This is a genomic window from Streptomyces sp. NPDC092296 (genome assembly GCF_044755465.1).
Lineage (GTDB): Bacteria > Actinomycetota > Actinomycetes > Streptomycetales > Streptomycetaceae > Peterkaempfera.
Genome location: NZ_JBIVRB010000024.1, coordinates 1 through 57,671, shown reverse-complemented (window position 1 = coordinate 57,671; position 57,671 = coordinate 1). Strand labels below are relative to the sequence as shown.

Genomic DNA, 57,671 nt, shown 5'->3' with positions numbered 1-57,671 from the left:
GATCGGCCGGTGGCAGTTGATGGTCGGCGGGACGATGCCGTGGTTGATCACCAGCCCGCTGATGATCGCCTCCACCGCCCCGGCGGCCCCGATCATGTGGCCGGTCATGGACTTGGTGGAGCTGACCGGGATCTGTTCGACCCGCTCGCCCAGGACGTCGCGCAGCGAGGCCAGCTCGCTCTGGTCGTTCATCCGGGTACCGGTGCCATGGGCGTTGACGTAGTCGACGTCCGCAGCGGTCAGCCGGGCGTCCGCCAGGGCGCCGCGGATCGCGCGGCGCGCGGCGGTGCCCTCCGGGTGCGGGGCGGTCCAGTGGTAGGCGTCGGAGGACGCGGCGTAGCCGGCCACCTCGGCGAGGATGCGGGCGCCCCGTGCCAGGGCGTGCTCCTCCGCTTCGAGGACGACCATGCCGGAGCCGGCCGCCATCACGAAGCCGGCCCGGTCCTCGTCGAACGGCCGGGACGCCTCGGTGGGGTCGCCCTCCCGGGGGGAGAGCGCCTTGGCGTTGCCGCTTCCCGCGATGTCGACCCGGGTGATGATGTCCTCGGTGCCGCCCGCGAGGACGGCGTCGCTGACGCCGGTGCGAATCCAGCGGACGGCCTCCCCGATGGCGTCGGCGCCGGAGGCGCAGGCGCTGCTGATCGCCCGGGACGGACCCATGGCGCCGGTGGCGAGGCTGATCTCCCCCGAGGCGCTGTCGATGGCGCAGGTCACCGCGGAGAGCGGCGAGACCACCCGTGGCCCCTTGGCGTCGAGCTCGCGGACGTGCGCCGAGATCGACGCCATCGGGCCGTACCCGCTGCCGACCAGCACCCCGACCCGCTCGGCGTTGGCCTCGTCGACGGTGAACTTGGCGTGCTCCAGCGCCTCCTGGGCGGCGGCCATGGCGTACTGGGCGTACCGGTCGGTGCGCCGGGCCACCTTGTACGGGAAGTACGCCGACGGATCGAAGCCCTTGACCTCGCCGGCGATCCGCACCGGGAGGTCCGCAGCCTCGATCTGGGTGATCGGCCCGATACCGCTGCGGCCCGCCAGCAGCCCTTCCCAGCTGTCCGCGAGGGTCAGCCCCAGTGGGCTGACCATGCCCCAGCCGGTGATGACGACTCTTCGGTGGGCCGGGCCGGATGCCTCCGTTGACATCATTCGTTCCCTTCGGTTGCGTCGAGCGCGGGCAGCAGCGGGAAGTCGCCGCCCGCCTCGGCGGTGGCGAACAGCGCGTCGGCAAGTTGCACCCGCACGTTCAGCACGACCGGGTGGCCGGACTGGCAGAGTTTCCAGGCCTGTCCGAGGTCGTCGCGGAGCGCGGTCCGATCGGCGGGGCTGAACTGGTGGAGCCCCGGCAGTTCGAGGGCGCCGGGCTGCGGCGCGGCCGGGTCGGCGAAGCGGTAGCCGGGCAGCGGGGCCTTGCGCTGGTCGAGCTGGCTCTGCAGCCAGCCGTAGCCGCCGTTGCGCAGCACCACGTACAGCACCCCGAGCCGCTGTTCGACCAGGGTGGGCAGGTCGGCGTCGAAGAGGGCGAAGGCGCCGTCCCCGACGAAGGCCACCACCGGCCGCTCCGGCACCGCCGCCTTGACCCCGGCGGCCGCGGCGGCGCCGAAGCCGAGGCTGGTCTGCTCGGAGGGCACCACCGAGCCGCCCGGCGCGCTCCGGTACACCGGGTAGCGGTAGGACCACATGTCCTGGAGTCCGTTCTCCTGGACCAGCACCAGGTCGGACGGGAGCACCTCGGCGAGCGCGGCGAGCAGGTCCGGGATCTGTACGCCGGGCTGCCCGGCCGACTCGGCCAGCCGGGCCCGGTGGTCCTCGTGGAGCTTCGCGTGCACCTGGGAGGCGCGCCCGGCCCAGTCGCCCTGCCCGGCCCAGTCGCCCTGCCCAGCCGGGGAGGTGAGGCCGGCGAGTTCCCCGGCCAGCAGCGCGGCGGCGTCGGCCAGCACCTTGGGGCCGGCGAAGTCGGTGTGGAACTCGGCGGCGTCGACGTTGACCTGGACGACCGGGACCTCGCGGCCGATCCGCTGCGGCCAGCCGTAGGTGGCGGTCTCCTCCAGCCGGCTGCCCAGGGCGAGTACGCAGTCGGTCTCCCGCCACAGGTCGGCGGCGGCCTCCGGAAGGTACAGGCCGGAGAGCCCGCAGAACTGCGGATGCGACTCGTCGAACGCGCCGCGCCCGCTGGCGGTGCAGAAGACCGCGGCGCCCAGCCGCTCGGCCAGCCCCTCCAGCGCGCGCCCGGCGTTGCCGTGCCGCAGTCCGCCGCCGACCAGCAGGACCGGCCGCTCGGCGGAGCCCAGGAGCCGCCGCACGGCGGAGTCCGCACCGAGCCCGACACTGGCGGGGCGCAGCACCGGCTGGACGTCCGCCGTCTGCTGCCCGGCCGGGACCGGGACCTCCGCCGTGAGCAGGTGGTCGGGCAGTTCGAGGTAGACCGGCCCAGGCACGCCCTCCCGGGCGACGAGCAGCGCGCGGCGGAGCATCGGCGCCAGCCGGTCGGCGGAGTCGACGCGGGCGGCCCACTTGACCAGCGGCGTGACCACCGCGAGCTGGTCCAGCTCCTGGAAGGCGGCGGCGCCCCGGCGCTCCACCGCCGTGCCCGCCGAGAGCAGCACCACGGGCGCCGCCGAGCAGCGCGCCTCCAGCAGCCCGGTGACGGTGTTCGTCACCGCCGGGCCCTTGCCGGTGAAGGCGATCCCGGTCCGGCCCGACTGGAGGGCGTACCCGGTGGCCATGAACAGCGCGTTGCGCTGGTCGCGGCAGAGCACCAGGCGGATGCCGCTGTCCTGGAGGGCTTCCAGCAGGTCCAGGTCGTCGGCGGGCAGGCCGAACGCGGTCGCCGTGCCGTGCTGCCGCAGCAGCCCGACGACGGCCCGCCAGCAGCCGGTCACGGTGTCGGCGGCGGTGCCCTGCGGCTCGGTACGGGTGTCGGTCACCGGGAGCCACCGCCCCGGGGGCCGGTGGCGGTCCCGGCGGCCGGCCCGAGGTGGTCCGCGACGGCCTTGGAGATCAGCAGCGGCTCGGTGTGCCGGGTCCCCCGGATGGCCGCGTAGTTGGCCCGTACGCCGGTGCCGCCGAACGGCTCGTTGCCGTTCTCGATGTCCACGATGGTGGCGTCGACGCTCACCGTGTGCCGCAGCCGCAGCCGGTCGATCAGCTCCGGCTCCTCGCCGTACACGGTGGCGGCCATCGCCCGCTCCTTGAAGAACTGGTGGTCCAGGGCCTGGTGCAGCCAGTCGCGGCTGGTGTAGGGCACGATGTTGAAGATCGGTGAGAACAGCTCGGGGGGCTTGGTGGTGCTCTCCACCGGCCGGACCACGATGGTGGGGCTGAGGTGGCCTTCGGTGAGGTCGGCCCGGCCGCCGACCAGGATGAAGGCGCGGTCGTGGAGGAGGTAGGTGAGGGCCGCCTCGAAGGCGTCCAGGTAGTACATCGACCCGTAGTCGGCGGTCGGGTCGTCGTACCGGCCGTGCTTGAGCGAGCGCACCCGCCGGCTGAGCAGGTTGCAGAACTGCGAGCTGAGCGAGGTGTGGACGAAGTACACGTCCGGGCCGAAGCAGTCCTGACCGGAATTCAGCATGCGGACCCGCAGTGCCCCGTCCACGGCCTGGCTGATGTTGGCACCCGGCCCCACCACGAAGGGGTTGACGCCCTGGCCGAAGTAGAGGAACAGCTGGTCCTTGCGGAGCTGGGCGCGGATCTTCTCCGCGTTGTCGAAGGCGCCGGTGAACACCAGCACCTCCGACCGGGCCGCCGCGTTCGCCAGAAAGTCCCGCTGCTCGGTCGGGCCCGGCTCGATCGGCAGGCCGTGGACCTCGCTGAGCAGCTTGTGCAGCTTCTCGAGCTGGCTGCTGATCCGACCGGACGGCCGGAAGACCAGCCGCTCGGTGTAGAGGCTGGGGATCAGCAGGTAGAGGATGTAGCTGTAGAGCGGAATGTTCGAGGGCATCAGCACGGCGAGCTGCCCGATCCGTGGCGGGCGGTACCTGGTGACCTCGCCCACCGCGCCCTCCAGGGCGGCGATGGACACCTCGATCTCCCCGACCGCAGTCCGGTGGTTGCAGCTCTCGAAGAGAATCTGAAGGATTTCCTCGCGGCGGGTCCGGAGCAGTTCGGTCACATTCTGAAGGGCCGTCCTCCGTTCCGCGAAAGGGATTTCGTACCTCTGCTCTTCCTTGACCTCGGCAATGATCTGATTCACCGCAGTACGCCTCTCTCGCCATCTCGTGCGACTGCAATTTCCGCCTGTTTCAGCAGGGACTGCCGGTCGATCTTCCCGGTGTTGTTCAGGGGGAATTCCGGGAGGACCACCACGCGATTGGGCCGCTCGTGCTCCGCGATGTGCTCGGAGACCGCGGCCCGCCAGTGCGAGGCCGGCCGGCCCGCCGGGTCCGCCACGAAGAACACCAGCTGGGCCTGGTTCAGCTGCCCCCCGGGCACCGGGACCACCCGGACCGGGGCGCCGCAGGCGCTGGCCCGGTCGGCGATGCCGTCCGGGTAGAGGGTGTGCCCGAGGCGGTGCACTGCGGCCCGGCGGCCCAGCACCGTGAGGTTGCCGACCGCGTCGAGTCGGCCGATGTCATGGGTGCGGTACTCCGCGCGGTCCACCGGCAGCACGGTGCCGCCCGGCCCGAGCAGACCCGTCATGTAGTCGGGGGTGCGGACCACGATCTCGCCGATGACGCCCGGGGGGACCGGTAGTCCCGCCTCGTCCACCACCCGGACGCCGATGCCGTCGAGCGGCCGGCCGCAGCCCACCGGGTTCGGCAGCACCGCCAGGGCGATGTTCCCGGCCTCGCTGCTGCCGTACCCGTCGAGCAGCGGCTTGCCGGTCCGGCTGCGGAAGCGCTCGCTGAGCTCACGTCCGAGCGGTTCGCCGCCGACGCACCACATCCGGACCGAGCCCAGCCCGGCGGCCGTGCCGCGCCCGCTCTCCAGCATGTTGAGCAGGGTGTGGTACGTCGCGGGCACCGCGTCGACCACCGTGACCGCGTGCTCCGCGATCACGGTCAGCGACAGGTCGACGCGCTGGCTGCGGGTCTGCACGACCAGCGAGCAGCCGGTGGTGCACCAGAGCAGCAGCATCGACAGCCCGTACTGGTGGGTGAAGGGCAGCAGCGGCAGCAGCACGTCGTCGGACCGGTACGCCATCCGGACCCTGGTCCGCTCGATGTTGGCCGCGATCGAGGCACCCGAGCGGACGATGCCCTTCGGCGCCCCGGTACTGCCCGAACTCCAGACGATCAGGGCGTCCTCGCGGGCGAACCACCGCGCGAAGCGGTCCAGTGGGGCCGCGCCGCGCCCGCCCCGCACCCCGGCCGGGGCCGCCGTGGCCGCCCCCGCGCACAGCGCGGCGAGCGCCAGCCGGGCGGCCCCGGAGCCGCCCGTGGTGGGCGGGGCGTCCGTGATCAGCCAGCGGGCGCCGGCCTCGGCGCTGAGCCGGTCCTGCTCCGGGACCGGTATCCGGCAGTCGACAAGTGCGATGGAGACGCCCAGTTCCATGAGCGCGAAAAGCGTCAGGATGAATTCTTCGGTATTGGCTCCGGTCAGCATCACGCGGTCGCCGGGGCCGATTCCGCGAAGCCGTAGTTCCCGTACGACGGCTGTTGTCGCACCCTCCAGCACGGCCGGCGACAGCCGGCGGCCATCCGTATCGATGAGCATCCCCACAGGACCCCCGGCTCACTCGGATTACCTTCGAACGCGAGCGTACGGGCCGAACTACACATGATCTATATCGGTTCGATGGCCGCTGCATCAGAAATTTCCCAGGGCGCATAGGCCGGATATAGCAGCCCGGCGAGACTGCTGCCTGGAGTGGCTGCCGTCGCGGGCCGGCTCCGAGGTGCCGCCGGCAGAATCGTCGACCCGAGGGAGTGTTACATGACCCAGACCAACACGGTGGCCGTCGCGGCGCCCGAGGCACTGGTGCTCACCGATGCGGAACGCCGGCGGACCGGCGAGCTCGCCGACCGGCTGGTCCGGCACGAGCCCGCCGGGACCGACGATCCGGCGTGGCTGGCCGCCGTGCGCGACGCCTCCGCCGAGCTGCCGACCAGGCTGCTCACCGAGCTGCGCCGGTTCCGCCATGACGCGGGCCCCGACGGCACGCTGCTGGTCCGCAACCTGCCGGTGAGCCCGGTCGACGGGAGCACCGCCCTGCCGCCCACGCCCACCCGGCCCGGCTCGGTGGAGCGGACGGCCTCCACGGCCGCCGCCGTGATCACCGCCGCGATGCTCCAGCTCGGCGATGTCATCGCGTACCGCAACGAGAAGTCCGGCGCGCTGGTGCAGAACGTGGTGCCGGTCCCCGGGCAGGAGACCCTACAGAGCAACGCCGGCTCGGTCCTGCTGGAGATGCACAACGAGAACGCCTTCCACGCCAACCGGCCGGACTACGTCGGCCTGCTGTGCGTCCGTCAGGACCCGGAGGGGGAGGCCCGGCTGTGCACCGCCTCCGTGCGCCGCGCCCTGCCGCTGCTCTCCGAGCGGACCCGGCAGGTGCTCTCCGAGGAGCGGTTCCTCACCGAGGCGCCGCCCTCTTTCGGGGACCAGGACGGCGTGCTGCCCGCCCACGCGGTGCTGCTCGGCGCACCCGAGGACCCGGACCTCCTGGTGGACTTCTCGGCCACCCACCCGCTGGACGACGAGGCCCGTGGCGCCATGGCCGAACTGCGTACGGTGCTCACCCAGGTGGCGCAGGCCCTCGCCCTGGTGGCCGGTGACCTGGCGGTGGTCGACAACCGGCTGGCCGTGCACGGCCGTACGCCGTTCACCCCGCGCTACGACGGCACCGACCGCTGGCTGCACCGGGTCTACGCCTCGCTGGACTACCGCCGCTCGCGCCCGGCCCGGACCGGCGGCGGCAGCGTGCTCGACTGATCGGCGCGTCCGCCGGGCTGGGCTGCACCCGAGGCCCAGCCCGGTGGCGGTCGCGGTCGCGGTCACGGTCGCGGTCGCGGTGGCGGCCGGAGGGCCGGTCCGGTCAGGCGCCCGTGCCCGGCAGGGCCCCGCCGGCCTGCTCGGCGTCCGCCCGGTCGCGCACCCCGGTGGTCCGCGCCGGGTCCTTCCACAGGTGGGAGACATCGCCGAAGTGGCGGTGGACCCAGTGGTCGTCGTAGATGGTGTCCAGATAGCGGTCACCGCCGTCGGGCAGCACCAGCACACAGGTGGAGCCGTCCGGTATCCCGGCGGCGATCCGCTCCAGCGCGGCGACCACGGCCCCCGAGGAGCCGCCGGCCAGGACCGCCTCCCGCTGTACCAGCCGGCGGCAGCCCACCACGCAGTCCAGGTCGCTCACCTGGACCACCCGGTCGGCGTCCTCGGTCCGGAGCAGCGAGGGCCGCACGGAGCTGCCGTGGCCGGGGACGAGCCGCCGGCAGGAGTGGGGCGAGTCGAACAGCACACTGCCGATCGCGTCCACCGCGACGACCTCGGTGCGCAGCCCGTTGCGGCGGATGTACTCGGCGCAGCCGCCCAGGGTGCCCGAGGTGCCGGTGGACACCAGCAGGTAGTCCACCCGGCCGTCCAGGGCCTCGCTGATCTCCGCCATCGTCGCCAGGTGCGCCCGGGGGTTGAGCGGATTGGAGTACTGGTCGGGGCAGTAGGAGTCGGGGATCTCGGCGAGCAGCCGGGCGACCAGCCGCAGCCGCTGCGGCAGCAGTTCCCCGGTGACCGGGTCGGGTTCGGTGACCGTCCGCACCTCGGCGCCGTAGGCGTGCAGGATGGCGATGTTCTGCTTGGTGGTGCGGGAGTCGACGACGCAGATGAAGCGCAGGCCGACGTAGCGGCAGATCTGGGCCAGGCCGATGGCCAGGTTGCCGGAGCTGGACTCGACCACGGTCGACCGGCCGGGGACCAGCTGCCCGGTGCTGATCCGGTCCAGGAGCATGCCGAGGGCGGAGCGGTCCTTGATGCTGCCACCGGGGTTGAAGCGCTCGACTTTGGCGTACACCCGGGAGGAGAAGCCCGGAACCAGCCGCTCCAGTTCGATGAGCGGCGTTCTCCCCACCGTCGAGAGAATGCCCTTGAGCCCAGTGGTCACGGCTGTCCCCTTCATCGTCGGGGACAGGCACGGGCCCCCGGGCTGTCGGTCTCACTCCCAGGCGAGCATGGACATCCCGGCTATTCGCGACCTATACCCGCGCTGCGGCCCCGGCGGGCTCACCGTGTAGAGCCGGTGTAGCTCCCCGCGCGAGCGTGGCCGCTCCGCCGCCGACCGACCCGATGGGAGCACCCATGCCGCTGGACCCCTCCCAGGCGGGCCGGGCCTATCCGCCCGGCCCGCCCTACCAGGTGGAGCGGGAGAAGATCCGCGAGTTCGCCTGCGCCGTGGGCCTGACCGATCCCGCCCACCACGACCCGGTGGCCGCGCGGGCGCTCGGGCACCCCGATGTACTGGCCCCGCCGACGTTCCTGTGCGTACCGATGCAGCACGCCACGGACCAGGTCGTCCTCGACCCCGAACTCGGCCTGGACTACGACCGGGTGGTCCACCGCGACCAGCGGTTCGTGCTGGGCCGCCCGGTGTACGCCGGGGACCGCCTCACGCTGACGGTCCACATCGACGCGGTGAAGTCGCCGGCGGGCAGCGACGTCCTGGAGCTGCGCGCGGAAGTGGCCGCCGCCGACGGGACATCGGTGGCGACCGTGTTCATGTCGCTCGTCACCCGGGCGCGCTGACCCGGCGCCGCGTCAGCGCTTCTCGGCCGCGCCGACCGGCGCCTTCTTCGGCCAGAGCAGATAGGTGACGGCGATGACGGCGTGGATACCGACCGTGCGCAGCACGACGAGCTGCCAGAGCTGGAGCTGCTGCCGGGCGTCCGGTGCGTTGCCGACGTACCAGATGGCGAGTTGCAGCAGCCCGCAGGCGACCGCCCCGCCGAGCAGTGAGCGCAGCAGCAGCTTGCCTTCGTGGCGGGCCCTGGGCATGCCGTACTTGGGGGGCTTGGCGGGGCGCGGAGCACCCGCGAAGCGGTGCGCGGCATGGCCGTCGAGCCAGGTGATGGTGTAGTGGCCGTAGGCGAGCGTGAAGCCGATGTAGAGCGCGGCCAGCCCGTGTTCCCAGCTGGGCCGGGCACCGTTCCTGAGGTCGACGGCGGTGACGATCAGCAGGACGACTTCCAGCAGGGGCTCGCACAGGAGGAGCGCCACACTGGTGCGCCGCATCTTGAGCAGGTAGCGGACCGCCAACCCGATGGCCAGCAGAGCCCAGAAGCCGACCTCGCAGATGACGATCAGGGTGACGATCACGAAACGCTCCTCCCGTTCATCCTCCCCATCCTGCCGTGGTCCGCAGGCCGCCGGCGTCGTCGGCAGTGACGAAGCCGGCTGCCACCTTCGATGTACGGCGTCCTCCACCGCCGGCAGGAGGGCAGCGCGAGCGGGCCGGTGTTGGATGGGGAGAGTGGCCCTGCCTCTCCCGCGCCCCGACCGTGACGACGTGTTCATTGCCGGGGTCGGCCTCGTCGGCGGCCTGGTGCTGTGGGCGCTCGGCCTGCATCCCCAGGCCGGCCGGCCACTGGGCGGGGCCTGGGTGCTGGTGCCGCTGGCGGCGACGGCCGGGCTGGAGCTGGTGCGCCGCAGCAGACCGCACCTCGCCCTGCTGGCGGGCACGCTGGCGCTGGCCGCCGACCAGCTCACGGTCGGCAGCCTCGCCACGGTGCTGATGTTCACCGACCTGGTGTACGCGTCCGTACGCTACGGGAGCCAGGCGGCGGCGCAGCGGATTCCGGTCGGCGCCGGGCTGCTCTCGGTGACCGGGACGATCTGCTCGGCGGCCTGGTACCGCACGCCCGACGCGCTGCTGGTGGGGGTGGCCATCGGCCTGGTCGCCTTCGCCCCGGCGACGACGGGGGCGCTGGTCCGCAACTACCGGGAGGCCGCCGAGTCCGCCCGGCTGCGTGCCGAGCAGACCACCCGCCTGGCCGAGCTGGACCGGAACCAGGCCGTCGCGGCGGAGCGCGCCCGGATGGCCCGCGAGCTGCACGACATGGTGGCCAACCGGCTCTCGGCGATCGCGATCCACTCCACCGCCGCGCTGTCCCGGGCCGACCCGGAGGCCACCAGGGCGGCCATGGCCGTCATCCGGGAGAACAGCGTCGACGGCCTGGCGGAGATGCGCCGGCTGATCGGGCTGCTCCGCGACAGCAGCGGCGCCCCGGACCCGGCCGCGGTGCCGGCCCTGGACGGGCTGCCCGCCCTGGTCGACGGCGCCCGCGCCAACGGGCTGGAGGTCACCGTGCACGACACCCGCACCCCCGGCCGGGAGCTGCCCACCCCCGTCGAACTGGCCGCCTACCGGATCACCCAGGAGTCGCTGACCAACGCGCTCAAACACGCGGTGCCGGGGCGGGTCTCCGTCGCGCTCGCCGAGCGGGAGGGCGCGCTCACCGTGCGGGTCACCAGCCCGTACGGCGAACGCCCGGCCGGGCTGCGGGTCCCCGGGTCCGGCAGCGGCCTGGTGGGCATGCGGGAGCGTGCCGCGCTGCTGAACGGGTCGTTCCACGCCGGTCCCGCGAGCGGGGCGGACGGCCGGGTGTGGCAGGTGTACGCCGTACTCCCCACCGACGAAGAAGGAGCACTGTGACCATCCGTGTCATCGTCGCCGAGGACCAGTCCGCCGTCCGGGCCGGGCTCGTCTTCATCCTGCGCGGCGAACCCGACATCGAGGTCGTCGGAGAGGCCGCCGACGGTGAGCAGGCCGTGGCGCTGGCCCGGCGGCTCCGGCCGGACGTGGTGCTGATGGACCTGCGGATGCCGCAGCTCGACGGGGTGTCCGCCACCCGGATCGTGGTCGCGGAAGAGCTGGCGAGCGTCCTGGTGCTGACCACCTTCGACCTGGACGAGTACGTCTTCGGGGCGCTGCGGGCCGGCGCCGTGGGCTTCCTGCTGAAGAACGTCGACGCCGACGGGCTGATCACCGCGATCCGCACGGTGGCGGCGGGCGACGGTCTGATCGCGCCGGGCATCGCCCGCCGGCTGCTCGCGGAGTTCGCCTCGGCGACGACCGCCCGCGAGGACCGGTTCGCGGACCTCGCGGTCCTGGCGACCCTGACGCCCCGGGAGCGCGAGGTGCTGGCCTGCCTCGGTGACGGTCTGTCGAACGCGGAGATCGCCGCCCACCTGCGGATGGCGGAGACCACCGTGAAGACCCATGTGAGCCGGGTGCTCGGCAAGCTGGATCTGCGCAGCCGGGCCCAGGCGGCCGTACTGGTACGGGAGCTGGACGGCTGACCGTGGACCGGACCGCCGCCCGGGGGACGGCACGCTGAACCGATCGGTCGGCGGCGGCTCGGGCTGGGGGCACCGGCCGGCGCGGTGCCGACGACCTGCCCGGCGGTGCGCGTCCGGGGGCTCGGGCTCCGCTGCGGAAGCAGCGGCTGGGGTCGATTGACGCGGTGTACACACTCAGTGTAGACACTGGGTTATGACAGTTCCCTTCGCCCTGCTCGGGCTGCTCGAACGAGAGCCCAGCCACGGCTATGACCTCAAGCGCGACTACGACACCTACTTCTGCCGGGGCAAGCCCCTGCTCCTCGGGCAGGTCTACTCGACCCTGGGGCGGCTGGCCCGGGACGGGAAGGTGCTGGTCGGGGCGGCCGAGCCCGGAGCGGGGCCGGACCGCAAGCGGTACGTCATCACCGACCTGGGCGCCACCGAGCTGGAGACCTGGCTGACCGAGCCGGTGGAGGCCGAGCCGTATCTCCAGACCGAGCTGTTCACCAAGGTCGTCCTGGCGCTGATGCTGGGGCGCGACGCCCAGGCGTACCTGGATGTGCAGCGGGCGGCCCATGTGCAGCGGATGCGGGAGCTGACGGAGGTCAAGCGGAGCGGCTCGCTGGTCGACAAGCTGCTCGCTGACCACAGCATCTTCCGGCTGGAGTCGGACCTGCGGTGGATCGAGGTCACCTCGGCCCGGCTCGGCGCGCTGGCCGAGGAAGTGCGCTCATGAGCACCCGGGGGGCCTCCGCGCGGCCCGACGCGGGGGACTTCCTCGTCGAGGCGCGCGATGTGGAGCTGGCCTTCGGGCAGACACCCGCGCTCCAGGGCGCCGACCTGGCGGTGGCGTCCGGCGAGATCGTGGCCATCATGGGCCCCAGCGGGTCGGGCAAGTCCACCCTGCTGCACTGCCTGGCCGGCATCCTGGTGCCCGACGCGGGAGAGGTGCTGTTCGACGGGCGCCGGGTGGACCGCATGGGCGAGAGCGAGCGCAGCCTGCTGCGGCGGGACCGCTTCGGGTTCGTGTTCCAGTTCGGCCAGCTCGTCCCGGAGCTCACCGCCGAGGAGAACGTCGCCCTGCCGCTGCTGCTGGGCGGCGCCCGCCGGGCGGCGGCGCTGGCCGAGGCGCGGGCCTGGTTCGGGCAGCTCGGCCTGGCCGGGATGGAAGGACGCAGGTCCGGCGAGCTCTCGGGCGGACAGGCCCAGCGCGTCGCCCTGGCCCGCGCCCTGGTCGCCCGCCCCGCCGTCCTGTTCGCCGACGAGCCGACCGGCTCGCTCGACTCGCTGACCGGCGAGAACGTCATGGAGCTGCTGGTGACCGCCGCCCGCGACCAGGGCACGACCGTCGTCATCGTCACCCATGAACCCCGGGTGGCCGCCTGCGCGGACCGGGAGGTCTTCGTCCGCGACGGCAAGGTGACGTCCGTGACCGCCGGACGGATCGCCTCGTGATCCGCCTCGGACTGCGCCTCACCCTGAGCAGCGGCAGGGAGGCCGCCGCCCGCCTCGCCGTCATCGCGGCCGCCGTCGCGCTGGGGGTGGGCCTGCTGCTGAGCACCCTGGCGGCGCTCAACGCCGTCGGTACGCAGAACGACCGCTACGCCTGGCTCAACACCGGCATGGCCCGGCAGGACCCCACGGCGGGCGTGGACCCGCTGTGGTGGCTGCTCCAGGCCGACGGCTTCGACGGCAAGACCATCGGCCGGGTCGACCTGGCCGCCACCGGGCCGCACTCACCGGTCCCGCCGGGCCTGCCACGGCTGCCCGGACCCGGGGAGTTCTACGCCTCACCGGCACTGAGCAGGCTGCTCGCCGGCACGCCGCGCGCCGAACTCGCCGCCCGCTACCCCGGACACCAGGTCGGTACGATCGGTGACCAGGCGCTCCCGGGACCGGACTCCCTGGTCATCGTCGTCGGCCACCGCCCGCAGGAACTCGCGGGCAACCGGGAGGCCACCGAGGTCACCGCGATCATGGACCTCTCGCCGGGCGGCTGCAACGGCAGCGGCTGCCGGGTGGGCACCGACAACAGCGGAATGGACCTGATCCTCTCCGTCGTCGCGGCCGCCCTGATCTTCCCGGTGGTCATCCTGATCGCCACCGCGACCCGGCTGGCGGCCACCCGCCGCGAGCAGCGGTTCGCCGCCATGCGGCTGGTCGGCGCGACACCCCGGCAGATCTCGGTACTCTCGGCGGCCGAGTCGACCGCCGCCTCGGTGCTCGGCACGGCCGCCGGCTTCGGGCTGTACGCCGTGATCCGCCCGCTGCTGGCGAAGGTCTCCTTCACCAACACGCTGTTCTTCCTCAGCGATGTGTCGCTCACGGCGACCGACATCCTGCTGGTCGTCATCGGCGTCCCGGTGGCGGCGGCGGTCTCGGCGCAGCTCGCCCTGCGGCGGGTACGGATCTCCCCGCTCGGCGTCAGCCGGCGCGCCACACCGCGCCCGCCCCGCGTCTACCGGGTGATCCCGCTGGTGGCCGGGCTGCTGGAACTCGCCTACTTCATCGGCAGGGTCCCCAGGACCAGCGACGGCCAGGTCCGGGCGTTCCTCCCCGGCATCTTCCTGGTCCTCGGCGGGATCGTCTTCGCCGGACCCTGGCTGACCATGGTCGGAGCCCGGCTGATGGCCCGGCGCACCGGCAGACCGGCCCGGCTCATCGCCGGTCGGCGGCTCTCCGACGACCCCAAGGCCGGCTTCCGCGCCGTCAGCGGGCTCGTCCTCGCGCTCAGCATCACCAGCATGGCCGTGGGAGTGATCACGTCGCTGGTGGCCGAGCGCGGTGTGCCGCAGGGCAGCCAGGACGTCCGCCACGCCGTGATCGCCGACTACCACCGCTTCGAGAAGGACAGGAGGTCCGGCGCCATCGCCACGCCGCCGGACACCGTGCTCGCCGCACTGCACGCCATCCCGGGCGTCCGGGGCGTCACGGCGATCCACGCGGACCCGGCCGTCGGCGGCTTCAGCCCGGATCTCGGCGGCGGACTGGCGGCCTGCGACCAACTCGCCGCCATGCCCGCCTTCGGCACCTGCCCGGCCGGGGCCGCGACGGCAGAGGTCAACTCCAGCTTCGCCGTGGTGGGGCTCCAGCCCCGGAGTCGGCCCTGGCCGAAGGTCTGGACGGCCGCCGCCTACTCCACCGAGCGGCTGCGGAGCCTCCCGGTCCAGGAGATCGTGGTGACCACCGACGGGACGACGGCGGCGGTCGAGCGGGCGCGGACCGTGCTGGCGACCACGTACCCCGGTGAGCGCCCCCCGTACACCGTCGCCGAGGACCGGGGCCGGATGGCGGAGCAGCTCGACGGCTACCAGCAGCTGGCCGACGTGGTCATCGCGGTCAGCTTCCCCATCGCGGGGTGCAGCCTGGCGGTGAGCGTGGCCGGGGCGCTGCGCGACCGCAAGCGGCCGTTCAGCCTGCTGCGGCTGACCGGCGTCCAGCTCGGGGTGCTGCGCCGGGTCGTCCTGCTGGAGAGCGCGGTCCCGCTGCTCGCCGTCTCCGCGGTGGCCATCGGCACCGGATTCCTGGCCGCGCAGCTGTTCCTGAAGGCGCAGTTCGACTACTCGCTGCGGGCACCCGAGGTCGGCTACTACCTCATCGTCGGCGGCGGACTGGCCGCCGCCCTGGGGGTCATCGCCTCCACCCTGCCGCTGCTCGGCCGGATCACCGGCCCCGAGGTCGCCCGCAACGAGTGACCGCACCCGGCGGCGTCCGGACCCGGCGACCCGGCCGGGCCCGGACGCCGCCGCCGACGCGGCCACGGCGGGGTGCGGCCACGGCGGTGCGGTCAGCGTTGCGGCCGACGGCAGCCGGAACCCGTACGAACCGGGTGCGGCGGCCGACGCCGGAGGCGGAGGTCAGGAGCGGGGGCGGTGGGGCTGGTCGGCGCGCTCCGCGTTCTTCTCCTTGATGCGGATCGCTTCCTTGCGGACCTCGGCCTGGGTGGCGCGCTCCCGCTCCAGCCACTCCGGGTGCTCCTCCTTCAGGGCGTCGATCTGCTCCGTGGTGAGGGCCTCGGTGACGCCGCCGCGCGCGAGGCCGGCGATGGAGATCCCGAGCTTCGCCGCGACCACCGGCCGGGGGTGCGGGCCGTTGCGCCGCAGTTCGACCAGCCACTCGGGCGGGTCGGTCTGGAGCGCGTTCAGCTCGGTGCGTGAGACGACACCCTCCTGGAACTCTGCGGGGGTGGCCTCGAGGTAGACCCCCAGCTTCTTCGCCGCGGTCGCGGGCTTCATGGTCTGGGGGGTCTTGTGCGACTTCATGGTGGCAAGAATATCGAGCGTGTGCGCCACCTCCGACCACGGCGGGTAGCCTTGCGGGGTGACAGGCTCGGACGCATCCCCCTCGTTCCGGCTGGCGTATGTCCCGGGAGTGACGCCCACCAAGTGGGTGCGGATCTGGAACGAGCGGCTGCCCGACGTCCCACTGACCCTGCTGCCGGTGTCCGCCGCCGACGCGTTCGGCGTGCTGCGGGACGGCGGCGCCGACGCGGGCTTCGTACGGCTGCCGGTCGACCGCGCGGACCTCAGCGCCATCCCGCTCTACACCGAGACCACGGTGGTCGTGGTCCCCAAGGACCACGTCGTGGCGGCGGTGGACGAGGTGTCCGCCGCGGATCTCGCCGACGACATCGTGCTGCACCCGCTGGACGACACCCTCGGCTGGGAGCAGCCGCCCGGCAAGCCCGCCATCGAGCGCCCCGCCACCACGGCGGACGCCATCGCGCTGGTGGCGGCGGGGGTGGGGCTGCTCGTGGTCCCGCAGTCGCTCGCCCGGCTGCACCACCGCAGGGACCTCACCTACCGGCCGGTCTCCGACGCGCCCGAGTCGCGCATCGCGCTGTCCTGGCCGCAGGAGGAGACCACTGAGCTGGTGGAGCAGTTCATCGGCATCGTCCGGGGGCGGACCGTCAACAGCTCCCGCAACCGCCCGTCGGCCCCGGAGCAGACCAAGGGCAAGGAGCAGCCGAAGGGCAAGCCGCAGCCCAAGGGCAAGCGCCCGGACGCCGGTGGCGCGGCGCGCAAGCCCGCCGCCGCCAAGGCGGCGGGTCGGGGCGCGCGCAGCGGTTCCGGCGGACCCAAGGGCTCCGGCAAGCGCGGCAAGCCCCGCCGCCGGTCGTAGTCCGGGTGCGGCGCCGCACCGCCCGCTGCGCCCGGCGGGTCAGCTGGTGTAGCAGGTGACCCGTGCCTGGCCGGCGGCCAGGTGGGCGTATGTCTCGCTGTCGCCCTTCCAGTCCTGGCCGGTGTTGACCAGCCGCAGGGCCACCGTGCCGCCGCGCGGGGTGACCATGGCGCCCTGCACCCAGGAGCCCCGGTGGCTCGGCTGGTCCACGGTGAAGGTGCTGCGCACGGTGGCGGCCTGGGCGGTGTCCAGCACCTCGTAGTGGGCGGGGCTGCCCGCCGCGTCCCGCCAGGTCGACCCGCCGGGGATGTACACCTGGACGGCGCAGGTCCGGGACGCGGCGCCCACCTGCCAGCTCCAGATCACCCGGGTGCTGCCGTCGCTGGTGCTGCTGGACCCCGACATCGGCACCGCCCAGAAGCCGGTGCCGCAGCCCTGCTTGCCGAGACCGCCCTCGTCCACCCGGTACCAGCCCTGGATGCCGTCGCTGTAGCTGCCCTCCGTACGGAAGGCCGCGCCGGCGTTGTCGCAGCCGTACCCGGCCGCCGCCTTGTAGCTGACCGTGCGGTCGGCCGGGGTCGCGGGCGGGGCCGCGGTGGCGGCGGGGGGCTTCGGCGTGGCCGGGGGCGGCTCGGGGGTCGACCGGGAGGCGGGCGCCTTGCCGGTCGAAGTCGAGGTGGGGGCGGCGGCGGTGGCGGACGGGTGGCCGGGTGCGGATGGGCGGCCGGTGGGCGTGGCGGTCGGCGGGCCCTGCTGGGGTACGGGGGCGCCGGGCACCGGGGGCAGCAGCGGCCCGCCGCCACCCCCGCCGTATCCGCCATCGCCGCTGCCGGGCGCGGTGGGGGATACGGCGGTGGGCTCGCCGCCGGGGGCCTGCGGCGTGCCGGTCGGCTGCCCGCCGCCGGTCGGGGCCGGGGCGACCGCGCCGGGGCCGACCGGCACCGGGCCGCCGACCTGGGCCACCGGCACCGGAGGGCGGCCCTGGCCGCCGGCCGCGAGCCCGGCGCCCGGCAGCGCCGTGGCGGCCAGGACGCAGCCGGTGGTCACGGCGGCGGCGCCCGCCACCGCGCCCCAGGCACGGGCGCCCGGCAGCCGCCCCCGGGTGGGGACGGCGGGACGGCCGGCGAAGACGGTGGCGAAGTCGGTGGGCGGGTTCGGGTCGGGGGCAGGCACACGGGCTCCAGCGATCGGTACGAGAGGTACGAGAGGTACGACAGGCATGACAGGTAGGACACGTATGACAGGTACGACAGGGATGACAGCGGACAGGAGGAAGGGAGCGGGACCGCTCAGGCGGACGCGGTGAGCTGCGGCAGGTCCGCCACCTCCAGCCCCACCAGCTGCCCGGCGGTGGGCTCGGCCAGCTCCGCCACCCGCTGCGCCTGGCGCTCCGTCATCTCCTGGAACGCCTGCCGCGCGGACCGCCCGTTGCCGAAGCCCGCCTCGCGCGGCAGCCGCTCGAAGTGCCGTACCAGCTCGGCGCGCGCCGCCTCGGTCAGCTCATAGCGGTGCTCCCGCGCCTGGTGCTCCACGATGGAGACCAGCTCGGCCGCGTCGTAGTCCTCGAAGACCAGGGTGCGGGTGAACCGGGAGGAGAGACCCGGGTTGGAGGCGATGAAGCGGCCCATGTCCGCCGGGTATCCGGCGGCGATCACCACCACGTCGTCGCGGTGGTCCTCCATCAGCTTGACCAGTGTCGCGACGGCCTCCTGCCCGAAGTCGCCGCCACCGCCCACCGCCGGGGCCAGCGAGTACGCCTCGTCGATGAAGAGCACCCCGCCGAGGGCCCGGGTGAAGGCGGCGGTGGTCCTGGGACCGGTGTGGCCGACGTACTCGCCCACCAGCGCGCTGCGGTCCACCTCCACCAGGTGCCCGCGCCGCAGCAGGCCCAGCGCCTTCAGCAGCCGCCCGTAGAGCCGGGCGACGGTGGTCTTGCCGGTGCCGGGGTTGCCCGCGAACACCAGGTGGCGGCTGAGCGGCGGCGCGGGCAGCCCGGCGTCCTCGCGGAGCCGTACCGTCTGCATCAGCTTCACCAGCGAGCCCACGTCGCGCTTGACCCGCTCCAGGCCGACCAGCTCGCCCAGCTCCCCGAGCAGGTCCGCCAAGCGCTCCTCGGGCACCTCGGCCGGCGCCGCCCCGACGGCCGGGCCCGCCGCCGTGCCGTCCGGCATCGCCGTCGGCGGCCACGGCCGGGCGGCGGCGGGCGGCGGGGGCGTCTCGGGGCCGCCCAGGGCGCACTCCTCGAAGACCGGGGCCGCGCCCTCCTCGCCGCCCACCCCCTCCGCGCAGTCCAGCAGCCGGCAGCGGCGGAAGTGCGGCGCCGCCCCCGCGCCGATGTGCAGCGCCGGGAACCCGGACCGCACCACATCGCAGGAGGTGAAGGTGCCGCCCGCGTCCGGGGCCAGGAAGACGCCGTTCTTGCCGGGCCGCTCGATCCGCAGGCCGCTGACCTCGGGCCGGACCCCCGCCCACACCACCAGCCCGGAGCCCGCGCTGTCCTCCACCGAGCCGCCCTCCACCCGGGCGTCACACCCGGCGTCCAGCACGATCCCGGCGGCGCCCGCCCCGGTCACCCGGTTGCCCGCCAGGACGGCGCTGCCGCCCTCGGTGACCTCCAGGCCGGTCCGGGCGGCGCCGCTCACCGTGCAGTGCTCGACCCGGGAGCCCGCCGGGGAGCCGACGCTGATCCCCGTACCGGTGTCCGCGACCCGGCAGCCGGTCACGGTGGCGGCGGCCCGCGCGGTGACGGCGACCCCGGCCAGCGCCACCTGGCTGATCCCGCAGTCGGTCAGCTCCGCGCGGGCGGTGCCGGCCAGGTGCACGCCGTGCTCCGCGCCGCCGCGCAGCCGGCAGTCGGCCAGCGTGCCGGTCGCCTCCTCGGCCAGGTGCACGGCGCTGTAGCCGCAGCGGTCCAACCGGCAGTCGACCAGTTCGGCGCGGGCCGCGCCCCGGGCCAGCAGCCCGTTGGCGGCGGACTCCAGCACGGTGCAGCCCCGGGCGGTGAGCCGGCCGCCGTCCTGGACGACCAGCCCGCTGGCGGCGGAGCCGGTGATCCGGCAGTCGACCAGTTCGGCGTGGGCGGTGCCGGTCACCCGCACCCCGGCGGCGCCCGCCGCGTCGACCCGGGTGGTGTCGGCCGACGCCTGCGCGTCGTCCTCCAGCAGCAGCCCGGTGCGGCCGGGGCGGTGCACGGCCGACTCGGTGAGCCGCAGCCTGGCCCGGCCGCGCAGCCGGATGCCGGAGCCGCTGGTGTCCTCCACCCGCAGGCGTACCGCGTCCAGCCGGGCGGTGCCGGAGAGGACCACGCCGGTGCCGTCGACACCGCCGACCCAGGTGTCCTCGGCCCGCACCCGGGCGCCGCCGGACAGGTGCAGCGCGGCCAGCCGGGCCCCCTCCAGCCGGCAGCCGCGCAGCAGCACGGCGGTGGCGGGGGAGCCCGGCGCCGCCAGGTCCCCGAGGGAGCCGTCCGGTTCGTCCGCCGCCTGCTCCGGGCCGCACACCTCGACCCGCCCGCCGGTCACCGTGCAGTCGGCCAGCAGCAGCCCGGCGCCGGAGGCCACCCGCACCACCGGGTCGCCGGGGTCGGCGCCGGCCAGGGCCAGGCCGCGCAGCAGGCAGTCCGGCCCCCGTACGGTCAGCGCGGGGCAGCCCGGCGGCGCCGCGAGCACGGCGCTGCCGGGGCCGTGCTCGGCGGCCAGCACCACGGGCCGGTCCAGTACCACCTCCTCCTGGTACCGGCCGGGGGCGATCAGCACGGTGTCGCCGGGCGCGGCGGCCCGTACGGCGTCCGCGACGCTGCGATGGACGCCGCGCCCCCGGGGGCCGACGCGGTGGGTGCGCTTGAGCTGGCGGTCCATCAGTTTCCTTGCTGCGGGGACTGCGGGGACTGCGGGGGCTGCGGGTCCGGTGCCCGGTACCACGACGGGTCGATGCCGTGGCGGATGGCCGGGGCCAGCCACAGGGTGTTGACGGTCTTCTCGAAGATCTTGAACGGCAGCTGGAGCCAGAACTCCCCGAAGCCCTGCCGGTGGAAGAAGCGGCTGCCGCCGCCCATCAGCACCAGGTTCCTGGCCAGCGCGGTGCTGCCCGCCGTGGTGAGCGCGGACAGGCTCGCGATGCCGCCGTCCAGGAAGGCGTCCATGCCGGTCAGCACATGGCTCTTGCCGTCGGCCCCGGTGACGCCCCAGACGGCCGCGTTCATCGAGCCGTTGATCCAGCCGCTGAGGGCGCCGACCCCGCTGTTGTAGAAGAAGTCGTACGTACCGCCGCGCCAGCGGGTCGGCGACTCATTGCCCGCCCACTCGTTGGCCCAGTGCTTGTCGTGGTTGTTCGGCCGCCGGAATTCGAGCTTGCCGCCGTCCACATTGCCGAGCACCGACTTGGCCTGCCCGACCCGGGAGCCCCGGATCTCGTGCACGGCCGTGCCGACGACGCCCTTGACCCCCGCGCCGACCGCCGCGTTGGCGAACGACTTGAGCGCGTCCTTCCCGGTGAACGGCTTGTGGTTGACGGCGGCGGCGATGCCGTTGGCCGCCAGGTTGGCACCGAACTCCAGGACGAACTCCTGGCCGAACTCCAGGGCCACCTTCTTCGCCAGCGTGCTCCAGTACGGCTGGTACAGCGCCTCCCCGAGCGGCACCCGGCCGCCGACCGCCGCCGGCAGCCCCGGCACCCCGTCCAGCGCCGCCCGGAACTCCGGCACCGGCACCGACGCCGAGCCGCCCCACGGCATCCGCTGCGCCTCGCGGACCCGGCGCCCCCAGCCCCGGATCTCGGTGAGCGGCCCCCGGAAGTCGTACTCGTTGCCGGTGATCCGCAGCCGGTCGGGGCCGCCCTCGAAGACCAGACCGCTGTCGGTGCGCTGCGCCAGCACAGTGCCGTGCGCGTCATAGCGGCGCCACTGGCCGCGCCAGGCGTCCTTCTCCAGGAAGCCGCCGCCCAGCGCCGAGCGCTCGCGGACCACCGCGCCGTGGTCGAACTCCTTCCAGGTGCCCGGGGCGGGCACGGCGCCGCCGCCCCAGTACTCGCGCACCCGCAGCGGGCCGTCACCGGGCAGGTGCGGCGGCACCTCGCGCACGATGACCGCCGGGCCGCCGCCCGCCGGGTGGAAGTCGTCGCGGAAGTGCCGGGCGCCGGCGGACCACCGGTCGTCCCAGGTCCTGGTGGCGGGGTTCCACCAGCGGCGCAGTTGCTGCCCGGCGCCGTAGTCCACCGCCGTACCGGCCGCGTCGAACTTCCGGCTGTACCAGCGCTGCTCGCCGGTGACCGGGTCGGTGCCCCGCCAGAAGTCGACATGGCGGCCGCCGTCGAGCATGTCGCGGCCCCGCACCAGGGCCCCGGTGCCGTCGAAGTCGCGGAAGGAGTCGTCCCAGGGCAGCCGGGGATCGCCGGAGCCCCGGTAGGCCAGGCGGCGGCCGGAGGTCTCGACGCCCAGCTGGTCCACGGCGGTCCACCGCCAGTCGGCCGAGTCGGCGCGGCCGACGCCGGTGACGCGCACCTGATGGCCGCCCGGCCCGGTCCACGGGCCGTGCACGCCGGTGAGGGTGCCATGGGCGTCCCGCTGCACCCAGGCCCCGTCGAGCCGCCCGTCCACCTGCCCGGTCACCGGGTCGACCCGGGGCGGGGTCCGGTACTCGCGCACCGAGCCGTCCGGGAAGCCCTCCCGGGCCACCCGCCACTCGCCCTCCGGCGTCCGGAAGCGGTCCTGCCAGACCGGCCGGTCGGCGTGGCCGCCCGGGTCCACCGGCACCCGCAGGCCCCGGCGGCCGGGCTCCTCCCACGGCAGGTGCGCCGGGTCGGTGGGCGGCTGGGCGGGCGGCGCGGCGTGGTCGCCCACCTTGAGGGTGGCGCCGCCGTGCAGCTTGCCGGTGGACCCCACGAAGCGGCCGTCCGCGCCCAGGTCGACCACGCCGCCGTCCATCCCGGCGTAGCGGAGGCCGCCGCCGGGATGGCGGCCGCCCTCCTTGGTCCACAGGAAGACCTGGAAGCGGTCGTCGCTCCGCAGGTGGTGGAAGGCGCCCTGCGGGGCGGCCTCCCGGATCAGGGCCTTGCGCACCCACAGCGGCGGCCGCTGCTCCGACCAGCGGGTGGTGGTGCGGACCCCGCCGTCCGGCAGGGTCTCCCGCTTGCCGCTCTCCTTGCCCTGCGGGGACTGCCGCTCCCAGTCGGGCCGCACGGCGCCGTTCTCCCAGCGGTACTCCTGGTAGTGCCCGGCGTGCTCGGGTGTGTGCAGCGGTCCCCACTGCCGCTGGACCAGGGTGCCGTCCGGCAGCCGGTCGACCCAGCCGCCGTCCGTGTGCACGGTGCGCGGGCCGGAGGCGATCTCGCGGCCGGTCCCGTCGAAGCGGTGCCAGGTCCAGGTACCGCCGTCCCTGACCGCCAGGGTGCTGCCGGACCGGCCGCCGGTCTTCTGCAGCCCCTCCCGGTACTCGTGGACGGTGCGGCCCCGGTGGTCGACGTCCTTCCAGCCGAAGCCGGAGGTGTCGTACCGGCGGGTGCCCCGGCCGGCCAGGGCGCCGCTGTCGTCCCAGTGCGCCCAGGTGGTGGAGCGGGTGAAGTCACCGAAGGCGACGGTGTCGGTGCGGCGGAAGGAGTCCAGCACGCCGCCGCCGGGCAGCGCGCGGCGCTCGAAGACCTCGACCCGGTTGCCGGTGGAGCTGAGCAGCCGCACCCGGCTGCCGTCGGCGCCGACCTCCACCGTGCCGTGGTGGAAAGCCCCGCCCGCGTCGGGTGCCGGGTGCGGCGCGTCCGGGTGCGGGGCGTCCGGGTGCGGGGCGCGCCGCCAGGTGGCGCCGCCGGGGGCGGTGTGGTCCACCACGTACTGGTGGTCGGTGCGCCTGCCGTCCTTGAGGACGTTGAAGCCCTGGTGGGTGAGCGCACCGTCGGCGGCCGCGTGGACGCGGTACTCGCCGTGCCGGGGGCTGCCCGGGTGGCTGACGGAGACCTGGACGCCGCCGTCCGGCCGCAGGGTGGCGGTGCGGTGGGCCACCGGGTTGCCGGCCGCGTCCTCCAGCCGGCCGGGGGCGCGCACCCCCGCCGGGCCCGGCTCGGGGAGGACGGCGAAGGTGCCGTCGGGGTTGCCGTCCGGGCCGCGCAGCGGGGCGCCGCTCTCCAGCCGGGTGCCGTTCGGGCGGTGGCGGACGAACGAGCCGCCCGCCTGGGTGTCGCTGATCTGGTGGACGCCGCCGGGGCGCTCGGTGACGGTGAGGTGCGGCTGTACGGCGCCGGTGCCGTCCACCACGTGCAGGGTGGGCGGCCCGCCGCCCTGCGGGTGGCGGGCGGTGATCCAGCGGTCCAGCGCCTCGCCGCCGGGGCCGCGCAGCCGGGTGGCGTCCTCGGTGAGCCGCCCGGTGGCGCCGTCGAACACCCGGTAGCCGCCTGCGGGGTCACCCACCCGGAAGCCTCCGCCGGGCTCCGCGACCACCGGCCGCCCCGGGTCGGCGTGGAAGCCGCCGTCCAGCCACTGCGGGCCGGGGGCGAGCGGATGCGGCCGGCCGCCGACGCGGTGGTCGAGGTAGCCCGCCGGGTGGCCGTGCTGGTCCAGCAACTGCCGGCCGTGCCCGGTGTGGCTGCCGTCGGCCGCGTACCGCTGGTAGCGCAGGGCGGTGCCGGGCGCCGCCGGTGGCTGCTCGACCCGGAAGCCGCCGCCCGGATGGGCCGTCACCCGCTCCGGCAGTCGGTTGCCCGCGGCGTCGGTGAGCAGGTGGCCGCCCGTGCCGTCGGGGACGGCGAACCGGGTGCCGCGCGCGCCCGCCGCGTCGGTGAGGGCGATGCCCTGCTCCAGGTAGCCGCCCTGGGCGTCGAACCGTACCGACCGGCCGCCGACCGGGTCGGTGACCCGCCAGCCGCCGCCGGGCAGCGGGTCGGCGGTGTGACCGGTGGGGTGTCCGGCGGCGTCGGTGACGGTGTGCGGCCCACGGTCCGTGAGGAACTGCGTCCCCCGGACGCCGTGCGGGTCGGCCAGGGCGAGGCCCGTCTCGACCCGGGTGCCGTCGGCGCCGTACCGGACCGACGCCCCGGTGGTGTCGTCGATGAACCGCAGCCCGCCGTCCGGCAGCGCGGTGAGCCGACCCGGCAGCCGGTTGCCTGCGGCGTCGGTGAGCAGGTGGCCGCCCGTGCCGTCGGGGACGGCGAACCGGGTGCCGCGCGCGCCCGCCGCGTCGGTGAGGGCGATGCCCTGCTCCACATAGCCGCCCTGGGCGTCGAACCGTACCGACCGGCCGCCGACCGGGTCGGTGACCCGCAGGCCCGCGCCCGCGTCGAGGACGTGCAGGGTCTGGCCGTCGGCCTGGGCCAGCGAGCGGGTGACCACGCCGTTGTCATGGCTGAGGATCAGCACCGGGCCCAGCGGGGTGCCGTCCGCGCCGAGCAGCGGCCGCCCCTCCTCCACCAGCGCCCCGCCCGGGTCGAAGCCGCGGTGGCTGCCGTCCAGCGGGTCGCGCAGGTCGAAGCCGCCGCCCGGCCGGGGCGCCGCCTCCAGCGGCAGCGGGCCGCCGCCCGCGTCGCGCACCTGGTACGTCGGACGGCCCCGGCCGTCGAAGTCCGCGTGGACGTGCAGGCCGGTCGGGGCGCCGTCCAGGCCGCTCAGCGGGGTGTCCTCGGCGGTGAGGCGGCCGTGCGGGTCGTACGTCTGGACGGTGCCCAGCCGGGAGTTGTGGACGTCGAAGCCGCCGTCCGGGCGGGCCACCGGCCGCAGCAGCGGTTCGGGGTGGCCGTGCGGGTCCAGCAGGCGGTGGTGCGGGGTGCCGTCGCCGCGCAGCACCGTCTCCACCGTCCAGCCGTTGGGGCCGGCGACGGCGGAGTCGCTGAGGGCCAGCCGTACGGGCTGCGGCGCGGGCACGACATGGGCGCTCGTACCCGCGCTGCCGGAGCCGCCGGAGCCACCGAGCAGCCGGGGCCGCTCCCGCAGGCTCTGCGCGGTCAGTTCGGCCAGGCCGTGGTCGATCGCGGCGGGGTCGACGCCGAGGGCGGTGAGCTGGGCGAGGTGCCGGTCGATCCGCTGCTCCGCGCTGTCCAGGGCCTGCTGGGCCTGGAGGTGGGCGGGGCCGGGCCCCTGCGAGCCGGAGCCGGGCCGGGCGTGCAGCTCGGTCAGCAGCCGGTCGGCCACGGCCCGGTCGTGGCGGGCCAGGGTGAGGTCCTGCCACGCCTGGAGCCGGGCCGGGCGGGCGGGGTCGCCGGCGGCGCCGAACAGGGCGGCGACGCGGTCGCTCTGCTGCTGCCAGAGCCGGTCGAGCTGGGCTCCCGTCAGCCGGCCGGGTCCGCTGCCCGGTGCCAGCGCCGGGCTGTGCGGGGTCGGTGGCGGGACGGCGGCGGCGGGCGGTGGCGGTGCGGCGGCGGTACGGATGCCGGTGCCGGGCGCTCCGGCCAGCGCGGGCGTCTCGGTACGGGGCGGCCGGCCGCCGCCGTCCAGCAGACCGAGAGCCGACCCGGCCCGGTCCCCGCCGCCGCCGAGCTGCGGCGCGGGCGGCGCGGTGTGGGCGGACTCCACGGCCGTCTGGGCCATCGCTGTCTGGGCCATCGCCGTCTGGGCCATCGGGTGGGGCGCGTTCGGCCCGGCGAGCCCGGGGCGCACGGGCGGGAGCGTGGTCGCGGCGGACGCCGGGTGCGGCACGGGCGGCGGGGAGACGCTGGACAGGGTGCCGGGACCGGCGCCGGTCCGGGGCGGGGCGAACTCGTCCAGGTGCAGGGTGACCTGATGTGCCGTCATGGCCTGGGTGGTGTGCTCGGTGAGGCTGCCGCCGCCGAACGACGGGAGGTCGGCCCGGTGGGGTACCGCCGAGGAGGAGAGCAGTTCCAGCGCGCTGTGCAGCTGCCCGCCCGGCACCGCCACCGGGGGCAGTCCGAGCGGCGTCCGGGCCGTGCCGCCGAGCCCCGGCGGCTGGACGGCCACCGGGTGCGCCGGAGCGGTGACCGCCGGGGGCGCCAGCAGGTCGGCCGTCTGGACCCCGGTCGGCCGTAGCACGGCGGTCTGTAGCGCGGGCGTACCCAGCGACGGCGCTTGCAGCGTGCCCGGTTGGTGCAGGGCGGTGGCCTGGGTCTGGAAGGACGGCAGCTGAGCCGTGGGGACGGTGCCGCCGGTCAGGGTGCCCGTGCCCGGCAGGTGCGGCGACGGCGTCTGGAGCCCCGGGGTGCCCGCGTGCACCGCCAGGTCGCCCAGCCCGGTGGGGGAGTGGGCGCCGATGCCCGGCCCGGCGTCCAGGCGCAGGCCGGTCGGGGTGGTGGCCAGGTTGGTCCAGTCGCCCATCCGTACCGAGTTCAGCTCCCGGATCGGGGTGTCCAGCAGCGCGTCCAGCCGCCGTAGCGCGTCCGGCGCGAAGGACAGCTGCTCACCCAGGGCGCTGTGCACGGTGAAGGCCGGGGGTCGGGAGAAGGATGCCCCCGGGCCGCCGGGGCTCAGCGAGGGGATGTCCAGGCCGCGCGGCCCGGCCCAGTCGCCCAGCCGCACCCGGGCCAGCTCGGAGCGCGGCAGGTCCACCAGTGCGTCGACCTGGTGCAGCGGCGGCGGTACCGGGATCGCCGCCACGGTGCGCCCGGCGGTGCCGAGCAGCGGCGCGCCGTACCGGAAGTTGCCCAGCAGGCCGCGTTCCAGGACGCCGATCCTCAGCGCGCCCTTGATGCCGTAGGCGCCGATCTCGGCGGCGTCCACCGGCAGCACCAGCCGCAGCCACTTGCCGCCGCCCAGTTCGGCCTGGGCGAACTTCCAGCCCGCCGTACCGACCTTGAGCAGCCCGGTGGGCAGCCCGCGCACCAGGGCGGGCAGCCCCTTGATGCCCTGGATGACGGTGAGCCCGCCGGTCTCGAACGCCATCCCGGCCCAGGCGGGCAGCTTGGCGATCGACCCCAGCACCCAGAGGCTGCCGGACCTGACCCAGTTGCTTGCCAGCGAGGCGAAGTCGCGCAGCCCCGGCAGGAAGGCGAAGGAGCGCAGGCCGCCGCCGGTGAACACATCGCGGAAGAAGGTGAAGACGGCCTTGCCGACGTTCTTGATGCCCTGCCAGGTAAGCTTGGCGCCGCTGCTGATCAGCTTGAGCAGTGGAATGCCCTTGGTAGTCGGCGCGATCATGCCGAGGCCGGAGAGGAACAGGTCGAGCAGGCTGGCCTTGCCGTGGGCGAAGTCCACCGCCGTCTTGATGAAGAGGGTCAGATTGACCCCGATGGCCAGCAGCGCGACCGGCCCGCCGAAGATCAGCGCCGGGATGATCAGGATGATCGCCAGCCAGTTGAAGACCTCCCAGAAGAGGTCGCAGTCGGAGACCGGCTGCTTGATGCCCCGGGCCGCCCGGCTCACCGTCCCGCCCGCCGTCGTCCCGGCCTCCGCCTGGGCCTCGCCCGCCTGCCGGGCGGTGGCCGCCAGTTCGGCGCGGCGCGGATCGTCCTCGGCCAGGCCCCGGCCCTGGTCCAGCGCGTTGTCGGCGCGCCACTGCTGGTCGCGCAGCACACCCGCGTAGTCGGTCAGCGCCCGCGCGGAGGACTCGAACGCCTCCGCGACCGACTGGACGAAGCCGCGCAGCGGTCCGCTGATCTTGTCCCGCAGCGCATCGGCGGTCTGCCCGACGAACGCCCCGCCACCGGTCTTGTCCAGCACCGCGTTCAGCTCGTCGTCGATCTCCCGGGCCACCCGCCCGAGGTCGCCCAGCGACCGCGCCACCTCCTCGATCCGGTCCGGGTCGCCGGGGGTGGGATCGCCGCCCAGGCCGATCGCGCTCCAATCGGCGGGACGCTGCGCCATACCGCTGTCCTCTCCGTACGCTCCGTCCGCACCGACGCGGTCGCGCGGGGCGGCGGTGGAGTCGTGGAGCGGTCACCCGGCTCGGTGCGCTCCCCGGGCGGACCACGTGCGGAGCCCCCGCGCGGTTCACCCGGCCGCGCGGTGAACCGGACGGGCCGCCGGCACGTGGTCCGGTCGTTGGACGCACTTCGAGCGCCCGGGAGGCGGCGTTGCCCGACTTCGCGATGGACTACGGCATCCTGAACGAGGCCCGCAAGGACCTGTACGATCTGGCGGACCGGATCTCCCCGACGCTGACCAGCAGCGTCTTCTCCGAGCTGGGCTCGGGGAACCTGGGCGACGCCCGGGACGTCTTCGGCAACGACACCCTCACCGACGCCTTCCGCAGCCTCTACCGGCTCTCCAAGGACCCGATGAACCGGGCCGTGGACCACCTCAAGAAGCTGGGCGACACCTTCGGGGCGGTCGCCGACGGCTTCTTCGACGTGGACTCGCAGATCGCGGACGGCCTGGGCGTGATGGGCACCGAGATGGGCCTGGACGCCTGGCGCGACAAGAAGGCCGCCTGGGACTACCGCAACGCGCACGCCGACCAGTGCGTCCCGGACGAGCACGGCAACGTACCGGACTTCTGCCGGGCGACCGACCCGGGCGCGCCACCGCTCGACCAGACCCTGGAGACCGGCAACGGCCAGGTGCACACCCATCTGACGCTCGACGGCGACAACAACGTGGTCAAGGAGGAGACCACCGTCACCCACGACGGCCAGACGTACACCTCCACCACGACCTACAGCGACGGCGGCCACTCCTATACCACGGACACCGTCTACTCGGACGGCACCACCAACCACGCCGAGACCCATCTCGACGACGACGGCAGCGGCACCATGACCGTCACCGACGGCGACGGCGCCAAGACCGAGTACCGGCGTGGCGGCTCCGGCCAGGAGTGGCAGCCGGTCGACGGCGGTTCCTGACCGCACACCACCCTCCCGCAGCACCCGTCACCCACAGCATCCGCTACCGCGCAGCACCCGTTGAAAGGACGACCGTGCCCAACATCTCCCTGGACTTCGACAAGATCGAGGCCACCTCGGCCCGGCTGGACTCGGCCAGCGACAACATCGTGCCGATGCTCAACGACCTCAAGAACGACGTCAACAACCTGCTCGGCGACGGCATGGTGTTCCAGCAGTCCAGCCCGGCCATGCAGGAGGCGTACGACAAGTTCAACACCAGCCTGCTGGCGGCGATGGACGGCATCAAGGGCTTCGCCAAGCAGTTCCGGCAGATCAAGGACCAGATGCACCAGATGGACTCCGACATGGCGAGCAGCCTGCGCGACAGCGGCTGACCCGCACGGCGGCGGGGGGGGGCCCCCCCCCCGGGCGGGCCCCCCCCCCCCGGGGCCCGGCCCCCCCCCCCCCCCCCCCCCCCCCCCCCCCCCCCCCGCCCCCCCCCCCCCCCCCCCCCCCCCCCCCCCCCCCCCCGGGCCCCCCCGCGGCCCCCCCCGGGCCCCCCCCCGCGGGGGGGGGGGCCCCCCCGCGGGGGGCCCCCCCCCCGCCGCCAGGTGTCCCGTCCCGCCGCTCAGCCGTCCGCCCGCAGCACCGTCAGCGGCACCTGCACCGCCATCGCCTCGCCCGCCCGGCCGGTGGTCCAACCCCGCCCCGCTGCCGGAGCCGACCGGATCAGATGCACCGGCAGCCGCACCCCGATCATGTCGCCCTCCTGGAGCGACTTCGGGGCCAGCAGCAGCCCCCGCCGCGCCCGCTTGGCCGCCGTCACCCAGCCGCCCATCGCCACCTGGAGCGCATCGGCCGGCCCCGCGTAGAGCAGGCCGAGCCCCCGGTCGCGGCCGGAGACCGCGATCTCCTTCAGCAGCCGGTCGCAGGCGGGCATCGCCAGCAGGTCCGCGTCGTCGACCACGACCACCCGGGGCCCGGCGAACTCGTCCAGCGCCGCCTGCACCTGCTGCGCCGAGGGGTCGGCGTCGTCGAGCACCCGCACCTGCGGATGGCGGGCCAGCGAGCGCAGCGGCGAGTGCCGGGGGGTGAGCACCACCAGCGACGTACCGCCCGCCAGCAGCGATACCGCCAGCGAGGCCAGCGCGGTGCTGCGGCCGGAGCCGGCCGGCCCCAGGACGGCGAACGCCGCCGCCGAGCCGCCGAAGTCCACCCCGACCGGCCCTGCGTCGTCGCCGCCCAGCCCCAGCAGGCCCCACATCGGCCGCCGCAGGCCCGGTTCGACCTTCTCGTATGCCTCGGCGAAGTCCACCGCCCGGGGCAGCGCCGCCACCGGGAACGGCCGCCGCTCGGCGGGTACGCCCGTGTCGCGCCGCGCGGCCCGGCGGCCGATCGCCCGCAGCGCCTCGGCCTGCTCCTGGCCGCCCGCCCCGGCGGCGAGCAGCGCCACCTGGGTCTCGGTGCCGCTCAGCGCATGCCAGCCGCGCCCGGCCGGGACGGCGGCCGGGACCTTGCCGGGGGAGAGCCCGACCAACTGGTAGTCATTGCGGTCGCCCTGGCGCAGCAGCAGCTTGTGGTCGTTGTGCGCGGCCAGCCGGCCGCCCAGCAGCGACCGTTCCGAGGTGGCCACCACATGGATGCCGGCCGCCGCGCCCTCCCGCAGCAGCCGGGTCACCAGATCCACCAGCCGGCCGTTGTCGTGGTCGTCCAGCACCCCGGAGAGGGCGTCCCAGCCGTCGATCAGCAGCAGGATGTGCGCGGGCCGCTCCCGGGCGGGCAGCAGGGCCCGCAGCTCGTTCAGCCCGGCCGCGCTCCGCTCGCTGCACGCCTCCTGGCGCTGGGTCAGCTCCTGGGTGAGCCGGTGCAGCAGCCGCTCCAGCCGCTCCAGGTCGTGCCGGGACACCACCGCGCCGCAGTGCGGCAGCGTCTCCAGCGCGGCGAGCCCGCCGCCGCCCGCGTCGATGCCGTACAACTGCACATCGGCGCAGCTCGTGGTGCGGGCGGCCGAGCCGGCGAGGGTGCGCAGCACCTGGGTGCGGCCGGAGCGGGGCGCGCCGATCACATAGAGGTGGCCGAAGACGGCGAGGTCGGCGGCGGCCACCCGGCGCTGCTGGAGCTGCGGTACGTCCTCCAGTGCGTACGGGATCGGGGGGAGCGCGCCACCGGGCCCACCAGCGGGCTCGCCGTCGAGGGCGGGCAGCTCGTCCAGCAGCACCTGTTCGTCCAGCGCGGGCAGCCAGGGGCTGGGCTGCGGGGTGAAGTCGTCCAGCCCGGCGGCGGCCTCCCGTACGGCGGCGACCAGGGCTTGCAGGTCGGTGGGGGCCGGGGCGCTGGGGGCGGCGGCGTCCTCGTCGGGCGCGGCGGGCAGCCGTGCCGGGCGGCCCAGGCCGGTCCAGGACAGTTCGGCGGCCCGTACCGGCCCGCGCACCCGGGGCTCGGCGGCGGCGGGTGCGCTGCCGGGCCGTTCGGCGCCCGCCCAGGCGGCCTGGAACGGCACGGCGGTGCGGTGGCCGAGCCGCACCAGGGCGCGGCCGGGGGTGGAGGACGGGATGTGCACGGCCTCCGAGGTGTCGATGATGTCCTGGCTCTCGGTGGCGTCGGTCACCCGCAGCGCGATCCGCAGCGTGGTGTTGGCGCGGATGTCGCTGGTCACCGCCCCGGCCGGGCGCTGGGTGGCCAGCACCAGGTGGATGCCGAGCGAGCGGCCGCGCTGGGCGATGCCGATCAGCCCGGGGACGAAGTCCGGCACCTCCCGGACCAGGGTGGCGAACTCGTCGATCACCAGCAGCAGGCGCGGCAGCGGCGCGAGCGCCGGATCGGCGGCCCGCCGTGCCCGGTACTCGGCGTGGTCCTTGGCGCCGACCTCGGCCAGCAGCCGTTCGCGGCGGCGCAGTTCGGCGCCGAGCGACTCCAGGGCCCGCTCCACCAGGTGGGCGTCCAGGTCGGTCACCATGCCCAGGGTGTGCGGCAGTTGCGCGCACTCCCGGAAGGCGCTGCCGCCCTTGTAGTCCACCAGGACGAAGGTCAGCTCGTCCGGCCGGTTGGCGGCGGCCAGCGAGGCCACGAACGACTGGAGCAGTTCCGACTTGCCGGAGCCGGTGGTGCCCGCGACCAGCCCGTGCGGCCCGTCGCGTACCAGGTCCAGCGCCAGCGGCCCGTCATAGCCGGTGCCCAGGACGAACCCGGTCGAGGCGGGCCGCCGCCGCCAGCGGTCCAGCAGCGCGGCGGCGCGCGGCGGTTCCAGGCCGAGCAGGTCCAGCAGCCGTACCCGCTGCGGCAGTCCGGCGTCGTGCTCGGGGCTGACGTCCCGTACCGGGGCCAGGGCCCGCGCCAGTTGCTCGCACCACTCCGGGTCCACCAGGTCGGCCCGGACGTCCGTGATGTCCGGCGCCCCGGTGCGGCGGACGGTCAGCCGGTGGCCCGCCGCCAGCACCACCGTGCTGCACTCCTCGGGCAGCAGCCGTTCCTGGTCGTCCAGGCAGACGCTGAAGACCCGGACCCGGGGTCCGTCGGTGAGCACCTGCACCATGCCGGGGACGTCGCGCAGCTGCCGGGCCCCGTCGGCGATCACCAGCACGTCCGGGTCGTTGAACATGGCCTTGCCCATCGAGGAGCCGAGCGCCCGCTGCCGCGCCTGGATCTGGGCCACCAGCTCCGAGACGCGGTTGGCGGTCGACTCCGGGTCGTTGCCGACGCTCACCACCGGCCCGTTGGCGCCTGCCGGGCGCAGATGCGGCAGCCAGCGCACCCAGGCCCAGCCCGCCGCCCGCCGCGGGTCGGTGAGCAGCACGATCCGCAGGTCGCGCGGGCTGTGCAGGACGGCGGCCTGCGCCACCAGCCAGCGGGCCAGCGCCTGCGTCGGCTCCCCGGCGCCGGCCACCCCGACCACGCCGTGGTCCGGGATCTCCACCCCGATCGGCACCTCGGGGACGTTCCAGCGCACCGTGCGGTGGTTCTCGTCCCGGGCGGGGTCGTCCAGCTCCTTGACCGACGGCTGGTCGACGGTGCCGAGCCGCAGCACCAGGTGGTCCGGGTCGCGGCGGCGCCGCTCCCACAGCCGGCTGCCGGGGCCGATCGCGGTCAGCGCGACGGTCGCCGGGTCGGGCCCGGCCACCCCGCGCACCCGGCGCTCCCGGCCGACCGCGCGCCGTACCTCCGCCTCCAGCACCCGGCGGCGCTCCCGGTAGCGGCGGGCGGCCTCCTCGTGCTGCTTGCGGTTGCCCCGGCGGCCGACGATCCAGTTGGAGACGGCCATCAGCGGGCTGAAGACGACGAAGACCAGATAGAAGTACGAGTGGAAGACGCTGACCATCACCAGGCCCAGCACCATCGGCGCGACCATCAGCAGCAGCGGGAAGGGGCGGCGGCTCGGCGGGGTCGGCGGCATCGGCAGCCGTACCCGCTCGCCGTCCAGGTGCGGCGCGATCCTGGGCGGCCGGTTGTAGTCGACACCCAGGCCGTCGGCGGAGGCGGTGACCGCCGCGTCCGGCTCGACCGGCGCGGTCAGCCGCAGCAGCGCCGCGCCGACGGCGAGGTCCGCGTCGAGCGGCCAGGCGGTGGCGCCCGGCGGCGGTTGCGGGGCGGCGGCCGTCGCCGGCCGCTCCTCGGTGCCGGGCTGCGGGCGGGCGGTGGCGGCGGTGATCGCGTCGTCCGGCGGCGGGGTGACGGCGCAGCCGCGTACCTCGCCGGTGGCGTCGCCGGTGCGGTGCCAGTACGCGGAGCCGTCCGCGCCGACGGTGAGCCACAGCCCGCGTTCGGGCACCTCGGGGCCGCGCAGCCGGACGGTGCAGAGCGGGTCGGTGCCGATCTCATGGCTGCCGGGGCCGAGCCGCCAGGTCTGCCCGGCGCCGGGTCCGGCCACCAGGTGCAGCTCCAGCCGGGCGCCGACCGAGGCCGGCGGCCGGGGCCCGATCCGCACCCGGTCCGGCTGGTCGGCGGGCCCGCCGAGGCCCAGCACGGCCCCCTCGCGCAGGCCCGCCCCGGCGGCGGGCGCGGCCGGGTCCAGCGGTTCGCCGCCCAGGTGCAGCGGGCGGAGCGCCGCCGCCGCGCTCTCGGCGGGGGCCGCCACCGGTCCGGCCGGTCCGGCCGCGCCTGCCGCGCCGGGCTCCGAGCGCTCGGCGGGCCGGGGTTGCACGGCAGCGGCGAGGTCGGCGACGGTCGCGTACGGGGGCAGCGACAGCAGATGGTCGCGGCGCTGCCCGTCGGCGCTGTCGACGGTGGTGACGGTGAGTTTCACCGGAGGACTCCCAGAGGGTGCGACCGGGGCGGGGCCCGGCGGGTGGAGCGGGGCGGCTGCGTCAGGCGGGACCGGCGGCGGAGACGCCCGCCACCTCTGCGGGCGACTCCGGCTCGCTGAGGTCGGCGGCGGCCGACCCGGGGCCGCCGCCGGTGCCCGCCGTGGTCCCGTCCGGCGCGGTCGGGCCGTCGGGGCGGACGGGCCTGGCGCGCCGGGCTGCGGCGGGGCGGGGCGGCGCGGGCTCGGCCGGTTCCTGCGGGTCGTCCGCTTCGCGCAGGTCGTCCGGGTGGGCCGGGCCGGCTGCGGCCGGGTACGGCGGCAGCAGTCGGACGGTACGGGCCACCGCCCTGGCCAGCGGGACGGCGTCCACCCGCAGCGGGGTGCCGTGCACCAGCAGCGCGCCGCCCCGGTCGGCGCCGAGCAGCAGCGCCGAGCCGCGTGCGCCGCCGCCGGTGAGCAGCCGCACCCCGGCCGGGAGCCGCTGCCCCTGCGGGGACTGCGCGCAGACCGCGACGGCCGGTCCGGTGCCGCCCGCCGCCCGGCGGGACGCGGCGGCCACGGCGGCGGCCGGCTCGGGCCCGGCGTAGCGGTCGTGCACCCCGGCGGCGACGGTCACCGCACCGGCCGGGAGCCGGGCGTCCAACTGGGCGGCCAGCGACTGGAGTACGGCGCGGGCGGTGCTCCGGTCGCCGTCGACCGCCGTCACGGCGGGCCCGCCGCCCAGGTCCAGCAGCACGGCGTGCTCGCCGTCGCTGCCCAGCGCGGCCAGCAGCGGCGCCGCCCCGGGACCGGCCGTACGGGCGGCGTCGGCCCGGTCGAGCCACCAGAGCCGGGGGTCGGCGCCGTCCGTGGTCCACGGTTCGGCGGGCCGCGGCACCGGGTCCGCCCCGCAGGCCACCAGCACGCCGACGGTCTGCGGGCCGAGCAGCGCCGCGTACGGGTGGACGTCCGCCCGTACCGCTGCGGCGCCCCGCATCGCCCGCTCGGCGTCGGCCCAGCCCGCCGGGTCGCGCAGCAGCCGGACCAGCAGCCGCAGCCGGCGGCGGTAGCGCAGCTCGGCCCGGACGGGCGCGGCGAAGGCGGCGGCCGTCAGCGCGGCCTCACGGCGCAGTCCGCGCCGCACCGCCCGCCAGCCGCCCCGGCGCCGCGCGGCGAGGTGGGCCAGCGCGGCCAGCAGGATCAGCAGTCCGGCGGCGCCGAGCAGGGTGCTGGGCCCGGTGGCCACGGTGGCGGCGGCCAGCAGGCAGGGCCCGGCGTTCACGCGGCCTCACCCCGATCGGCCAGCTGTCGGCGGAGCGCCCGCAGGCCGTGGTGGGTACGGGACTTGACGGTGCCGCTGGGCACGCCCAGGGCGTGCGCGACGTCCGCGCCGGCCCGGCCCAGCAGATGGACGTGCACGACGGCCTCCCGGTGCAGCGGGGTGAGGGCGCGCAGCGACTCGACCAGCAGGCAGCGGTCGACGGTCTGCGCCGCGTGGTCGGGGCTGGGCAGCGGGTCGGGGAAGTCGGCCGGGGCGATGCCGACGGGCACGGCCCGGTCCTTGCGCCAGCCGTCGATCAGCAGATGGCGGCCGACCCTGAACAGCCACATCCGGATCGGGCGGTCGCGCCAGTCCAGCCGGTCGGCCTGCTGCCAGGCGCGGAGCAGGGTCTCCTGCACCAGGTCCTCGACGTGGTGCGGGTCATGGCCCGCCAGCCCGGTGAGGAAGCGGTGCAGGCTGTCCCGTTCGGCGAGCAGCAGCTCGGCCCACTGGCTCGGGGCGGTGCCCGGGACCGCGCCCTGAGGTTCGGGTCCGCCGTTCGGCGGGCCTTCGGTCACACCGCCGATGAGCCCCACTGCACAGCCTCTCCAGGTCGTCCGCCGGTTCGATGCGGCGGGCTCCCCGTGCCGCCGCGCGTCCTGCGGCGCCCACCGGCGGCCACGCTAAGGAAGTCGATCATCGGTGGGTCCACCATGAGGTGAACGGAGGGCGACGTTCCAGTGAGCGGCGTACGCGCTGTCGGACCTGAGGCGGTGTCACCTCCCTTCACACAATGTCGAATCGCGGTGCGCCGCGCGTTCACCCGGGCGTGGTGCCGGTGCGCAAGGGTGCCGGTGATTCCGTACTGCCCCTGGAGACCGAGTGCCCCCGACCCGTACCCCCCAGCAGTCCGCCGACCGCTTCGCCGACGCCTTCGCCCGCCACGCCCCCGTACCGTCGCGCGGGCTGCTGCCCGGGGTCCGGGTGTGGGCGGCGGTCGGCGGGGCGGCGGCGCTGACCGTGGCGGTCGCGCTGAGCGCGGCGCGGCTCCCGCAGTCGGCGGCGGAGCCGGCGGACGCGGGGGCCGGCCGGCCCGTCCAGGTGGCCGCCGTGGGACCGCCGCCGCCGGTGTCGGCGCCGGCCGCCCACCCCGCCGGCCCGCCGCGCCCGGCCACCCGGACGGCCACCCCGGCGCCCACCGCCACGGCCGCACCCGGGACGCCGCCCCCGGCCCCGCCGGTGGCCGCCGCCCCGGGCGGGGTGGCGACCGCGCCCACGGCTGCGGCGGAAACCAAGTCGCCGCCCAAGTCCACCCCCGGGTCCACGCCCGGGTCCACGTCCGGAGCCACGACGCGGCCGCCCGCCGCGCCCGCGACGCACTCCCCGGCACCCCAGCAGGCGCGGACCGCCCCGACACCGGCGCTCGTCCCCGGCTACGCGCTGGTCGGCTACGGGTCGAACCGGTGCGTCGACATCACCGGCGGCGTGGGCAACGACGGCACCCCGCTGGAGCTCTGGGACTGCACCGGGGCGGACTGGCAGAAGTGGGACTTCCGGCCGGACGGCACCGTACGCTCCATGGGCCTCTGCATGGACGTGGCCTGGGGCTCGGTCGCCAACGGCACCACCATCCAGGTCGCCCGGTGCAGCGGCAACCCGGCGCAGCAGTTCGTGCTGACCGGCGCGGGCGACCTGGTCAACCCGCAGGCGGACAAGTGCGTCGACGCCAAGGACGGCGGGACGGGCAGCGGTGTGCGGCTCCAGCTGTGGGACTGCACGGGCGCCGCCGGCCAGAAGTGGCACGTCCGCTGACCGCAGGTCGGCTCACACCGCGCCGCCGCCCCGGGCTCACCGCAGGGCGGCGCGGCGGGGTTCCAGGCGGTGCCGCACCCGGGGAGCCAGGTCCACGCCGCCGAGGCCGCGTGCGGCCCACCGAGGCGGCCAGCCGAGCCGGTCGGCTGACCGTCCGCCTCAGCGGAACCGCCGCAGGGTGTCACCGACCCGGCGGGCGATGGCCGGGCGGTGGTCCTCCAGATAGAAGTGGCCGCCGGTGAACACCTGGTAGTCGAAGGCGCCGGTGGTGTGGCCCTCCCAGAGCCGCGCCTCCGCGACGGAGACCCGGGGGTCCGCGTCGCCGGTCAGCGCGGTCACCGGGCAGCCGACCTGGGCGCCCGGCTCGCAGCGATAGGTCTCGATCGCCCGGTAGTCGCTGCGGACCGGCGGCAGCACCAGGGCGCGCATCTCGGGGTCGGCCAGCAGCCCGGAGGCCGTGCCGCCCAGCGCGCTCAGCTCGGCGATCAGCCCGTCGTCGTCCCGCAGGTGGGTGTACTCGGCGCGGACGAGCGAGGGTGCGCGCCGCCCGGAGACGAACAGATGGGCCACCGACGGACCGGCCTGCCGCTCCAGGCGGCGTGCCGTCTCGAAGGCGACCACCGAGCCCATGCTGTGGCCGAACAGCGCCAGCCGCTCGCCGGGATGGCGCCCGCGCAGCGCCTCGGCGGTCCGGTCGGCCAGCGTCCCGATGTCGTCGATGCAGGGCTCGTTGTAGCGGTCCTGCCGCCCCGGGTACTGCACCGCGAGCAGCTCGATCCCGGGTGGCAGCAGCCGGGTCAGCGGCGCCCAGAAGCTTGCCGTGCCGCCCGCGTGCGGAAAGCAGACAAGTCGGATCGCGGCGTCAGGAATCGGGTTGAAGGCCCGAATCCAGCTGTCATGGTGGTGTGCGGTCGTGGTCATGGCCGTCCCCCCGGTCGCCTGTGGGCTTCGGCAGGCTACCGCCCCCGGGTGACCGGCTGCCACCGCCACCGGGCGCGCGGAGCGGGCTCGCGCCCCCTGAGCTGGGCCGCAGCCGTACCAGGCCGAGTTCTGGACCTTCACCTTCCGCGCTATTCGTTACATGGCAAGGTCATGTCATGGCAAAGCTTCCCCCTCTTCCCTTGAGGCGAGAGGCGTATTGCGTATACACAACAAGCGCACCGCACTTTCGCACTGACGTTCCGAGTGCGGTTGTCCGTCTGGTAAATCAAACCGGCTCATCGACCGAACTGGGGGGACCCTCGTGCCACAAGCTGCCCACAGGCGGCTCTCCCGCATAGCGGTGGCGGCCTCCGCCGCCACCCTGCTCGCGGGATCGCTCGCCCTCGCGGCCCCCGCGAGCGCGACCACCCAGGCCGCCGCCAGGACCGGCGCGGCCAGGACTCTCACCGGCACCCACCCGGGCTGGGCCACCGCCGCAGCCGACAAGGGCGCCGCCTCCGACAGCTCCACCGCCACCGTCCGCGTCTACCTGGCAGGCCAGGACGCGGCAGGGCTGGCCGCGTACGCCAGGGCGGTCTCCGACCCGTCGTCCGCGCAGTTCGAGCACTTCCTGACGCCCGCCCAGGCGCAGGCCCGCTTCGGCGCCTCCGCCGCCCAGGTCACCGCCGTGCGCGGCTGGCTGACCGGCAGCGGACTGAAGGTCGACCGCACCACCACCCACTACATCGAGGTCTCCGGCAGCACCGCCTCGCTGGAGAAGGCGTTCGGCACCACGATCCACACCTACCGCACCAGCGACGGCACCCACCGCGCCCCGGCCACCGACGCGGTCGTCCCGGCCGCGGTCGCCGACGCCGTGCTCAGCGTCAGCGGTCTGAGCGACGTGGTGCAGAAGTCCAGCTCGCAGGCGGTCCGGGTGGACCGGGACGCGACCGCCTCCCCGGCCAAGGACAAGAAGAAGCCGACGCTGCCCACCGAGCCGACCTGCTCCGACAGCTACGGCGCCAAGATCGCAAAGGGCGCTCCGGCCGGGTACGAGGCCAAGGAGCCCTTCGCGCCCTGCTCGTACACCCCCGCGCAGCTGCGTAAGGCGTACGGCGTCACCAAGAGCGGCTACACCGGCAAGGGCGCCCGGGTCGCGGTCATCGACGCGTACGGGCTCTCCACCATGGAGGCCGACGCCAACACCTTCGCCACCGCCCACGGCGACAAGCCGTTCCGGCCCGGCCAGTACACCGAGTACGTCACCCCCGGCCAGTGGGCGCACGAGGACGAGTGCGGCGGCGCCGACGGCTGGGCCGGCGAAGAGGCGCTGGACGTGGAGATGGTCCACGGCCTGGCGCCCGACGCCAAGGTGGTCTACGTCGGCGGCAACTCCTGCTACGACGAGGACCTCTACGACGCCATGGCCAAGGTCGTCGACGAGCACCTGGCCGACGTGGTCTCCAACTCCTGGGGTGAGATCATGCACTCCTCGGAGGGCGAGGTCGACCCGGCGGTGATCGCGGCCGACCAGCAGATCTTCATGCTCGGCGCGGCCGAGGGCATCGGCTTCAACTTCTCCACCGGCGACTGCGGCGACGACTCCCCGGCGGCGGCCTCCACCGGTGCCAACTGCGACCCGACCACGCTGCGGGCGCAGACCCAGTGGCCGGCCTCCTCGCCCTGGGTCACCGGGGTCGGCGGCACCGCGCTGGGCATCGACAACGCCAAGGGCGCGTACCGCTTCGAGACCAGCATGGGCGACCTGCGCTCGGTGCTCACCGCCGACCAGACGGCCTGGAACCCCTTCCCGGGCGGCTTCTACTTCGGCGGCGGCGGCGGTACCAGCGAGGACTTCGCCCAGCCGTGGTACCAGCAGGGCGTCGTGCCGCGCTCCGTCTCCACCCGCCTGATGGACGGCACCAAGGCCGCGCAGCCGATGCGCACCCTGCCGGACATCTCGATGAACGGCGACCTGGTGACGGCGGTGCTGGTCGGCTTCGACGACGGCACGGGGTACTCGGAGGGCGGCTACGGCGGCACCTCGGTCTCCGCGCCGGAGTACGCGGGCATCCTGGCCGACGCCATCGAGGCGCGCGGCGGCCGGGCCATCGGCTTCGCCAACCCGGGCATCTACGACCGGGCCGACTCCTCGGCGATCAACGACGTCAACGACTCCAAGGTGCACGCCAAGCGCGGCAACGTGCTCGACCTCGGCATCGTCGACGGCGCGCTGCGGGTCCGGCTCTACAAGATCGGCGCCGACTACGGGCTGACGGCCACCCGGGGCTATGACACCGCCACCGGCGTCGGCTCCCCGAGCCTGAGCTACCTCAAGTCCTACCGCAAGGGCCGCTGAGCAAGCCTGACGCACCACCAGCCGGGGCCCGGTCGCCATGACCGGGCCCCGGCTGCGCCGTTTTCCGGGCGCGGCCGATCCGGCGGCGGTACCGGCCGTCCCCCGCTCCGCCGCCGACGCTCCGGTCGCCATTTCCCCGGACGGCCGCAATGACGCATGCGGCAACGGCCGTAATACGCCCGCAATCACGGCTTCCCCGCGATGGCCCGGCCGGCCGAAGGCATTGTCCGCCAGGGCGTTTCGCCCCTCTCGCGGGGTGCCGGCCGCTCCGGGAGCCGGTCACCGCGCCACGCGGTGCGCCGCCGGCCGGTCGGCCGGTTCCTCGGGGTGGCGAGCAGGGGGGCGGCGGCCGCGGGGGCGGCGCCCGGCGGCTCCGGTGCGACCATCCCATGCCCCCGGTCGCGTGACTCGGCCGACAACGGCCGCCAGTGCCACGAATCGACCGCAGCGGCATGGATCAATACATACGTCGCCATCGGGCAGATCACCCCGATTTCAGCCGGGCTTTCACTGCGCTTTGCCTCGCCGGGCACACCGGGCGTGAGGCCGGCCCTGGGTCGGACGGGAATCCTGCTATTCCCGCCGAATACGGCCGTCGTACTGCCGAATACCCAGGTGGGAAGCCGCCGGAAAAAGCGGGCCGACCGGCCCCCGCCGCCTTCCTCCCTCGCGTACGGGCCCGCGCCCGGCCGTGCGGTGGCGCGGGTGCGGGGCGCGTGAAGGGCGGCTGAGCTGCGGCGGTCCCGGGTGCGGGTCGCTCCTGGCGGAACTGTGCAGTGTCGTAACTCCGCCACGCGGGGCCCGTTCCGGCAGCACCTCGAACCGTGCCAGGCTCCGCGCAATCCGGAACGGGCGATCCCCGTCCGGACTTCCACAAGGAGGAGCACGAATGCGCAAAGAATCAGGGCGCATACGACTGGTGGCCCTGGCACTGGCCACGGCGACCGTCGTGGCGGTGGCTCAGACACCGTCCGCCGGAGCAGCCTCTGAATCAAAGGGGCTGAAGTCGTCGGAGTCCAGTTCGGGAGCAGTCGCCGCGCAGAGGCACGGCAAGGCCGACAAGGAGCTGGCCGGCACGCACCGGGCTCCGTCGGCGAAGGCGAAGAACGCGGCGGGCAAGGCCCGCGCGAAGGTGGGCTGGAGCCGCTACGGCACCCCGACCTCGGTCGTGCCGGAGGGCGCCGGCGCCACGCTGGCCACCGGCTTGCCGACCAAGGCGGAGCAGACGGCTCGGGCGTACCTGAAGGCCAACACCGACCTCTTCGGCCTCACCGCCGACCAGGTCGACAAGCTCAAGCTGGTCTCCAACACCCCGATCGGCAAGGGCGCTGCGGTACTGCTCGCCCAGGAGGTGGACGGCAAGCCGTTCGCCCGTGACGGTCAGGTCTCCGTCGGCGTGGTCGACGGCACCGTGGTCAGCGTCACCGGTGCGTTCGCCCCGGTCACGGGGACGCCGAAGCCGGCGACCCTGTCCGAGGAGGACGCGATCAAGGCCGCGCTGGCCGATGTCACCCTGTCGGCGGGCAAGCTGACCAAGAGTGACAAGACCGAGCGCTGGCAGCGTTACGAGGCGTCGGGGCTGACCGGCACCCAGCTGGCCCGCCCGGTCGTGGTCGCGGACCCCGACGGCACGGTGCGCTCCGCCTACCAGGTGCAGGTCGGCAGCAGCGGTGACGACCCGGAGCTGTACGACACGGTGATCGACGCCCGTACCGGTGAGGTGCTCGCCCGCGAGTCCCTGGTCGAGGACGAGGTCGCCGCCGACCACGACGGCAACCCGCAGTGGAAGGCGTTCCCGTTCTCGCCCCCGCTGGACGGCAGCTCCAAGGACACCCGGCTGACCTACTGCTGGGTGGCCGCCCCCGGCTGCGACCAGGTGCTGAGCGACAGCGCGCCGGGCGACCCGCACCACGCGTGGGACGTCGCCTCCGGCAACGGCGGCGGCACCTACGGCAGCTACTACAAGCTGGGTACGACGCTGGGCAACAACGCCTTCGCCAGCGACGGCCTGGCGTCCAACGGGCGCACCTGGCTGAACATCACGCCGGACGTGCGGCCGGACCGGGTGTACGACTACTCGTACACCGACGCCTGGCACGCCAGCGGCTGCGACCCCAAGGTGCTCACCGACCCGGCGCAGCCGGACCGGGACGCCGCGCTCGGCAACCTGTTCGTCCAGCACAACCAGATGCATGACTTCTCGTACCACCTCGGCTTCACCGAGGACGCGTGGAACATGCAGAGCGACAACTACAACCTCGGCGGCAAGGGCGGCGACCCGGAGATGGGCAACGCCCGCTCCGGTGGCAACACCCCGAGCACCCGCAACAACGCCAACCAGAGCACCGGTGCCGACGGTGGCGTGGCGATGACCAACATGTACCTGTGGCAGCCGCAGGCCGGTGCCTTCTACGGCATCTGCGCCGACGGTGACTTCGACAACTCGGTCATCGGCCACGAGTACACCCACGCCATCACCAACCGCATGATCGGCGGCCCCGACGCGGGCATCTCCGGCACCCACGGCGGTTCGATGGGCGAGTCCTGGAGCGACCTGGTCGCCAGCGAGCGCCTGATCGAGACCGGTGTGGTTCCGGACGGGGTCGACCCCTGGGTCGTCGGTCCGTATGTGACCGGCAACAACGAGGTCGGCATCCGCAACTTCGCGATCGACAAGAACCCGCTGAACTACTCCAACTTCGGGTTCGACATGGCCGGTCCGGAGGTGCACTCCGACGGCGAGATCTGGAACGCCGTGCAGTACGAGGTGCGCCAGGCGCTGGTGGGCAAGTACGGCGAGGCGTCCAAGAAGGTCGCCCTGTCCTGCTCGCAGGGCAAGACCGCGGTCGAGCAGTGCGGTGGCGGTCGTCGCTGGATCCAGCTGATGTTCGACTCGTACCTGCTGATGGGCTCGGGCAAGATCACCATGGTCGACGCCCGTGACGCGATGATCGCGGCGGACAAGATCCGCTTCCGCGGCGCCGACCTGGACGCCATGTGGGGCGCGTTCGCCAAGCGCGGTCTGGGCACCGAGGCCACCGCCACCTCCACCAGCGACACCCGGCCGCACGCGGACTTCGCCAGCCCGGCGACCGCGAGCGCCCCGGTGACCTTCAAGATCGTCAACGCCGACGGGGACGCCATCTCCGACGCCAAGGTCTACATCGGCCAGTTCAGCACCCGCACCACGCCGATCGCCGGCACCACCGCTGACCTGAGCAACAAGGCCAACTTCGTGCCCGGCCACTACGACGCCGTCGTGGTCGCCCCGGGCTACGGCCTGGTGCGCTTCGACTTCCAGGTGGACGACGCCTCGAAGCAGAACGTCAAGGTCAAGATGCAGGCCAACCTGGCCTCGGCCGCGGCCGGCGCCACCGCCACCGGTGACGGTCTGAACCTCGGCAAGCTGATCGACGACGAAGAGGGCACCAACTGGGCCGTCGTCGGCGAGAAGACCAAGACCGACTTCACCGGCCAGGGCGTCATGGTCCACCTGGCCGTCGACGCGCCGACCAAGATCAAGCGCGTCCAGGTCAGCGCCCTGAACCGCCCGACCGACGCCAAGGACCCGGGTGGCGACACCCTGGCCCAGAGCCGCTTCTCGGCCCTGCGCCGGTTCGAGCTCTCGGCCTGCACCCGGACCGCGACGGTGGACTGCTCCAAGCCGAGCCAGTTCCACGTGGTCTACATCAGCCCCGAGAACGCCTTCGAGACCGGCAAGCCGCGCCCGGTGGCCCCGAAGCTGACGATGCGCAGCTTCGACATCCCCGCCACCACGGCGACGGACCTGCGCTTCGAGCCGATCACCAACCAGTGCGTCGGCAACCCGCTGTACGCCGGCAAGCAGGACAAGGACCCGAACAACGTGACCGACTGCGCCACCGGCTCCCTGTCGGCGTACGACGTCCGGGCGTCCGAGCTCCAGGTGTTCGCCAAGTGATTCCCCGGCGGTGACGGTGCCCCACGGCACCTGAACCCTCCGTGTGAACACGGATGAGGGGGCCCTCGACCCGGCCAGGGTCGAGGGCCCCTGATCACACACCCCGCCGCGAACCTGTGATCGCACCCCGGATCACACGACGCGGTCGGCGGCGGATCACAGCCATCCGCGCCGGGCCGCCTCCCAGGCCAGCTGCATCCGGGTCCGCACCCCGACGGACTCCAGCAGATCGCGGATGCGGCGCTGGACGGTACGCAGGCTCAGCCCCAGCTGACCGGCGATGGCACCGTCCGTCAGCCCGGTGAGCAGCAGCGAGGTCAGCAGCAGATCCTCGGCCGGGGGAGCCTGGCCCGGGGACTTCTCCCCGATCCGGCCGTCCTCGGTGAGCAGCAGCGGCGACGCCGTCGCCCACAGGCCCTCGAAGAAGGCGACCAGCGCGTCGAGCAGCACCCCGGGGTGGATCAGCACGGCCGACGGCTCGTCGGGCACCTCGGCCGACCAGTCGATCGGCCAGTCGGCGGGCAGCTCCTGCGACCAGCCGTCGGACGGTTCGTCCTCCGCCGGGTCGAGGGCGACCTCGGGCAGCTCGCGGTAGCCCGCCGCTTCGGACCGTACGGGAGAGGAGACCAGCATGGCCAGCGACCGGTCCGCGATCACCAGCTTGGCCGGCAGCTCGGCGGCCACCCTGGCCTGCTCCCCGTTCTTGATGAACTCCCGTATCCGGAACACATCGGGCGGCACCTCCAGCGCCGACCGCTCGTACACCGCGCGGTACCGCACGCCGCTGGCCAGCACCCCCAGCTCGGTGTCGTTCCCCCGAGCCGGGACCGCCACGTTCGGCGGCTTGCACAGCGCCAGCACCTCGTCCTGGGCGCCGCGTTGCAGCTGGTCGAAGATCCGGGCTATCGCCGGTGCGCCGGTGACGGTCTCCACCATCTCGGCCGCGCCCCGGCGCCCGGCCTCGCTGCGGTACTCCTCGGTGAGCTGCGCCACCACGGACTGCACGGCTTGCAGTTCCTGCTGCCTGCTCAGCAGCAGCGGACCGAGCGCCAGGTCCGGCGGTGCGGCCCGGAACCGGTGGACCGGACCGGCGGCCCGGTTCGCCAGCCCCTTGGCCTCCAGCGTGTCGAGCAGCGCGGCCGCCTCGCGGCCGGACAGCCCCAGCCGGCGGGCGAGCTGAGGCGGCGTGGCCGCCGGCATCTTGACCAGGCTGCGGTAGGCGCGTACTTCCACAGGATCGAGATCGGCCGCATCAAGCATGGGCGCTCCTCTTCCTTCTCCGCTCGTGTACTGGTCCCCGTTTCCGTTGTGTGGCCCGCTGTCCTGGCCGGTTTCCGGTCAGGTGGAGCCGTCGGATACGAGATCTTGGCGCGTTATGGTCCCATTGCGCCAGGGGTCGGCTCACGAATAGCGGAGACAGGGGAGCGCTGAGCGGGCCCGGTTGGACCACTTCACAGCGCTGAGCAGGGAAGATGCGCCGTTGCCCGGGTGGTCGGGCAGTTGCCGGAGGGGCCGTCAGATCCGGTCGGCGGCGGCGCGGAACGCGTCGACGGCGGCCGGGCCCCCGGGCCGGCGGATGGCCGGCGCCGGGGGCGACCGCCCGGCCCGCTCAGTCGCCGCCCGGCTGCCCGGCGGGGAGGTCGAGTTCCCGGGCGAGCGGGGCGAGCGGGGCGAAGTGGCGAGCCACGGCCTCGTCGGTGACCTCGGGAAGGGTGGCGGGCGACCAGTGCGGATCGCGGTCCCGGTCGATCAGCTGGGCGCGGATGCCCTCCACCAGGTCGGGGGAGGACAGCGCCGCGCAGGAGACCCGGTACTCCTGCTCCAGCACCCGCTCCAGCGGGCCGAGCGTCCGGGCGCGGCGCAGCGCGGCCAGGGTGACCTTGAGCGCGGTGGGGGACCGGGTGAGGATCGTCTCGGCGGTCTCCTTGGCGGCCGGTACGCCGCAGCCGAGCAGCCGGTCCACGATCTCCTCGACCGTGTCGGCCGCGTAGCAGGCGTCGATCCACTCCCGCTGCCCGGCCAGCTCGCCCGCCGGTGCCTCGCGGGCGTACCGGGCCGGCACCTGCGGCGCCGGGGCGTGGGCCAGCTCCGCGAGCAGGTCGGGCAGCAGCGCGGCGGGGACGTAGTGGTCGGCGAGCCCGCACAGCAGGGCGTCGGCGGCGCCCACCGGGGCGCCGGTGAGCGCCAGATGGGTGCCCAGCTCCCCGGGGGCGCGGCCGAGCAGATAGGTGCCGCCGACGTCGGGGACGAAGCCGATGCCGGTCTCGGGCATGGCCACCCGGGACCGCTCGGTGACGACACGTACGCTGCCGTGGGCCGACACGCCGACGCCGCCGCCCATCACGATGCCGTCCATCACGGCGACGTACGGCTTGGGGTAGCGGGCGATCCGGGCGTTGAGCCGGTACTCGTCGCGCCAGAACGCCGCCGAGGCCGCGCCGCCGCCGGAGTGGACGTCCTGGTGGATGGCCCGGATGTCGCCGCCCGCGCAGAGCCCGCGCTCACCCGCGCCGGTGATCACCACGGTCTCGACGGCCGGGTCCCGCTCCCAGGCGCTGAGGGCCTGGTCGATGCGGATGACCATGGCGTGGTCGAGGGCGTTGAGGGCCCTGGGCCGGTTGAGGGTGAGGTGGCCGACCCGGCCCTCGCTGCGCAGCAGTACGGAGTCGCCGGTCATCGGGGCTCCGGTCATCGGGGCTCCGGTCATCGGGTGGCTCCGGTCGGCCTGCGGGTCGCGGTGCGGGGCATGGTGTCGTCGGTTCCCTTCCAGCGCTGGTGCTGCCACGAACCTACGGTCGGACGCCCCGGTACGTCCACGGCCTCTGAGGCACCCGAGGCCCCCGAGGCCCCTGAGACCGCTGCGGCCCGGCGGCCCCGGGGGTGCGGTTCCGGACGTTCCGGTGGCCTGACGGCGGGTCATCTAGTGATGACCGTGAGTGGTCCGTACTGTGGAGCGCAGCATAGGCGTCGTCCCGCGCTTCGGCGCTACATCAGGGGTGGTTATGACTGTCGCCAGCGACGAGGGAACCGCATCCGATCGGTCCCTGGTTCCATTGCACTGCACCAGATTCGCCGCGTCCGGTCCGCCTCGGCCCGCGGAGCTCCCGAACGGCACCGCCGTCTGGACGGTGAGCCGCTACCGCGACGCACGGCAGGTGCTGACCGACCCCCGGTTCAGCCGCTCCCTGCTGCACGCGGATGACGCGCCACCGCTGGACGACACCTTCAATCTGGTGGACGATCCGGCGCTGCTGTTCAACCAGGACGGCCCGGACCACCAGCGGCTGCGGCGCACGGTGCAGCGGGCGTTCACCCCGAGGGCCGTCGCGCACTGGCGGCCGTGGGTGAGCGAGGTGGTGGAGCGGCTGCTCGACGAGCTGGTCGGGAAGGAGCCGCCCGTCGACATCGTCGCCGCGTTCACGCTGCCGCTGCCGGTCGCGGTAGTGAGCCGGCTGATGGGCCTGGACGGCCTGGACGTGGAGCGGCTGCGGTACTGGAGCGACCACGTACTGGCGTACACCGCCGACAACGATCCGCAGGCGGCGGCGGTCCTGACGGAGTTCGCCGAGTTCTCGGCGGAGCTGATTTCCGCGCGCCGCGGTCGGCCGGGCGACGACCTGGTCAGTACGCTGCTGCGCGCCGCCGACGAGGTGGGGGACATCCCCGAGGACCAGTTGGTGAGCCTGGTGGGCGGCCTGACCGTGGGCGGCCACGACAGCACGATGACCGCGCTCAGCAACTCCCTGGTGTACCTGCTCGGGGAGCGGCCGGAGAGCTGGTCGCGGCTGGGCGGTGACCTGTCGGCGGCCGAGGCGGTGGGGGAGCGGCTGCTGCACTGGATTCCGCTGGGCGACGACCCGGGCAGCACCCGCCGGGCCGCCGAGGACGTGGAGGTCGGGGGGGTGACCATCCCGGCGGGGTCGGTGGTCGTGGTCGATGTGGGCTCCGCCAGCCGGGACCCGGAGGTCTACCCGAGCGGGCCGTTCGGTGACCTGTTCGCGCCGATGGAGGGACCGACCCTGGCCTTCGGCGCCGGGCCGCACCACTGCCTGGGCGCCTGGCTGATCCGGATGGAGCTGCCGATGGCGCTGAACCGGCTCGCCGCCCGGCTGCCCGGCCTGCGGCTCTCGGAGCCGGTGGACGCCATCGAGTGGCGGGAGGGCGGGACCACCCGCAGTCCGAAGCGCCTGGTGGTGACCTGGTGACCGCCCGGCCGCCGTCCCCGATGTCCCGGCAGCCGGTGGAGGAGTCGGCGGCCGGGGAGCCGGTGGTGGCGGCCAAGGTGGACCGGTCGCGCTGCGTCGGCGCGGGCTTCTGCGTCGCGACGGCGCCGGAGGACTTCGAACTGGACGACGACGGCAGATCCCGTCCGCTCCGTACCGAGGCCCCCGGCTCGGCCGCCGAGGGGCTGGTGGAGGCCGCCGACCTGTGCCCGGTCGAGGCCATCACCGTCTTCCACGCCCGCACCGGCCACCGACTGGCCCCCTGACCTGCGGAGGCCGTCCGTACGGGTGAAGGGCCCGCCGACGATCGGCGGGCCCTTCACCCTTCGTACGCACCGCGGCGCGGGCGGTTCAGCCCTTCGCCGCCCCGGCTGCGGTCGACCGGCCCTGGGCGGCCAGCTTCCCGGCCCGGCCGCGCGCCCACCGCAGCAGCACCACGGCCAGTGCGGCGCTCCACAGCGCGGCGGTGAGGACGGCGGAGAGCGAGCCGCCGGTCAGCGCCCGGGTGAACGGCATGGCGAGGACGATGACGGCCACGGCCGGCCCGGCGGCGTACCAGGCGGCGAACAGGAACGGACCGGCGCCCGAGCCCGGCGCCCGGGTACCGCCGTGCATCAGGTCCTGCCGGCCGGTACCCCGGCAGGCGTTCACCAGCCCCGCGCCGACCAGGGCCGGAACGGCGGCGGGCGCCAGCCACGCCTGGGCCCCCGCCCCGGACAGCACGGCCACCGCCGCCCCCAGCAGCCCCAGCAGCACGCCGAGGGTGACGGGCACGATCGCGTGCCGCAGCATGAGGTCGGCGAAGGGGTACGGCGACCAGGAGGCCCGCCGGACGTCGTCCGTCTCGACCCGGGCGGGCTCCAGCAGCTGCGCCACCGCCAGATAGCCGAAGACCAGCGCCAACGCGGTCGCCCCCCAGAGCGCGGCGCCGGTGGCCGAGTGGGCGAGCACCGCGCAGAGCGACGCCGGTACGGAGAGCAGCGCCGCGCGCCCCAGCCGGGAGGGCGCGCGCAGCAGCGCCAGCGCGTCCCGCCACGGCACGGCGAGGTACGCGGCGCGCGGCGCGGGCAGCCGCAGCCGCCGCGCCACCGCGCCCGGCGCCGAGCCGCCGACGGCCAGCCGCGCGGCCCGCAGCTCCACCGTGCGCAGGGCGGCCAGCACCCCGGCGGCGGTCCGGGCCCGCTCGCGCAGCCGGGCCGGGGGCACCCGCCCGCAGACCCGGTCCGCGAGCAGCAGGCAGCCGGCGGTGAGGACCAGCAGCAGCGCGGCGGCCGGCCAGGCGCCCGGCTGCGCGGCGGAGGTCGGCGCGAGCACGGCGATACCGGCCCAGCCCCAGGGGCCGGACCACAGCTCGGTCCGCTCCAGCCAGGGGACCCGGTGCCCCTGGGCCGCCAGGGCGCTCTGGGCGGCGAGCAGCAGCACCAGCACGGTCAGCCAGGGGGTGAGCCGGCGGACCTGGGCGGCGACCCGGTCGTTCAGCTCCACCGCCAGACCCAGGCAGGTGGCCAGCAGCGGCAGGCAGACGCCGCCGAGCACCGACCAGCCGAACGCGGCGGGCAGCCCGGTCCGGGTGGTCAGCCCCAGCGCGACCATGGAGCCGGCCGCCACCAGGGCCCCCGGCACGGTGGCCAGGGCGCAGGACAGCCAGAACCAGGGCCGCAGCACCCGCTTGGGCCGGACGGGATGCGGCAGCAGCCAGTCGGCGGTGGGCCTCGGCGGGATCACCGGGCCGCGCCAGAGGCCGTCCCGGGCGGCCAGCAGCAGCACGGCCAGCGCGGCGGCGGCGACACCGCTGGGCAGTGCGGCGAGCAGCGCGGGGCCGTGGCCGGTGTAGTCGGCGCCCATCGAGGACTGGAGCAGCAGGCCGAAGCTCGGGGTCACACCCCAGGCGACGATGATCAGCACGGCGCAGTAGACGGCGAAGCCGATCTGGCCGGCCCGGCTGCGGCGGTGCGGGGCGCGCATGGTCCGCAGCAGGGCCAGCGCCTCGTCGGTCCAGTCGTCGTCCGAGGTCCACTCCGGCGCGGGGTCGCTCGGGTCCGGGTCGGGCCCGTCCAGGTCCGGGTCATCGGGGTCGTACGGGTCGGAACCCAAGGTGTCCGGGGTACCTGCGGGGCCTGGGATGCCCGGGGCGGCGGGGCGCGGTGCGGCCTGGTTCGTCACCGGCGGCCTCCGCCGACGCCGCCGGCGAGTACGTTGCGCGGCGAGCCCTTGGTCAGCACCTTGCCGTCCTCCAGCACCAGGACCCGGTGGGCCACCTCCAGCGCCAGATCGGTGTGGTGGGTGACCAGCAGCACCGCGACCCCGTCGGCCAGCTCGGCCTTGAGCAGGTCCGCGAGCTGCTTGCGGGCGTCCGGGTCGAGGCGCTGCTCGGGCTCGTCCAGCAGCAGCAGATCACGCGGCCGGACCATGGCGCAGGCCAGCAGCAGCGCCTGCATCTGGCCGGAGGACAGCGCGGAGGGGAGCGCGTCGGCCCGCTCCGCGAGATTCCGGTCGACCAGGACGTGTTCGATCCAGGCGTGCGCGTCCGCGACGCCGTGGGCGACGGCCACCAGCAGCAGGTGCTCGCGCACCGACAGGTCGGGGTAGCAGGCGACCGTGTCGCCGACCACCGCCACCCTGGCCCTGATCCGGGGGTCGTGCTCGTCCATCGGCAGGCCGTCGAAGCGGACCGTCCCGGTGGTCGGCAGTTCGCGTCCGGCCGCGATCCGCAGCAGCGTCGACTTGCCGGAGCCGTTGTGGCCGAGCAGGGCCACGCACTCGCCTGCCGCGAGCTTCAGGCTGAGGGGGTGCAGAACCTGCCGCTCCCCGTAGGTGCGGCTCACCCCGGACAGTTGGAGCAGCGCCTTGCGGGGCTCGGTGGGCGTCTTGGCCATGGGCGGGTGCCTCTCGCAGCGGGATGTCCACTCACCCTACCGAGTGAACCGCCCGATTTTGGCCCCGTACGGCCGTCCCCCAGGGGCAGACCTTGACCACCTCGACGGCCCGGCCGCAGAGCAGGGCCGGACCATCGGGGTCGGAGGTGAGGATCGTCACGGGACCGGGCGCGGTGCGCGCGGCAGCGGGTGGCAAGATCCGGGCGGCGGTTCCGGTGGTGGCGCCGTAGCGTGGAGGGACGGAGTGCCGGGGAACGGAGGCTGCGCCATGCCGAGTGCGTCGGAATGGAACGGGGACCGGCCACGACTGCGGGACCGGTGGGCGCGGACGCTGTGGGAGCGGACCGGTCCGACCCAGCGGTCCCTCATGGTCACCTGGGTGTCCTTCGGGACCACCTTCGGCACCGTACGGGTGATCACCCACGGCATTCGCGGCGGCTGGCTGCCCTGGGGCAACATCTCGGCCGGGGGCACCCATCTGCACCACTACAACCTGGGCATCGGCGCGCTGGCCGGGGTCGGCCTGATCGCCGTCCGGGGGGACGCCCAGTACGTCGGCCACCCGGCGGTGGCGGCCACCTACGGGGTGGGGGTCGCGCTGATCGCCGACGAGTTCGCGCTGCTGCTGGACCTCCAGGACGTCTACTGGGCCAAGCAGGGCCGGATCAGCGTGGATGTGTCGCTCGGCGTGCTGACCGTGCTCGGGCTGTACCTCAGCGCGGCTCCGTTCTGGCACGAGATCGCCAGGGTCACCGGCCGCCACGCCCGCGAGCGCTTCACCCGCTGAGGCCGGGCGCCTTCCGCACCGCTGCCCCTTTCTCTGCTGTCGCGCCGGGACGGTTCGGGCGCTCCCCGGTGCGGGCAGAACCGGTGGCCGCCGATGGCCGCCTCGTCGGTGGCCGCGCCCCGCGCCAGGGGCCTGCCGGGGATCAGGCGGCCTGGCAGACACGGGACCGCAGGGGAGCGCATGATGGTGGCTGCGGGCCCGGCGCGCGCCGGCCCGGACGGGGGGGGTCGGCATGGGTGGGGACAGCAAGCGGCGGTGGTGGGAAGGCGGCTATGTCGCGCTGGTGGGGCTGCTGGCGGCCGTGGGCGCGGTGCGGGCCGACAGCCACTACCTACTGGCGGCGGTCGTCCTGACGCTGCCCTGCGGGGTGGCCGCCCTGCTGGCCGTGTACGGCGGCTATGCGCTGCTCGCCGGGGTCGGCGGGCTGTGGGCCGCGAGCACCCTGCCCGACGGCAGCGACGCGGCCTGGCTGACGGCGGGCAGCGCGGTGGTCGACATCGTGGCGCTGCTCGCCGCCGCGCTGGCCAATGTGCTGATCTTCGAACGGCGGGCTCGCCGGCCAAGCCTGCGGTAGTCGCGGTCGGGCCGGCGCGGGGCTCAGTTGTCGGGCCAGATCTCGATGCGGTCCGGCTCCAGCTCCAGGCCGACGCGGTGCTCCAGGCCGAGCGCCTCCACGAACTCGCGGGGCAGCTGCACCCGGCCGCTGCGGTCCAGGGTCGCGTACTCCCGCTCGACCAGGGACTCCCGGCCGTCGGCGTCCCGCGCGATCCGCCGCAGCACCTCGGAGCCGGCCCGCCCGTCGCGGATCGCCACCGTACGGCGGACCTCGCCCGCCACCATCGGGTCATGGGTGACGATCACCACGGTCGTGCCCAACTCGGCGTTGACCGCGCGGAACGCGCCGAAGATGTCGGCGGCCGTCTCGGAGTCGAGCTCACCGGTCGGCTCGTCGGCCGGCAGCACCGCAGGCCGGTTCGCCAGCGCCACCGCGATGGCCACCCGCTGCTGCTCGCCGCCGGACAGCCGGACCGGCCGCCGGTCGCGGCAGTGGCCGACCGCCAGCAGCTCCAGCGGCTCATCGACCCGCGCCGCGCGGGCCCGGCGCGGCGAGCTGACCGCGCTCAGGGGGGCGGTCCGGCTCCGGCAAGACCACCCTGCTCAATCTGGTCGGCGGCCTGGACCGGCCGGACTCCGGGCGGATCGCGCTGGACGGCCAGGACCTCTCGGAGCTGGGCGAGGACGGCCTGCTCCGCCTGCGGCGGGACCGGATCGGCTTCGTCTTCCAGTCCTTCGGCCTGGTCCCGGTCCTCACCGCCGCCGAGAACGTGGGCGTGCCGCTGCGGCTGCGCCGCGCCCCGGCCCGCGAGCGTGAGGAGCGGGTGCGTGAACTGCTGGCGCTGGTCGGCCTGGGCGACCATGCCGCCCAGCGCCCCGGCGAGCTGTCCGGCGGTCAGCAGCAGCGCGTCGCCATCGCCCGCGCCCTGGCCAATGAGCCGCGCTGGTGATCGCGGACGAGCCGACCGGCCAGTTGGACTCCGCCACCGGACGGGCCGTCATGCAGCTGCTGCGCGCGGTGGTGCACAGCGCGGGCGTCACCGCGCTGGTCGCCACGCACGACCCGCAGCTGATGGAGCCGGCCGACCGGGTCGTCGAGCTGAGCGACGGCCGCATCGAGCCCGGGTGAAGCGCGCGAACCGGTCCCGGAGCGGTCCCGGAACGGCCGGGTGCCGCCCCCGGCCGGCGGCGGGGGCGGCACCGGTGGGCGCTACCGAGGGGGCTACTTCCCCTTGCCGGGGCTGGGATCGGCCGGTGCGTACAGCGCCTCCCGCAGCATCCTGGTGGTCTCCGCGACGGCGTCCTTGTCGGCCTGGGTGCCCGCCAGCGCGTTGAGCATCATGAAGTCGTGGGTGATGGCCGGGTAGTGGGAGCCGGTGACGGCGACTCCCGCCTGCCGGAGCTTGTCGGCGTAGGCCATGCCCTCGTCGCTCAGCACGTCGGAGTCGGTGATCACCAGGGCCGGCGGCAGGCCGCGCAGCTGGGCGAGGGTGGCGCGCAGCGGCGAGACGGTGGGCTTGTCCCGGTCGGCGGCGTTGGGGGCGTACGCGTTCCAGAACCACTTCATGGCCGGGAGGGTGAGCCAGCACCCCTCCGCGAACCGGCGGTAGGAGCCGGTGTCGAAGCGGGCGTCGGTCACCGGGTAGAGCAGGGCCTGCCGGCGGAAGTGCGGGCCGCCGCGCTCCTTGGCGAGCATGGTGAGGGCCGCCGCCATGTTGCCGCCGACCGAGTCGCCGGCCACCGCGAGCCGGCCCGGGTCGATGCCGATGGAGCGGCCGTTGCGGGCGACCCACTGGGAGGCGGTGTAGATCTGCTCCAGCGGGACGGGGTACTGCGCCTCGGGCGAGGGCGTGTAGTTGACGAAGACGATCGCCGCCCGCGCGCCCACGGCGAGCTGGCGGACCAGCCGGTCATGGGTCATGGCGTTGCCGAGGATCCAGCCGCCGCCGTGGATGTAGACGATGCCGGGCAGGGTGCCCGTCACTCCGGCCGGGCGCACGATGCGCAGCGAGACCGAGCCGGTGGGCCCACCGGGTATGGTCCGCTCGGTGATGTCGGCGGCCGGCTTGGCGACCGGTCCGGCCTGGAGCTTGTCTAGCGAGGCGCGGGCCGCCGCGTACGAGAGCGTGTAGAGCGGCGGGCCGCCGGCGGCGGCCAGCTGGTTGAGGAAGTCCTGGGCCTTCGGCTCCAGCTTCACCGGCGGCTTGCCGCAGGGGGCCTCCTTGAGCGTCGCGGCGGCCTGCCGGGCGGCGGCCGCCGGGGCCAGGCCGGGAATCGGCGCCGCCCGGTGCGCGGACGGCACGGCGCAGCCGCTCAGCGCGGTGGCCGAGACCAGTGCCGCCGCCAGCCCGGCGCGGGTGCCGCGCCGGGCCAGGTGCTTGAGGCATGAGGACTGCGTGAGACATGAGGACATGGACTCCGCTTCCCTTCGAACAAGTGATCCCCCTGTGCCTCAGCATGCGGAAGGTGACAGAACGGGCACCACAGGTGATAGCCCGAATGCGGTACATCGCCGCATCCGCTCCCGGCCGTGCCGGAATGGGGTGAAGCCTTGACAGGGTGTGACGGACCGGCATGATTGGGTACTGCCCCGAACGGGTGAACGTCCCCGGAGTCCGCCTGGTGGGTGGGCTTCTCCGGTCCGGAGCGCTGCTCCGGGCCCAGCGCAGCGTGGATCACGCCGGATCGTGCGTGGCCGCCCGCTCCTCCCCGGCTCCGGCCGGCAGCGCACCGGCGCGAATCGACCGCCGGTCCTCCCTGAGTGAGGCCCCGTCCGCACCGAGCCCCGGCCCGGCCGCGCCGGGGCGCCGACCCCTGCCCGGGTCCTGGCAGGGACTCTCCCCCCGGCCGCCACCATCCCGTCCACGGAGGACGTCGTGATCACCCCGCGCACCAAGAGACGGTCGCTGTTCACCGCGCTGTTCGCCGCCCTGGCCCTTGTGACCGCCCTCTGCACCGCCGCTTCGGCGTCCTCAGCGGTCTCGGCGGCGCCGGGCGCCGTGGTGGCCGCGTCCCACACCGGGAACGCCACCTACTTCGATGCTCTGGGCGCCCCGTACGGCGGCTGCGGCATCCCGCAGGCGAACCTGGAGACCCAGGACTTCGTGGCGCTGAACGTCTTCAACACGCCGGGCAGCAGCTCGTACAACACCCGCCCGGTCCCGGCGCAGGACGCGGCGAAGATGGGCGCCTTCGCCAACGGCCTCAACTGCGGGCGCTGGGTGCAGGTGACGATCGGGGACTACTGCACCGGCATCAACGATGGCGACATCAACCAGCCGTTCTGCCGCAACGGCGCCTGGACCCAGGACAAGTACAACGGCGCCACCCTGAACATGGTGGTGGCCGACAGCTGCGCCGACCCCAACGGCTGGTGCCGCAACGACCCCGACCACCTGGACCTGTCCAAGGACTCGCTGAACCGGTTCGCGCTGAACGGCACGCCGGTCGGGGACCTGTACCCCAACCACTGGGGGAACCGGCACGTCTCCTGGTCGTACATCCCGGCGCCCGGGTACACCGGTGACCTCTCCATCGGGTTCATGGCCAACGCCAAGCCCTACTGGCCCGCCATCGCCGTCACCCACCTGGCCAACGGCATCCACGGTGTGGAGTACTACGACGGCAGCGCCTGGCAGTCGGCGCAGCGGCAGACGGACATGGGCCAGGCGTTCGTCATCGCGCCGACCGCCGCGAACGGCAGCAGCTACCGCATCCGGGTCCGGGACGCGGACGACGCCCTGGTCCAGGGCGGCCGTACCTACAGCTTCAGCCTGCCGGCCTCCTGCGCCAACGGCTGCTCGGCTCCGTTCACCGGCGTCTCGTACACGACGGACGGTGGCACCGGCGGCACCGGCGGCACCGGCGGCGGTACGGGCGGCACCGGCGGCACCGGCGGTACGGGTGGCGGGGACACCACGCCGCCGACCGCGCCCGGTCAGCTGGTGGCCACCGGCGTCACCAGCACCAGCGTCTCGCTGGCCTGGGGCGCGGCCACCGACAACGTGGCCGTCAGCGGCTACCGGGTCTACCGGGGCACCACCCTGCTGGGGACCACCCCCGGCACCACCTTCACCGACGGCGGGCTGACCCCCGGCGCCACCTACAGCTACTCCATCAAGGCCGTGGACACGGCGGGCAATGTCTCACCCGCCTCCAACACCGTCACCGTCACCACCCCGACCACCGGCGGCGGGACGAGCGGCGGCGGCGGGACGAGCGGCGGCTGCACCGCCTCCTGGCACCTGGACAGCCAGTGGGGCGCCGGCTTCGGCGCCACGGTCACCGTCGCCAACTCCGGCACCACGGCCACCCACGGCTGGAAGGTCACCTGGACCTGGCCCGGCAGCCAGGCCGTCACCGACCACTGGAGCGCCGACATCACCCAGACCGGCGCCGCCGTCACCGCCACCAACGTCAGCTACAACGGCGCCCTCGCCCCCGCCGCCAGCACCACCTTCGGCTTCAACGCCAGCGGCGCCGCCCCCGCCACTCCCACCCTCAGCTGCACCGCGAGCTGACCCGCGCCACCCGATCGACTCCACCCGCTCCACTCCACCCGCTCCGCTCCACCCGTCGGGCGGGGCGCCCCCCACCCGCCCCGCCCCCCCCCGGCCCCGGGGGCCCCGGCCGCCCCGCCCCGCCCCCCCGCCCCCCCAGCCCCCCCCCCGGCCCGCCCCGGCCCCCCCCCCCGCCCCGCGGGC

37 protein-coding genes and 2 pseudogenes (1 of these 39 running past the window's edge) are annotated in these 57,671 nt (G+C 74.9%); 19 read left to right on the top strand and 20 right to left on the bottom strand.

Going from position 1 to position 57,671, the window contains the following annotated elements:
• The 4 genes in view from fabF to ACIQGZ_RS28875 are tightly spaced (each overlapping or abutting the next) and all read right to left on the bottom strand, a layout consistent with a single transcriptional unit that may run on beyond the window.
• Positions 1 to 1,140, bottom strand: partial view of a beta-ketoacyl-ACP synthase II gene (fabF, locus tag ACIQGZ_RS28890; RefSeq protein ID WP_402607538.1) — the 5' portion only. The gene continues 123 nt to the left of window position 1, outside the view; only the first 1,140 of its 1,263 coding nucleotides appear in the window; its start codon is at positions 1,138 to 1,140; its stop codon lies off the left edge, out of view.
• Positions 1,140 to 2,921: a thiamine pyrophosphate-binding protein gene (locus ACIQGZ_RS28885; RefSeq protein ID WP_402607535.1), complete on the bottom strand. Its 1,782-nt coding sequence runs from the start codon at positions 2,919 to 2,921 to the stop codon at positions 1,140 to 1,142. The genes fabF and ACIQGZ_RS28885 overlap by 1 nt, the downstream gene beginning before the upstream one ends.
• Entirely contained in the window at positions 2,918 to 4,186 is a 1,269-nt protein-coding gene (locus ACIQGZ_RS28880; protein ID WP_402607533.1) for an aldehyde dehydrogenase family protein, read from the bottom strand. The genes ACIQGZ_RS28885 and ACIQGZ_RS28880 overlap by 4 nt, the downstream gene beginning before the upstream one ends.
• Positions 4,183 to 5,649: a class I adenylate-forming enzyme family protein gene (locus ACIQGZ_RS28875; RefSeq protein WP_402607530.1), complete on the bottom strand. Its 1,467-nt coding sequence runs from the start codon at positions 5,647 to 5,649 to the stop codon at positions 4,183 to 4,185. The genes ACIQGZ_RS28880 and ACIQGZ_RS28875 overlap by 4 nt, the downstream gene beginning before the upstream one ends.
• Before the next feature lie 219 nt (positions 5,650 to 5,868).
• On the opposite strand from ACIQGZ_RS28875, the gene ACIQGZ_RS28870 reads away from it, so the two are divergent.
• Entirely contained in the window at positions 5,869 to 6,867 is a 999-nt protein-coding gene (locus tag ACIQGZ_RS28870) for a TauD/TfdA family dioxygenase (RefSeq protein WP_402607527.1), read from the top strand.
• Positions 6,868 to 6,970: 103 nt separating this feature from the next.
• Here the strand turns inward: ACIQGZ_RS28870 and sbnA are convergent, their stop codons facing one another.
• Positions 6,971 to 8,044 (bottom strand): 2,3-diaminopropionate biosynthesis protein SbnA, encoded by a 1,074-nt coding sequence (sbnA, locus tag ACIQGZ_RS28865; protein ID WP_402607524.1) that lies wholly within the window; start codon positions 8,042 to 8,044, stop codon positions 6,971 to 6,973.
• Between the two features lie 179 nt (positions 8,045 to 8,223).
• Between sbnA and ACIQGZ_RS28860 the strand changes: the two genes are divergently transcribed.
• Positions 8,224 to 8,667: a MaoC family dehydratase N-terminal domain-containing protein gene (locus ACIQGZ_RS28860; protein ID WP_402607522.1), complete on the top strand. Its 444-nt coding sequence runs from the start codon at positions 8,224 to 8,226 to the stop codon at positions 8,665 to 8,667.
• A gap of 12 nt (positions 8,668 to 8,679) precedes the next feature.
• On the opposite strand, the gene ACIQGZ_RS28855 is transcribed toward ACIQGZ_RS28860, so the two are convergent.
• A complete protein-coding gene (locus ACIQGZ_RS28855; protein WP_402607519.1) occupies positions 8,680 to 9,237 on the bottom strand; it encodes a hypothetical protein in 558 nt (185 codons plus the stop codon).
• A 154-nt stretch (positions 9,238 to 9,391) separates the two neighbouring features.
• Here ACIQGZ_RS28855 and ACIQGZ_RS28850 point away from each other — a divergent pair, with 154 nt between their 5' ends.
• From ACIQGZ_RS28850 to ACIQGZ_RS28830, 5 genes are all read left to right on the top strand, one after another.
• Positions 9,392 to 10,573, top strand: coding sequence for a sensor histidine kinase (locus tag ACIQGZ_RS28850; protein WP_402607517.1), 1,182 nt, complete (start codon positions 9,392 to 9,394; stop codon positions 10,571 to 10,573).
• Positions 10,570 to 11,220, top strand: a complete 651-nt coding sequence (locus ACIQGZ_RS28845) for a response regulator (RefSeq protein WP_402607514.1) — start codon at positions 10,570 to 10,572, stop codon at positions 11,218 to 11,220. Before ACIQGZ_RS28850 ends, ACIQGZ_RS28845 begins: the two co-directional genes overlap by 4 nt.
• 193 nt (positions 11,221 to 11,413) lie before the next feature.
• Positions 11,414 to 11,938: a PadR family transcriptional regulator gene (locus ACIQGZ_RS28840; RefSeq protein WP_402607511.1), complete on the top strand. Its 525-nt coding sequence runs from the start codon at positions 11,414 to 11,416 to the stop codon at positions 11,936 to 11,938.
• Positions 11,935 to 12,657 carry an ABC transporter ATP-binding protein gene (locus ACIQGZ_RS28835; RefSeq protein WP_402607508.1) on the top strand — a complete coding sequence of 241 codons (723 nt, stop codon included), beginning with the start codon at positions 11,935 to 11,937 and terminating at the stop codon, positions 12,655 to 12,657. The genes ACIQGZ_RS28840 and ACIQGZ_RS28835 overlap by 4 nt, the downstream gene beginning before the upstream one ends.
• Positions 12,654 to 14,897, top strand: coding sequence for an FtsX-like permease family protein (locus ACIQGZ_RS28830; RefSeq protein ID WP_402607505.1), 2,244 nt, complete (start codon positions 12,654 to 12,656; stop codon positions 14,895 to 14,897). The genes ACIQGZ_RS28835 and ACIQGZ_RS28830 overlap by 4 nt, the downstream gene beginning before the upstream one ends.
• A gap of 162 nt (positions 14,898 to 15,059) precedes the next feature.
• Here the strand turns inward: ACIQGZ_RS28830 and ACIQGZ_RS28825 are convergent, their stop codons facing one another.
• Positions 15,060 to 15,464, bottom strand: a complete 405-nt coding sequence (locus ACIQGZ_RS28825; RefSeq protein WP_402607503.1) for a DUF5997 family protein — start codon at positions 15,462 to 15,464, stop codon at positions 15,060 to 15,062.
• Between the two features lie 58 nt (positions 15,465 to 15,522).
• Between ACIQGZ_RS28825 and ACIQGZ_RS28820 the strand changes: the two genes are divergently transcribed.
• Positions 15,523 to 16,323 carry a LysR substrate-binding domain-containing protein gene (locus tag ACIQGZ_RS28820; protein ID WP_402607501.1) on the top strand — a complete coding sequence of 267 codons (801 nt, stop codon included), beginning with the start codon at positions 15,523 to 15,525 and terminating at the stop codon, positions 16,321 to 16,323.
• A gap of 39 nt (positions 16,324 to 16,362) precedes the next feature.
• Here the strand turns inward: ACIQGZ_RS28820 and ACIQGZ_RS28815 are convergent, their stop codons facing one another.
• The 3 genes from ACIQGZ_RS28815 to ACIQGZ_RS28805 all read right to left on the bottom strand — a co-directional run bounded on the left by ACIQGZ_RS28815 (position 16,363) and on the right by ACIQGZ_RS28805 (position 28,051).
• Positions 16,363 to 17,496, bottom strand: coding sequence for a hypothetical protein (locus ACIQGZ_RS28815; protein ID WP_402607498.1), 1,134 nt, complete (start codon positions 17,494 to 17,496; stop codon positions 16,363 to 16,365).
• 116 nt (positions 17,497 to 17,612) lie between these two features.
• A complete protein-coding gene (locus ACIQGZ_RS28810) occupies positions 17,613 to 20,180 on the bottom strand; it encodes a right-handed parallel beta-helix repeat-containing protein (protein WP_402607495.1) in 2,568 nt (855 codons plus the stop codon).
• On the bottom strand, positions 20,180 to 28,051 hold the full coding sequence (locus tag ACIQGZ_RS28805; protein WP_402607492.1) for a hypothetical protein: 7,872 nt from the start codon (positions 28,049 to 28,051) through the stop codon (positions 20,180 to 20,182). The genes ACIQGZ_RS28810 and ACIQGZ_RS28805 overlap by 1 nt, the downstream gene beginning before the upstream one ends.
• Before the next feature lie 209 nt (positions 28,052 to 28,260).
• On the opposite strand from ACIQGZ_RS28805, the gene ACIQGZ_RS28800 reads away from it, so the two are divergent.
• Both ACIQGZ_RS28800 and ACIQGZ_RS28795 read left to right on the top strand, forming a co-directional pair.
• A complete protein-coding gene (locus tag ACIQGZ_RS28800; protein WP_402607489.1) occupies positions 28,261 to 29,031 on the top strand; it encodes a hypothetical protein in 771 nt (256 codons plus the stop codon).
• Between the two features lie 74 nt (positions 29,032 to 29,105).
• Positions 29,106 to 29,408: a WXG100 family type VII secretion target gene (locus ACIQGZ_RS28795; RefSeq protein ID WP_402607486.1), complete on the top strand. Its 303-nt coding sequence runs from the start codon at positions 29,106 to 29,108 to the stop codon at positions 29,406 to 29,408.
• 233 nt (positions 29,409 to 29,641) lie between these two features.
• Here the strand turns inward: ACIQGZ_RS28795 and ACIQGZ_RS28790 are convergent, their stop codons facing one another.
• From ACIQGZ_RS28790 to ACIQGZ_RS28780, 3 genes are all read right to left on the bottom strand, one after another.
• The gene (locus ACIQGZ_RS28790) at positions 29,642 to 34,252 is read right to left on the bottom strand and encodes an FtsK/SpoIIIE domain-containing protein (protein ID WP_402607483.1); all 4,611 of its coding nucleotides are present in this window, start codon (positions 34,250 to 34,252) and stop codon (positions 29,642 to 29,644) included.
• A gap of 61 nt (positions 34,253 to 34,313) precedes the next feature.
• Positions 34,314 to 35,513 carry a hypothetical protein gene (locus ACIQGZ_RS28785; protein ID WP_402607480.1) on the bottom strand — a complete coding sequence of 400 codons (1,200 nt, stop codon included), beginning with the start codon at positions 35,511 to 35,513 and terminating at the stop codon, positions 34,314 to 34,316.
• Positions 35,510 to 36,070: a sigma-70 family RNA polymerase sigma factor gene (locus ACIQGZ_RS28780; protein WP_402607477.1), complete on the bottom strand. Its 561-nt coding sequence runs from the start codon at positions 36,068 to 36,070 to the stop codon at positions 35,510 to 35,512. Before ACIQGZ_RS28780 ends, ACIQGZ_RS28785 begins: the two co-directional genes overlap by 4 nt.
• Positions 36,071 to 36,374: 304 nt before the next feature.
• Between ACIQGZ_RS28780 and ACIQGZ_RS28775 the strand changes: the two genes are divergently transcribed.
• Positions 36,375 to 37,304, top strand: coding sequence for a ricin-type beta-trefoil lectin domain protein (locus ACIQGZ_RS28775; RefSeq protein ID WP_402607474.1), 930 nt, complete (start codon positions 36,375 to 36,377; stop codon positions 37,302 to 37,304).
• 159 nt (positions 37,305 to 37,463) lie between these two features.
• On the opposite strand, the gene ACIQGZ_RS28770 is transcribed toward ACIQGZ_RS28775, so the two are convergent.
• On the bottom strand, positions 37,464 to 38,225 hold the full coding sequence (locus tag ACIQGZ_RS28770) for a thioesterase II family protein (RefSeq protein WP_402607471.1): 762 nt from the start codon (positions 38,223 to 38,225) through the stop codon (positions 37,464 to 37,466).
• A 322-nt stretch (positions 38,226 to 38,547) separates the two neighbouring features.
• On the opposite strand from ACIQGZ_RS28770, the gene ACIQGZ_RS28765 reads away from it, so the two are divergent.
• A complete protein-coding gene (locus ACIQGZ_RS28765) occupies positions 38,548 to 40,587 on the top strand; it encodes a protease pro-enzyme activation domain-containing protein (RefSeq protein ID WP_402607468.1) in 2,040 nt (679 codons plus the stop codon).
• 889 nt (positions 40,588 to 41,476) lie between these two features.
• Complete coding sequence (locus tag ACIQGZ_RS28760) at positions 41,477 to 44,527, top strand: M36 family metallopeptidase (RefSeq protein ID WP_402607466.1); 3,051 nt, start codon at positions 41,477 to 41,479, stop codon at positions 44,525 to 44,527.
• A gap of 156 nt (positions 44,528 to 44,683) precedes the next feature.
• On the opposite strand, the gene ACIQGZ_RS28755 is transcribed toward ACIQGZ_RS28760, so the two are convergent.
• Positions 44,684 to 45,787 (bottom strand): helix-turn-helix domain-containing protein, encoded by a 1,104-nt coding sequence (locus tag ACIQGZ_RS28755; RefSeq protein ID WP_402607463.1) that lies wholly within the window; start codon positions 45,785 to 45,787, stop codon positions 44,684 to 44,686.
• Positions 45,788 to 46,136: 349 nt separating this feature from the next.
• Positions 46,137 to 47,219, bottom strand: a complete 1,083-nt coding sequence (locus tag ACIQGZ_RS28750; protein ID WP_402607461.1) for an enoyl-CoA hydratase/isomerase family protein — start codon at positions 47,217 to 47,219, stop codon at positions 46,137 to 46,139.
• A gap of 310 nt (positions 47,220 to 47,529) precedes the next feature.
• On the opposite strand from ACIQGZ_RS28750, the gene ACIQGZ_RS28745 reads away from it, so the two are divergent.
• Both ACIQGZ_RS28745 and ACIQGZ_RS28740 read left to right on the top strand, forming a co-directional pair.
• Positions 47,530 to 48,732, top strand: a complete 1,203-nt coding sequence (locus ACIQGZ_RS28745; RefSeq protein WP_402607458.1) for a cytochrome P450 — start codon at positions 47,530 to 47,532, stop codon at positions 48,730 to 48,732.
• A complete protein-coding gene (locus ACIQGZ_RS28740; protein ID WP_402607455.1) occupies positions 48,729 to 49,016 on the top strand; it encodes a ferredoxin in 288 nt (95 codons plus the stop codon). The genes ACIQGZ_RS28745 and ACIQGZ_RS28740 overlap by 4 nt, the downstream gene beginning before the upstream one ends.
• An 85-nt stretch (positions 49,017 to 49,101) precedes the next feature.
• Here the strand turns inward: ACIQGZ_RS28740 and ACIQGZ_RS28735 are convergent, their stop codons facing one another.
• The gene (locus ACIQGZ_RS28735; RefSeq protein ID WP_402607453.1) at positions 49,102 to 50,844 is read right to left on the bottom strand and encodes a hypothetical protein; all 1,743 of its coding nucleotides are present in this window, start codon (positions 50,842 to 50,844) and stop codon (positions 49,102 to 49,104) included.
• 65 nt (positions 50,845 to 50,909) lie between these two features.
• On the bottom strand, positions 50,910 to 51,626 hold the full coding sequence (locus tag ACIQGZ_RS28730; RefSeq protein WP_402607450.1) for an ABC transporter ATP-binding protein: 717 nt from the start codon (positions 51,624 to 51,626) through the stop codon (positions 50,910 to 50,912).
• 379 nt (positions 51,627 to 52,005) lie between these two features.
• Here ACIQGZ_RS28730 and ACIQGZ_RS28725 point away from each other — a divergent pair, with 379 nt between their 5' ends.
• Both ACIQGZ_RS28725 and ACIQGZ_RS28720 read left to right on the top strand, forming a co-directional pair.
• The gene (locus tag ACIQGZ_RS28725; RefSeq protein WP_402607447.1) at positions 52,006 to 52,413 is read left to right on the top strand and encodes a hypothetical protein; all 408 of its coding nucleotides are present in this window, start codon (positions 52,006 to 52,008) and stop codon (positions 52,411 to 52,413) included.
• Between the two features lie 232 nt (positions 52,414 to 52,645).
• Positions 52,646 to 52,987 (top strand): hypothetical protein, encoded by a 342-nt coding sequence (locus ACIQGZ_RS28720; RefSeq protein WP_402607444.1) that lies wholly within the window; start codon positions 52,646 to 52,648, stop codon positions 52,985 to 52,987.
• A 23-nt stretch (positions 52,988 to 53,010) separates the two neighbouring features.
• Here ACIQGZ_RS28720 and ACIQGZ_RS28715 read toward each other — a convergent pair.
• A pseudogene (locus tag ACIQGZ_RS28715) lies at positions 53,011 to 53,460 on the bottom strand (ATP-binding cassette domain-containing protein); the annotation flags it as partial.
• Positions 53,461 to 53,515: 55 nt separating this feature from the next.
• Here ACIQGZ_RS28715 and ACIQGZ_RS28710 point away from each other — a divergent pair.
• Positions 53,516 to 54,097: pseudogene (locus tag ACIQGZ_RS28710) on the top strand (ABC transporter ATP-binding protein); the annotation flags it as partial.
• A 93-nt stretch (positions 54,098 to 54,190) separates the two neighbouring features.
• On the opposite strand, the gene ACIQGZ_RS28705 reads toward ACIQGZ_RS28710, so the two are convergent.
• The gene (locus ACIQGZ_RS28705) at positions 54,191 to 55,381 is read right to left on the bottom strand and encodes an alpha/beta hydrolase (protein WP_402607441.1); all 1,191 of its coding nucleotides are present in this window, start codon (positions 55,379 to 55,381) and stop codon (positions 54,191 to 54,193) included.
• A 463-nt stretch (positions 55,382 to 55,844) separates the two neighbouring features.
• On the opposite strand from ACIQGZ_RS28705, the gene ACIQGZ_RS28700 reads away from it, so the two are divergent.
• Positions 55,845 to 57,488 carry a cellulose binding domain-containing protein gene (locus ACIQGZ_RS28700; RefSeq protein ID WP_402607439.1) on the top strand — a complete coding sequence of 548 codons (1,644 nt, stop codon included), beginning with the start codon at positions 55,845 to 55,847 and terminating at the stop codon, positions 57,486 to 57,488.
• Positions 57,489 to 57,671: the final 183 nt, after the last annotated feature.

What these genes read in the sequence shown, in the direction of transcription:
- ACIQGZ_RS28825 (WP_402607503.1), bottom strand. Translation starts at nt 15,464, where the DNA reads ATGAAGTCGCACAAGACCCCCCAGACCATGAAGCCCGCGACCGCGGCG.
- ACIQGZ_RS28860 (WP_402607522.1), top strand. Translation starts at nt 8,224, where the DNA reads ATGCCGCTGGACCCCTCCCAGGCGGGCCGGGCCTATCCGCCCGGCCCG.
- ACIQGZ_RS28745 (WP_402607458.1), top strand. Translation starts at nt 47,530, where the DNA reads ATGACTGTCGCCAGCGACGAGGGAACCGCATCCGATCGGTCCCTGGTT.
- ACIQGZ_RS28810 (WP_402607495.1), bottom strand. Translation starts at nt 20,180, where the DNA reads ATGGACCGCCAGCTCAAGCGCACCCACCGCGTCGGCCCCCGGGGGCGC.
- ACIQGZ_RS28770 (WP_402607471.1), bottom strand. Translation starts at nt 38,225, where the DNA reads ATGACCACGACCGCACACCACCATGACAGCTGGATTCGGGCCTTCAAC.
- ACIQGZ_RS28750 (WP_402607461.1), bottom strand. Translation starts at nt 47,219, where the DNA reads ATGACCGGAGCCCCGATGACCGGCGACTCCGTACTGCTGCGCAGCGAG.
- ACIQGZ_RS28870 (WP_402607527.1), top strand. Translation starts at nt 5,869, where the DNA reads ATGACCCAGACCAACACGGTGGCCGTCGCGGCGCCCGAGGCACTGGTG.
- ACIQGZ_RS28805 (WP_402607492.1), bottom strand. Translation starts at nt 28,051, where the DNA reads ATGGCGCAGCGTCCCGCCGATTGGAGCGCGATCGGCCTGGGCGGCGAT.
- ACIQGZ_RS28760 (WP_402607466.1), top strand. Translation starts at nt 41,477, where the DNA reads ATGCGCAAAGAATCAGGGCGCATACGACTGGTGGCCCTGGCACTGGCC.
- ACIQGZ_RS28705 (WP_402607441.1), bottom strand. Translation starts at nt 55,381, where the DNA reads ATGTCCTCATGTCTCACGCAGTCCTCATGCCTCAAGCACCTGGCCCGG.
- ACIQGZ_RS28835 (WP_402607508.1), top strand. Translation starts at nt 11,935, where the DNA reads ATGAGCACCCGGGGGGCCTCCGCGCGGCCCGACGCGGGGGACTTCCTC.
- ACIQGZ_RS28720 (WP_402607444.1), top strand. Translation starts at nt 52,646, where the DNA reads ATGGGTGGGGACAGCAAGCGGCGGTGGTGGGAAGGCGGCTATGTCGCG.
- ACIQGZ_RS28755 (WP_402607463.1), bottom strand. Translation starts at nt 45,787, where the DNA reads ATGCTTGATGCGGCCGATCTCGATCCTGTGGAAGTACGCGCCTACCGC.
- sbnA (WP_402607524.1), bottom strand. Translation starts at nt 8,044, where the DNA reads ATGAAGGGGACAGCCGTGACCACTGGGCTCAAGGGCATTCTCTCGACG.
- ACIQGZ_RS28730 (WP_402607450.1), bottom strand. Translation starts at nt 51,626, where the DNA reads ATGGCCAAGACGCCCACCGAGCCCCGCAAGGCGCTGCTCCAACTGTCC.
- ACIQGZ_RS28840 (WP_402607511.1), top strand. Translation starts at nt 11,414, where the DNA reads ATGACAGTTCCCTTCGCCCTGCTCGGGCTGCTCGAACGAGAGCCCAGC.
- ACIQGZ_RS28875 (WP_402607530.1), bottom strand. Translation starts at nt 5,649, where the DNA reads ATGCTCATCGATACGGATGGCCGCCGGCTGTCGCCGGCCGTGCTGGAG.